General features: G+C 61.2%; 52 protein-coding genes, 2 tRNA genes and 1 pseudogene (2 of these 55 cut by a window edge). 30 read left to right on the forward strand and 25 right to left on the reverse strand.

Annotated elements, in window-relative coordinates; translation table 11 throughout:
- The 4 genes from FP2506_RS12825 to hemC all read right to left on the reverse strand — a co-directional run.
- On the reverse strand, positions 1-745 hold the beginning of the coding sequence (locus FP2506_RS12825) for a heme biosynthesis protein HemY (protein ID WP_007067940.1). It extends 824 nt beyond the left edge of the window; only the first 745 of its 1,569 coding nucleotides appear in the window; the start codon lies at positions 743-745; its stop codon lies beyond the left edge, outside the window.
- Between the two features lie 18 nt (positions 746-763).
- On the reverse strand, positions 764-2,539 hold the full coding sequence (locus FP2506_RS12830; RefSeq protein ID WP_007067941.1) for a COG4223 family protein: 1,776 nt from the start codon (positions 2,537-2,539) through the stop codon (positions 764-766).
- A 133-nt stretch (positions 2,540-2,672) separates the two neighbouring features.
- Complete coding sequence (locus FP2506_RS18085) at positions 2,673-3,401, reverse strand: uroporphyrinogen-III synthase (protein WP_187289050.1); 729 nt, start codon at positions 3,399-3,401, stop codon at positions 2,673-2,675.
- Complete coding sequence (gene hemC / locus FP2506_RS12840) at positions 3,385-4,335, reverse strand: hydroxymethylbilane synthase (RefSeq protein ID WP_007067943.1); 951 nt, start codon at positions 4,333-4,335, stop codon at positions 3,385-3,387. The genes FP2506_RS18085 and hemC overlap by 17 nt, the downstream gene beginning before the upstream one ends.
- A 209-nt stretch (positions 4,336-4,544) precedes the next feature.
- Between hemC and tsaD the strand changes: the two genes are divergently transcribed.
- Genes tsaD through FP2506_RS12860 form a run of 4 tightly spaced genes read left to right on the forward strand, consistent with a single transcriptional unit; the run spans position 4,545 to position 7,412 of the window.
- Positions 4,545-5,654, forward strand: a complete 1,110-nt coding sequence (tsaD, locus tag FP2506_RS12845; protein ID WP_007067944.1) for a tRNA (adenosine(37)-N6)-threonylcarbamoyltransferase complex transferase subunit TsaD — start codon at positions 4,545-4,547, stop codon at positions 5,652-5,654.
- A complete protein-coding gene (locus FP2506_RS12850; protein ID WP_007067945.1) occupies positions 5,651-6,637 on the forward strand; it encodes an NAD(P)H-dependent glycerol-3-phosphate dehydrogenase in 987 nt (328 codons plus the stop codon). Before tsaD ends, FP2506_RS12850 begins: the two co-directional genes overlap by 4 nt.
- A gap of 36 nt (positions 6,638-6,673) precedes the next feature.
- Positions 6,674-6,964, forward strand: a complete 291-nt coding sequence (locus FP2506_RS12855) for a YciI family protein (RefSeq protein ID WP_007067946.1) — start codon at positions 6,674-6,676, stop codon at positions 6,962-6,964.
- A 10-nt stretch (positions 6,965-6,974) separates the two neighbouring features.
- A complete protein-coding gene (locus FP2506_RS12860) occupies positions 6,975-7,412 on the forward strand; it encodes an EVE domain-containing protein (protein WP_007067947.1) in 438 nt (145 codons plus the stop codon).
- Positions 7,413-7,439: 27 nt separating this feature from the next.
- On the opposite strand, the gene FP2506_RS12865 is transcribed toward FP2506_RS12860, so the two are convergent.
- Positions 7,440-7,826 (reverse strand): hypothetical protein, encoded by a 387-nt coding sequence (locus FP2506_RS12865; RefSeq protein ID WP_040489138.1) that lies wholly within the window; start codon positions 7,824-7,826, stop codon positions 7,440-7,442.
- A 56-nt stretch (positions 7,827-7,882) separates the two neighbouring features.
- Complete coding sequence (locus tag FP2506_RS12870; RefSeq protein ID WP_007067949.1) at positions 7,883-8,368, reverse strand: hypothetical protein; 486 nt, start codon at positions 8,366-8,368, stop codon at positions 7,883-7,885.
- A 192-nt stretch (positions 8,369-8,560) separates the two neighbouring features.
- On the opposite strand from FP2506_RS12870, the gene FP2506_RS12875 reads away from it, so the two are divergent.
- Complete coding sequence (locus FP2506_RS12875; RefSeq protein ID WP_007067950.1) at positions 8,561-8,779, forward strand: DUF3072 domain-containing protein; 219 nt, start codon at positions 8,561-8,563, stop codon at positions 8,777-8,779.
- Positions 8,780-8,904: 125 nt separating this feature from the next.
- Positions 8,905-10,209 carry an MFS transporter gene (locus tag FP2506_RS12880; RefSeq protein WP_007067952.1) on the forward strand — a complete coding sequence of 435 codons (1,305 nt, stop codon included), beginning with the start codon at positions 8,905-8,907 and terminating at the stop codon, positions 10,207-10,209.
- Here the strand turns inward: FP2506_RS12880 and rimM are convergent.
- From rimM to FP2506_RS12900, 4 genes are all read right to left on the reverse strand, one after another.
- A complete protein-coding gene (gene rimM / locus FP2506_RS12885) occupies positions 10,197-10,754 on the reverse strand; it encodes a ribosome maturation factor RimM (protein ID WP_007067953.1) in 558 nt (185 codons plus the stop codon). The genes FP2506_RS12880 and rimM overlap by 13 nt on opposite strands.
- A 99-nt stretch (positions 10,755-10,853) precedes the next feature.
- A complete protein-coding gene (locus tag FP2506_RS12890) occupies positions 10,854-11,642 on the reverse strand; it encodes an ATP-binding cassette domain-containing protein (protein ID WP_040489897.1) in 789 nt (262 codons plus the stop codon).
- Positions 11,639-12,709: an ABC transporter permease gene (locus tag FP2506_RS12895; protein ID WP_007067955.1), complete on the reverse strand. Its 1,071-nt coding sequence runs from the start codon at positions 12,707-12,709 to the stop codon at positions 11,639-11,641. Before FP2506_RS12895 ends, FP2506_RS12890 begins: the two co-directional genes overlap by 4 nt.
- A 207-nt stretch (positions 12,710-12,916) precedes the next feature.
- Positions 12,917-13,888 (reverse strand): sugar ABC transporter substrate-binding protein, encoded by a 972-nt coding sequence (locus FP2506_RS12900; protein WP_148227696.1) that lies wholly within the window; start codon positions 13,886-13,888, stop codon positions 12,917-12,919.
- Positions 13,889-14,203: 315 nt separating this feature from the next.
- Here FP2506_RS12900 and FP2506_RS12905 point away from each other — a divergent pair, with 315 nt between their 5' ends.
- The 7 genes and pseudogenes from FP2506_RS12905 to FP2506_RS19215 all read left to right on the forward strand — a co-directional run.
- Positions 14,204-15,418, forward strand: coding sequence for an ROK family transcriptional regulator (locus FP2506_RS12905; protein WP_007067957.1), 1,215 nt, complete (start codon positions 14,204-14,206; stop codon positions 15,416-15,418).
- 122 nt (positions 15,419-15,540) lie between these two features.
- Positions 15,541-15,852, forward strand: a complete 312-nt coding sequence (locus FP2506_RS12910) for a PilZ domain-containing protein (protein ID WP_007067958.1) — start codon at positions 15,541-15,543, stop codon at positions 15,850-15,852.
- Positions 15,853-15,952: 100 nt separating this feature from the next.
- Positions 15,953-18,868 carry a DNA polymerase I gene (gene polA / locus FP2506_RS12915; protein ID WP_007067959.1) on the forward strand — a complete coding sequence of 972 codons (2,916 nt, stop codon included), beginning with the start codon at positions 15,953-15,955 and terminating at the stop codon, positions 18,866-18,868.
- Between the two features lie 305 nt (positions 18,869-19,173).
- Positions 19,174-20,436 carry a PAS domain-containing protein gene (locus FP2506_RS12920; protein WP_007067960.1) on the forward strand — a complete coding sequence of 421 codons (1,263 nt, stop codon included), beginning with the start codon at positions 19,174-19,176 and terminating at the stop codon, positions 20,434-20,436.
- Positions 20,437-20,473: 37 nt separating this feature from the next.
- Positions 20,474-21,175 (forward strand): orotidine-5'-phosphate decarboxylase, encoded by a 702-nt coding sequence (pyrF, locus tag FP2506_RS12925; protein WP_007067961.1) that lies wholly within the window; start codon positions 20,474-20,476, stop codon positions 21,173-21,175.
- A 108-nt stretch (positions 21,176-21,283) separates the two neighbouring features.
- Complete coding sequence (locus FP2506_RS12930) at positions 21,284-21,838, forward strand: GNAT family N-acetyltransferase (RefSeq protein WP_007067962.1); 555 nt, start codon at positions 21,284-21,286, stop codon at positions 21,836-21,838.
- A gap of 94 nt (positions 21,839-21,932) precedes the next feature.
- Positions 21,933-23,207: pseudogene (locus FP2506_RS19215) on the forward strand (polyhydroxyalkanoate depolymerase); the annotation flags it as partial.
- Positions 23,208-24,546: 1,339 nt separating this feature from the next.
- Here the strand turns inward: FP2506_RS19215 and FP2506_RS12940 are convergent.
- The gene (locus FP2506_RS12940) at positions 24,547-25,239 is read right to left on the reverse strand and encodes a glutathione S-transferase family protein (RefSeq protein WP_040489139.1); all 693 of its coding nucleotides are present in this window, start codon (positions 25,237-25,239) and stop codon (positions 24,547-24,549) included.
- A 249-nt stretch (positions 25,240-25,488) separates the two neighbouring features.
- Here FP2506_RS12940 and FP2506_RS12945 point away from each other — a divergent pair, with 249 nt between their 5' ends.
- Positions 25,489-26,409, forward strand: coding sequence for an undecaprenyl-diphosphate phosphatase (locus tag FP2506_RS12945; RefSeq protein WP_007067965.1), 921 nt, complete (start codon positions 25,489-25,491; stop codon positions 26,407-26,409).
- Here FP2506_RS12945 and FP2506_RS12950 read toward each other — a convergent pair.
- Both FP2506_RS12950 and FP2506_RS12955 read right to left on the reverse strand, forming a co-directional pair.
- Positions 26,399-27,163 carry a sulfite exporter TauE/SafE family protein gene (locus tag FP2506_RS12950; protein WP_244404188.1) on the reverse strand — a complete coding sequence of 255 codons (765 nt, stop codon included), beginning with the start codon at positions 27,161-27,163 and terminating at the stop codon, positions 26,399-26,401. The two genes, FP2506_RS12945 and FP2506_RS12950, sit on opposite strands and share 11 nt — an antisense overlap.
- Positions 27,164-27,189: 26 nt before the next feature.
- Positions 27,190-28,197: a complex I NDUFA9 subunit family protein gene (locus FP2506_RS12955; RefSeq protein ID WP_007067967.1), complete on the reverse strand. Its 1,008-nt coding sequence runs from the start codon at positions 28,195-28,197 to the stop codon at positions 27,190-27,192.
- 309 nt (positions 28,198-28,506) lie between these two features.
- On the opposite strand from FP2506_RS12955, the gene FP2506_RS12960 reads away from it, so the two are divergent.
- The 5 genes from FP2506_RS12960 to FP2506_RS19220 all read left to right on the forward strand — a co-directional run bounded on the left by FP2506_RS12960 (position 28,507) and on the right by FP2506_RS19220 (position 33,470).
- Positions 28,507-28,591, forward strand: a tRNA-Leu gene (locus tag FP2506_RS12960).
- 199 nt (positions 28,592-28,790) lie between these two features.
- Complete coding sequence (locus FP2506_RS19440; RefSeq protein WP_341871895.1) at positions 28,791-29,183, forward strand: Arm DNA-binding domain-containing protein; 393 nt, start codon at positions 28,791-28,793, stop codon at positions 29,181-29,183.
- Between the two features lie 52 nt (positions 29,184-29,235).
- The gene (locus FP2506_RS12965; RefSeq protein WP_040489140.1) at positions 29,236-29,844 is read left to right on the forward strand and encodes a GNAT family N-acetyltransferase; all 609 of its coding nucleotides are present in this window, start codon (positions 29,236-29,238) and stop codon (positions 29,842-29,844) included.
- 1 nt (position 29,845) lies between these two features.
- On the forward strand, positions 29,846-30,415 hold the full coding sequence (locus FP2506_RS12970; RefSeq protein WP_040489141.1) for a GNAT family N-acetyltransferase: 570 nt from the start codon (positions 29,846-29,848) through the stop codon (positions 30,413-30,415).
- 142 nt (positions 30,416-30,557) lie between these two features.
- Positions 30,558-33,470 (forward strand): autotransporter outer membrane beta-barrel domain-containing protein, encoded by a 2,913-nt coding sequence (locus tag FP2506_RS19220; RefSeq protein ID WP_007067970.1) that lies wholly within the window; start codon positions 30,558-30,560, stop codon positions 33,468-33,470.
- Positions 33,471-34,032: 562 nt separating this feature from the next.
- Here the strand turns inward: FP2506_RS19220 and FP2506_RS12980 are convergent.
- From FP2506_RS12980 to lepA, 4 genes are all read right to left on the reverse strand, one after another.
- Positions 34,033-34,446, reverse strand: a complete 414-nt coding sequence (locus tag FP2506_RS12980) for a curlin (protein WP_040489902.1) — start codon at positions 34,444-34,446, stop codon at positions 34,033-34,035.
- Positions 34,447-34,572: 126 nt separating this feature from the next.
- Positions 34,573-34,962, reverse strand: coding sequence for a curli-like amyloid fiber formation chaperone CsgH (gene csgH / locus FP2506_RS12985; RefSeq protein ID WP_007067972.1), 390 nt, complete (start codon positions 34,960-34,962; stop codon positions 34,573-34,575).
- Positions 34,963-34,995: 33 nt separating this feature from the next.
- On the reverse strand, positions 34,996-35,430 hold the full coding sequence (locus FP2506_RS12990) for a curlin (RefSeq protein WP_007067973.1): 435 nt from the start codon (positions 35,428-35,430) through the stop codon (positions 34,996-34,998).
- A gap of 305 nt (positions 35,431-35,735) precedes the next feature.
- Positions 35,736-37,556, reverse strand: a complete 1,821-nt coding sequence (gene lepA / locus FP2506_RS12995; RefSeq protein ID WP_040489142.1) for a translation elongation factor 4 — start codon at positions 37,554-37,556, stop codon at positions 35,736-35,738.
- Between the two features lie 82 nt (positions 37,557-37,638).
- Between lepA and FP2506_RS13000 the strand changes: the two genes are divergently transcribed.
- Both FP2506_RS13000 and FP2506_RS13005 read left to right on the forward strand, forming a co-directional pair.
- Entirely contained in the window at positions 37,639-38,157 is a 519-nt protein-coding gene (locus tag FP2506_RS13000; RefSeq protein WP_244404190.1) for a CYTH domain-containing protein, read from the forward strand.
- Positions 38,154-39,140, forward strand: coding sequence for a CHAD domain-containing protein (locus FP2506_RS13005; RefSeq protein WP_007067976.1), 987 nt, complete (start codon positions 38,154-38,156; stop codon positions 39,138-39,140). The genes FP2506_RS13000 and FP2506_RS13005 overlap by 4 nt, the downstream gene beginning before the upstream one ends.
- 36 nt (positions 39,141-39,176) lie before the next feature.
- On the opposite strand, the gene FP2506_RS13010 is transcribed toward FP2506_RS13005, so the two are convergent.
- The gene (locus FP2506_RS13010; RefSeq protein WP_007067977.1) at positions 39,177-39,863 is read right to left on the reverse strand and encodes an outer membrane protein; all 687 of its coding nucleotides are present in this window, start codon (positions 39,861-39,863) and stop codon (positions 39,177-39,179) included.
- A 385-nt stretch (positions 39,864-40,248) separates the two neighbouring features.
- Between FP2506_RS13010 and uvrC the strand changes: the two genes are divergently transcribed.
- Both uvrC and pgsA read left to right on the forward strand, forming a co-directional pair.
- Positions 40,249-42,300 carry an excinuclease ABC subunit UvrC gene (gene uvrC / locus FP2506_RS13015; RefSeq protein WP_040489907.1) on the forward strand — a complete coding sequence of 684 codons (2,052 nt, stop codon included), beginning with the start codon at positions 40,249-40,251 and terminating at the stop codon, positions 42,298-42,300.
- Between the two features lie 135 nt (positions 42,301-42,435).
- A complete protein-coding gene (pgsA, locus tag FP2506_RS13020; protein ID WP_007067979.1) occupies positions 42,436-43,017 on the forward strand; it encodes a CDP-diacylglycerol--glycerol-3-phosphate 3-phosphatidyltransferase in 582 nt (193 codons plus the stop codon).
- A 474-nt stretch (positions 43,018-43,491) separates the two neighbouring features.
- Here the strand turns inward: pgsA and FP2506_RS13025 are convergent.
- Positions 43,492-43,568 (reverse strand) — tRNA-Arg (locus FP2506_RS13025).
- A 453-nt stretch (positions 43,569-44,021) separates the two neighbouring features.
- Positions 44,022-44,729: a GntR family transcriptional regulator gene (locus FP2506_RS13030; RefSeq protein ID WP_007067982.1), complete on the reverse strand. Its 708-nt coding sequence runs from the start codon at positions 44,727-44,729 to the stop codon at positions 44,022-44,024.
- Positions 44,730-44,937: 208 nt separating this feature from the next.
- On the opposite strand from FP2506_RS13030, the gene FP2506_RS13035 reads away from it, so the two are divergent.
- From FP2506_RS13035 to FP2506_RS13055, 5 genes are all read left to right on the forward strand, one after another.
- A complete protein-coding gene (locus tag FP2506_RS13035) occupies positions 44,938-45,900 on the forward strand; it encodes a tripartite tricarboxylate transporter substrate binding protein (RefSeq protein ID WP_007067983.1) in 963 nt (320 codons plus the stop codon).
- A gap of 101 nt (positions 45,901-46,001) precedes the next feature.
- Positions 46,002-47,543 carry a tripartite tricarboxylate transporter permease gene (locus tag FP2506_RS13040; protein ID WP_040489143.1) on the forward strand — a complete coding sequence of 514 codons (1,542 nt, stop codon included), beginning with the start codon at positions 46,002-46,004 and terminating at the stop codon, positions 47,541-47,543.
- Complete coding sequence (locus FP2506_RS18775; RefSeq protein ID WP_007067985.1) at positions 47,536-48,021, forward strand: tripartite tricarboxylate transporter TctB family protein; 486 nt, start codon at positions 47,536-47,538, stop codon at positions 48,019-48,021. Before FP2506_RS13040 ends, FP2506_RS18775 begins: the two co-directional genes overlap by 8 nt.
- A 66-nt stretch (positions 48,022-48,087) precedes the next feature.
- Positions 48,088-49,161, forward strand: a complete 1,074-nt coding sequence (locus tag FP2506_RS13050; protein WP_007067986.1) for a tartrate dehydrogenase — start codon at positions 48,088-48,090, stop codon at positions 49,159-49,161.
- An 11-nt stretch (positions 49,162-49,172) separates the two neighbouring features.
- Positions 49,173-50,342, forward strand: a complete 1,170-nt coding sequence (locus tag FP2506_RS13055) for a mandelate racemase/muconate lactonizing enzyme family protein (RefSeq protein ID WP_040489909.1) — start codon at positions 49,173-49,175, stop codon at positions 50,340-50,342.
- A 265-nt stretch (positions 50,343-50,607) separates the two neighbouring features.
- Here FP2506_RS13055 and FP2506_RS13060 read toward each other — a convergent pair whose 3' ends face one another.
- The 5 genes from FP2506_RS13060 to FP2506_RS13080 form a co-directional block, all read right to left on the reverse strand.
- Positions 50,608-51,303 carry an Ntn hydrolase family protein gene (locus FP2506_RS13060; RefSeq protein WP_007067988.1) on the reverse strand — a complete coding sequence of 232 codons (696 nt, stop codon included), beginning with the start codon at positions 51,301-51,303 and terminating at the stop codon, positions 50,608-50,610.
- 368 nt (positions 51,304-51,671) lie between these two features.
- Entirely contained in the window at positions 51,672-52,667 is a 996-nt protein-coding gene (locus FP2506_RS13065; RefSeq protein WP_007067989.1) for an Ldh family oxidoreductase, read from the reverse strand.
- Complete coding sequence (locus FP2506_RS13070) at positions 52,664-53,599, reverse strand: hydroxyacid dehydrogenase (protein ID WP_007067990.1); 936 nt, start codon at positions 53,597-53,599, stop codon at positions 52,664-52,666. The genes FP2506_RS13065 and FP2506_RS13070 overlap by 4 nt, the downstream gene beginning before the upstream one ends.
- A gap of 81 nt (positions 53,600-53,680) precedes the next feature.
- Positions 53,681-54,859 (reverse strand): UxaA family hydrolase, encoded by a 1,179-nt coding sequence (locus tag FP2506_RS13075; RefSeq protein WP_007067991.1) that lies wholly within the window; start codon positions 54,857-54,859, stop codon positions 53,681-53,683.
- 85 nt (positions 54,860-54,944) lie between these two features.
- Complete coding sequence (locus FP2506_RS13080; RefSeq protein ID WP_040489910.1) at positions 54,945-55,235, reverse strand: UxaA family hydrolase; 291 nt, start codon at positions 55,233-55,235, stop codon at positions 54,945-54,947.
- A gap of 210 nt (positions 55,236-55,445) precedes the next feature.
- Between FP2506_RS13080 and FP2506_RS13085 the strand changes: the two genes are divergently transcribed.
- Complete coding sequence (locus FP2506_RS13085) at positions 55,446-56,174, forward strand: GntR family transcriptional regulator (RefSeq protein WP_007067993.1); 729 nt, start codon at positions 55,446-55,448, stop codon at positions 56,172-56,174.
- Between the two features lie 76 nt (positions 56,175-56,250).
- Positions 56,251-56,673: the beginning of a YeiH family protein gene (locus FP2506_RS13090; RefSeq protein WP_007067994.1), read on the forward strand. 588 nt of this gene lie beyond the right edge of the window; only the first 423 of its 1,011 coding nucleotides appear in the window; the start codon lies at positions 56,251-56,253; the stop codon falls past the right edge of the window.

Here is a 56,673-nt window from a genome sequence, read left to right on the forward strand (position 1 = left end):
GGGCCGCTTTCGGATCAGCATCCGCCTGATCCTTCGCTTTGGCGGTGAGAAGGATCGCCCGAATGCGCTTTGCATCTTTATCGCCCAGCATGTCGATCGAACGCTGGGCTTCGAGAACACGCAGCGCGCCATCCCAGTCGCGGCTCGACGACTTGCGTTCGAGGACGGCTTCGGCCGCCCAGGGAAGGTTCGGTGCGATCCGCAAAGCGCGCTCGGCGTAGTATTCCTGAGCACTCTCGTCGCCGACGCGTTTGGCTTCCAGGTAGAGCCCCCGCAGCGCAAGAAGTTTGGTGTTGGGATCTTCTTCCATGTCGCGAAAAATAGCGACGGCACGCTGATGATCGCCCTCAATCAACGCGGTCTGAGCGTCGAGAAACCCGAGGATCGCGCGATCATCCTTCCCGATCCGCCCTTCGCTCTTCTTGATCATCTGGCGGGCGAGAGTCGCGTTACCGGCACCCGCAGCAAGTACGCCGCGCGAGAGGTAGTTGTGGCCCTTGCTGTGCCGCCGGCTCGAATTCCAGGAACTGATCAGACCGGGCGCCTGGAAAAGCTTCGCGACCAGCCAGACCACAAGCACCGACGCGACAATCACGGCCGCCGCCGCGGCAAGGAAGAGGATCATCGAGAATTCGACGGTCTGCTCCTGCCAGACGAATGTGACGGATCCCGGATTGTCAGCCAGCCAGCCGAAGCCGAGGTAGAGCGCAAGGATCAGGATGAAAAATGTCAGTATGCCCCACATAGTCGGCAGCGGCTCCCGTTATCCTTGGTTCGTTTGTGCGTCGGCGCCCGAATTCGCGCCGCCCGAAAGGGTCGCGGAAATCGCGTCGGACAGCGCCTGATTGGCGGCGAGCCGCGCCTCGACGTCGGCGATGAAGTCGCCGCCGGCGGCCTGCGCGTCCTCCGGAAGGCTCTGCCATTCGTCGACGAAACCCGGGAAGTCGCCAGTGGAGATCGCGTTGTCGAGCCTTCCGATGATGGCGTCGGGCGTGTTCGCCGATTCTAGCACCTCGCCGGTCGAGCGCGTCTCGACAAGCGAACGGAAGCCGGCCAGCATCTGATCGCCGATCGGCGCGTCCGCGCCGGGCCCGGTCAGCGCCGCCGAAACCGCGCCTTTGACATCCGCCCAGCGCTGGGCAAGCGAGCCGACCGTCGGCACGCCATTCTCGGCATAGGGCTGCAGCGCCTCGACGGTTTGTTGTGGCCCGCCTGCCTCGGCATACGTTTGGAGCTCGGTCGTGAAAGGTGAGCCATTATCGATGGCGCTTTTCATGCCGGCCGCAGCAAGCGCGATCCGAGCCTGAGAATTACCGGCCTCGATCGCATCAAGCCGTGCAGCGGTCGTACTGGTAGCCTCTTCGATTGCGGCGCGGAGTTCCTGGCGCCCGGTCTCGCCGGCTGCGAGCGCCTGTTCAATCGCTGCCTGAAGTTCCCGGCGGCCAGTTTCCCCAGCCTCGATTGCATCTTGAACGGCTGCCGCCGCCCGTTCGGCCGCCTCTTGGGCGGACGCTGCCGCCTCTCCTGCGCCCGTCGCGGACTCCTGCAGGCCGGACATGTTGGCCTGTGTTTCCGTCAGAGCCTGTTCGAAGGCACTCATGTCCTGAGTCGCGCCTGCCGCATCCTCTTCGCCCGCAGATGCAGCTTCAACGGCCGTGCTTTCTAGCGCGGCAATGCGGTTGCCAAGTTCTTCAAGCTGTTCCGGCGTGAGGCCCGGTATGCCTGCACTCGGCTCCTGATCAGCGGCAACGCTCGCCTCGATGTCGCGACGCAGCGTGACCAGTTCCTCAGCAAGCCGCTCAATATCCTCGCCGGTCGTGTCCTCGGCGATCACCGGCGGACCTGCGAGGCCGTCGCGGAGCTGATCGAGGAAACCGTAGGAATAGAGATAGGCTGTGACGACGAGAGCGACGAGCGCTCCGATAAGGCCGGCGAAAAGCGCGCCGCCAAAACCGAGGCCCGAACTTCCCGAAGGCGGAGGCGCCTTGGTCGATGAGCCCATCATTGTGGTTTCATTTTCCCTTCCTACGGCCGGCCGGGCTGGCGTTTCGTTGCGTTTGACAGGTTCGGGCGTACGGGTGACGGCTGCGGGTCCCTGGTAACCGCCCGTCTTCGACCAGTCGGAGTTTCTCCCGGACCGCGCTTCCGTTGCGCCCGCACCGACATCATCACCGGACACAACCCCGGCGTCGGCAGGCTTTTCAGGCGCCGCTGTGACGGGCTGTTCGGCAGGTGGAGCGAGCGTATCTTCCGGCTTCTTCGTGCCGGGGCGCTTCGCCTTGCTGCTCTTCGCAACAGGCTGATCTTCGGTGACCTGCCCGCCTGCGATAACCGACTCACCCATGCCTTCGGACTTCGCGAAGGTCTCGGCGGCTGCATCCATCGCCGGATCGGACTCTGCCGAGGGATTCACTTCCCCGGTCGCGGCACCACTCGCGGTATTAGCGGAATCGGGCGGCGTATCGACCTTGCGCGAATCCCCATCGATCGTCTTGTTACGCGAACGGTTGGGGCGAGAACGCCGCGGACGGTTCGTCATCGAGACAGCTCCATCGCTTCATGCGAAATATTATGCCGGCTGTCAGATCCGGCGAAAATCGTCTTCCCCAATTCGTCACCCATTCGCAGATCGAGCGCAAGTTTGCGCCATGCATATTTGCGGAACTAGGCGTTCAAAGCCGTTCGAAAAGCGAAGGAAGCGTCGGTCGTTCAGAAATTTCGGCTCGCGATCGAAGGCCTGACGGCAGGGCATCGCTGATTCGTTGGGACAGACAAAGGAGCCGTACGGTTTCGACATTATCCTCCCAATACGGAGCGATACACTCGGCGAAGGCGATGGCCTGAGCCTGCGACATGAGAAGGACCGCATCGGAAGGTGCGCTGTCGAACGCACCTCTGAGTTCATCGCGGCTTGGAGCGCGCCGGACCACATCGTAGACCTCCCAGGTCAGCAGTCTGAACGGCGAGTCGGCAAAGGCCGCTTCGAGTGAACCCGACCGGTTCACTCCGGCTGCGTAGAGAATTGTCGCTCCGTCGTCACGTGAGCCGAACACGGTCGAACAAATATCTGGAAGCGATGCCGCCCTACCGGATCCGAAATGGACATTCGGGAACCCGGCCGCCTCGATTGTCGCTCCCGTCGCTGCTCCAACGGCGAAGACCGGCCTTGGATCACCCGCGAAGGCTTCGGCCAAGGAAGAGACCGCTTGGGAACTGGTCACCGCGAACCCGTCGAAGGGAGCGGTCGGCGGTTCCCCGTCAAGCCGGACGACGGCCTCCAGTGGCAACACGATCGGCTCATGCCCGCGCGACCGAAGCTGCCGGGCGGTTTCTTCACCCGAGGCCCGTTCGCGAAGGATTAGAACCCGCGCCATCAGCAGCCGCTCATGGCTGGGGGTCACCCCATCCGTCGAAGAAATGGGGACCGGCGGCTTCGAGAACCGAGCGCCCTGCGCGCTCGCCGAGGGCAACGGCTCCGTCCGCATCGCCCTCGTCATGAACCTCGTGCACCTCGGTGCCGTCCGGCCGCAGGATCATGCCATGGAATGCAATGCGCCCGCTGTCCCAAAGCACCGCGCGTGCGGCGATCGGCGTGCGGCAGGAGCCGTCGAGTACCTTCAGAAACGCCCGCTCGGCATGGAGGGCAATCGACGTCTCATCGTGGACGATCGCCGAGACCAGATTCTCGATACGAGTGTCACCCTGGCGGCTTTCGATACAGATCGCACCCTGACCGGGAGCCGGCGGAAAGTCCTCCGGCTCAAGGATATCCGTCGCATGGTGCTGCATCTCCATCCGGTTGAGGCCGGCGAGCGCAAGCAGTGTCGCATCGGCCTGGCCCTCGCCGAGTTTGCGCAGCCGCGTCTGGACATTGCCGCGGAAGATGATCGTGTTGAGGTCTGGCCGGAGTCGCTTGATCAGTGCCTGCCGCCGGAGCGAGGCCGAACCGACGGTCGCGCCCTCGGGCAGATCGGCGAGGGTCTTGGCATCTCGCCCGATGAACGCATCTCGCACGTCCTCGCGTTCGAGAAAGGCGGTGATCGCGAGTCCATCAGGAATTGCCGTCGCCATGTCCTTCGAGGAGTGGACGGCGAGATCGATCCGTCGATCGAGCAGCGCCGCCTCGATCTCCTTGGTGAAGAGCCCCTTGCCACCGACCTCCGAGAGCGGACGATCGAGGATCCGGTCGCCCGATGTCGAAATCACCTCGATGGCGAAATCGTCCTCGGTCAGGCCGTGAGCGGCGATCAGTCGGGCGCGGACCTCGCTCGCCTGGGCGAGCGCGAGCGGACTGCCGCGTGTCCCGATCCGGATGATGCCGTCCGCCTGCGCCATGCGTTTCTGCTCCGCTTCCCAGAATGTTCGCCTGGGATCCGGTCTCTTGGGCCGGATCGCTCAAACGTCTCAATCGCATTGCAGGTCCGATGTGGCAACTTGCGCCGTACCACTTGCATAGATCGCGATGACACTTGCGTGCGGTGCCGGGTCTTCCCAGAGGCGGCTCGACCTGCCAAAAGGTCGCGGCAAGAGGAGCGGCACGGCTAATGACAATCGCATATCGATCGGAGAAATGCCCGGTGATCCTGGGCATCGAGACGAGCTGTGACGAAACGGCAGCCGCCGTCGTAGCGCGCGACGAGGCCGGGGCGCCGACGATTCTATCGAACGTCGTCTACAGCCAGATCGACGATCACGCGGCCTTCGGCGGCGTCGTACCGGAGATCTCCGCGCGCGCCCATGCCGAAGCGCTCGACGGCATCGTCACAGCCGCGCTCGACGAGGCCGGTGTGACACTCTCCGAGGTCTCCGCTGTCGCAGCGACCGCCGGCCCGGGTCTCATCGGCGGGCTGATCGTCGGTTCCGTGATGGCGAAGGCGATCGCCCATGCGCGTGGCATTCCGTTCCTCGCGGTCAACCATCTCGAAGGTCACGCGCTGACGCCGCGGCTCACCGACGGACTCGCCTATCCCTATCTGATGCTGCTTGTCTCCGGCGGTCACACACAGATCTTGTTGGTGCGCGGCCTCGGTGACTACGAACGCTGGGGTACGACGATTGACGACGCGCTCGGCGAAGCCTTCGACAAGACCGCCAAGCTGCTAGGGCTCGGCCATCCGGGCGGTCCCATGGTGGAACGCGCAGCCGAAGACGGTGATCCCAAGCGCTTCTCTTTTCCCCGCCCGATGCTCAGGGAGGCGCGGCTCGATTTCTCGTTCTCTGGCCTCAAGACGTCCGTGCGGCAGGCGGCGGAAAAGAACGCGCCTGTGAGCCGGCAGGATGTGAGCGATCTCGCAGCAAGCTTTCAGGCGGCTTGCGCCGACACGATTGCCGACCGCATGGATCGCGCCTTCGCGCGTTTCCGCGACATGTTGCCAGAAATCGCGGCGCCAACGATCGCCGTAGCAGGCGGCGTCGCAGCGAACCAGACGATCCGTCATGCGCTCGAAACCGCTGCGCGGGACGCAGGCTTTACGCTCGTCGCGCCGCCGTTCCGGCTCTGCACCGACAATGGCGCGATGATCGCCTATGCCGGTCTCGAACGGTTCGAGGCGAAGATGTCCGATCCGCTTGATACCCCGGTGCGCTCGCGCTGGCCGCTCGATCGGAGGGCCCAACCTGTGATCGGCTATGGACGCAGGGGAGCCAAAGCTTGACACGTTTCACCGTCATCGGCGCCGGTGCCTGGGGCACCGCGCTCGCCAATCTTTACGCGCGGGCCGATCACGACGTCGTGCTGCTTGGCCGCAACGCCGACGCCATGGCGGCAATGGAGGCGACACGGCGCAACGAAGGTTATCTGCCCGACGTCTATCTGCCACCCGCGCTTCGAGCGACGCATGATGCCAAAGAGGCCCTCTCAAGCGCAGAAGTGGTTCTATTCGTAGTGCCTGCCCAGTCGCTCGCGACGGCTGCCGAGACCTACGGCGATCTCGTTCCGAGCAACGCGATGCTCGTACTCTGCGCCAAGGGCATCGAGCGGCGGAGCGGGCGCTTCTCCTCCGCCATCATGGCCGAGCGCTTTGCGAACAATCCACTCTGCGTCCTCTCGGGACCGAGCTTTGCCGCCGACGTCGCCAACGGCCTGCCGACCGCCGTCACGGTCGCCGCCGGCACGATCGAACGTGCCGACCGCGCCGCAGAGCTTCTGTCGGCGAACACCTTCCGCTGTTATGCGAGCGACGATCTGGCGGGCGTCGAAGCGGGTGGGGCCCTCAAGAACGTGCTTGCCCTCGCCGCCGGCATGGCGATCGGCCGTGGGCTCGGCGAGTCAGCGAAGGCCGCCATCGTCACGCGCGGTTTCGTGGAACTGCGACGGCTCGGCGCGGCGTTCGGTGGCCAGCCGCAAACGCTGATGGGACTGTCCGGCCTGGGCGATCTGATCCTCACCTGTTCAAGCGAACAATCTCGGAATTTCGCCTATGGTATCGCGCTCGGCAGCGGGGTGGACCGCACCAATCTGAAGCTCGCCGAGGGCGTCTATTCCGCTGGTATCGCAGCGCGTCTCGCACGAGAACGCCAGATCGAGGCGCCGATCGTCCAGGCCGTCGCGGAAATCCTTGACGGCGAGATTTCCATCGACGAGGCGATGCACGCTCTCCTGTCGCGCCCCTTGCGCCGGGAAGTTGAGACCGCGTAACGCTTCGGCCGAACATTTTCGGTGAGGAGAATCCCCATGCAGTTCGCAATCATCTGCGAAGACAAGCCGAACAGCGTCGAGCTGCGCCAGTCGACGCGGCCGGAGCATGTCGACTACCTTAACGGCCTCGGCAAGACGCTGGTCTTCGCGGGTCCGTTTCTCGACGAGAGCGGCAATCCCTGCGGCAGCCTTGTCGTGATCGAGGCGGCGGACCAGGCTGAAGCGGAAGCGATCGCCGGCCGCGACCCATACGGCCATGCCGGGCTGTTCGAAAGCGTGACCGTGCGACCCTTCAGGCTCGCGTTCAACACGACCACCAGCACTTGAGGGCGGCCGCATGCGTTACTGGCTGTTCAAATCCGAACCGTTCAAATGGTCCTTCGAGCAGCAGAAGGAAAAGGGCGAGGCCGGCCAGGAATGGGACGGCGTTCGTAATTATCAGGCCCGCAACTTCATGCGCGAGATGAAGGTCGGCGACCGGGGCTTTTTCTATCACTCGAACGAGGGCAAGGAGGTCGTCGGTATCGTGGAGGTCGTCGCCGAAGCCCATCCGGATTCGAAAGACAACTCGGGCAAATGGGAGTGCGTCGACATCAAAGCCGTGATGGACGTCCCTAACCCGGTGAGCCTCGATCAGGTAAAGGACGAGCCGCGCCTCAAGGACATGGTGCTCGTCAACAATTCGAGGCTCTCGGTGCAGCCGGTCGAAGAAGCCGAATTCAAGCTCGTCTGCGAGATGGGCGGCGTTGATACGAAGAAGGCGATGGGCGGATAGGCACACCGCCTTCTCCATTGGAAAGGCTCAGCCTTTGTCGGCCTCACCAAACTCCATAGGATTGCCTTCGACGATCGTGCCAGTGCCTTCGCTCTTGCCGTCCTTGAACCATTCGAGCTGGTCGCCCTCGATCTCGGCCTGATAGCAGCCGTAGTCCGTACCGGGATAGCAGACGCCCTCCTCGGTAATTTCGTAAGGGCCGGTGGTGGAGGCGTCGGCATAGGTGCCGTCCTCGCCAAAATAGCTCGTATATTCGCTGCTCCCCATGCTCCCCTGGAAGGTGTTGCCGACAAGCGCTTCGCGGATTTGCTCGGCAGAAGATTGCGCTAAGGCCGGCGCGGTAAGTGCGAACACGGCGGATGCGGTAAGGATCGAAAGGCGCATAATTATCTCCTGGATAGATGCGGCCACCATCTGATGACCGCCGAAGGGTATGCACTCACTTCGGGCGGAACAGGCGATTGGCGAGGCTAAAGCGCTCCGAAGAGGCGTAATGCCACATTAGATTTCGCTTCAGGAGCGCATCGCCGAGCAACTTTGCGGGCAACTTCTTCAAGCGTTGCTTCCAGCCGATTGCGCTGGGTGAGAGTGCTAAGCAGCTCAGGCGCATAACGAGAGACGAGGTAGTCTCGCTGTACCGAGAGGGCCACGAGGTGTCGCGCGGTCTTGATACGCAGCGTAAGTTTTGAATGCAGCGCCCATTCGGCGCGCTTTGCAAGATCATGCTGCAAACCACGGACAACGGACGGCGCGATCCCGTCCATTAGTAGCCAAGCGTTGAGGTAAAGCTCGATCGCATGGATCGCGGCAAGGCGAAACGGCGCGAGCGTCTCCGGCGCGCCAGGCCTGGCGAGCTTGCTCAAGGCCTTGGCAGCATGCCGATATTCCTCGGCGAGCCGAAAAATGGCCGCCGGTTCGGTTTCGCTTCCCGGATAGGGGTCCGCATGCACCATCATGATACCGCAGATTGGCTCCGAAATCAGAACGATTTGCTACTTTTCGGAACTTAGGGGCGATCCGTACAGGCTTCGCATTTACGCGGTGAACGAGAGATCACCCAAAGCGCGTCAATTTGACGAGTTCGATTCGGGAACGTCCGTGCGCTCGGAACATTTCAAGAACGATAATTTCGATTTCGGAGTCAGAGAATGTCAGATACCCCAAAGGTCGACGCCCCGTCCAATGCAGAAAAGGATCCGCAGGACTGGACGACCGGCAACGAGCCGATGACCGGCGCGCAGGCGTCTTATTTGAAGACGCTTTGCGAGGAGACCGGAACCCCTTTCGACGAGACGCTCGACAAGGCCAACGCCTCGATCATGATCGACAAGCTGCAGTCTGCCAGCAATCGCCTCGACCAGAAGTGACCCAAGGGTGGAAGTCAGCTGAGCGTGTCGGGTGAACACGGTGCTGCTCACTACCGAACGGTCGGACTTGAACTAGTTTAGAGACATTCCAGACTCTCGCGCAATGCGATGAAGGAGTCTGGTGCATGAGCGTCGTCGGCAATCTCGGAGATCTTTTCTTCGAAGACGAAGAGAACCGTGTCTGCAAAGACATTCCCGATGAAGCTTGCCGCGACCAGCCGCAGAACGCGGGACTGCATCTTCTCAGCCTGACCGCGACCAAATCCGGCGACGGGCTTCTCGATCCCAAGCTGATTTTGCCTTGGCTTCTACAATCTGTCGGGGCCCCAAGCGCCGCGATCGGCCTTCTCGTCCCGATGCGAGAGTCGCTGGCGCTCCTCCCACAAATTTTGATCGCTCACCGCGTACGCGAAATGAAACGGCGAAAATGGGTCTGGGCGCTCGGCAGTGCGATCGAGGCCGCCGCGATCTTCGCGATGGTCGCCTGTCTGGTTGCTTTTGAAGGCGCTGCCGCCGGCTGGTCAGTGGCGGCGCTGCTCGCGATTTTCGCGCTCGGTCGGTCGCTGGCGTCCGTCTCCTACAAAGACGTCCTCGGCAAGACGATCTCGAAGACGAAGCGCGGCTCGATCACAGGACTCGCGGGATCGGTCGCCGCCGCCGTGGTGCTCGCCTACGGTGGTGCGCTGGCGCTCGACATACTGCCGCTCGAACAGACGGTGCTTCTCATCGGCCTCGGTGTTGGCGGCGCGCTTTTTGCCATCGCGGCCTTCGCCTTCACGATGCTGGTCGAGGAGGCCGGAGCCAACGAGGGCGCCGAAAACGGCTTCAAGGCCATCCTGACATACGGCCAGCAGGCTTGGGCGGACAAGCAGTTCCGGCTCTTCGTCATCACTCGCGCGCTTTTGACAGTGACCGCCCTCGCACCTCCCTACCTGCTTCTATCGGCCGGCGAGAATGGAGAGCGCAATCTCGGAACGCTCGGCAGCTTCGTTCTTGCTTCGTCGATCGCGGCAATCCTCGGCTCCTATGTCTGGGGCTCTCTGTCGGATCGCTCCAGCCGGCGTGTACTGATGTATTCCGCAATCGCAGGCTTCGTGGTGCTGGCGGCGTCCTCGGCCATCGCGATGATCGAGGCCGCGCAAGGCTGGTGGCCACTTGCAGCGCCCTTCGCGCTGTTCCTGCTGATGCTCTCCTATCAGGGCGTTCGGCAGGGGCGGAAAATCCATCTCACCGACATGGCGAAAGCCGAGGACCGGGCGATCTACACGGCCGTGTCGAACACCATGATCGGCATCGTGCTCCTTGTCATGGGCGCCTTCGGCTTCCTAGCCGATCAACTCGGCTTAAGCTTCGTGCTTGGAGCCTTCGCGGTGTTCTGTCTGGCAGCGGTCTTCGTCGCGATGCGGCTCGACGAGGTTCAGGAGGACTGATCGGCCTCGTCCCCGGTCTCTTCGTCGTCCGGGCCCTCGGCGAGCCCGGCGGCGAGCGGATCGACCTTGAGGAGGCCGGTTTCGAGATCGAGCTCGGGCACTGCGGCTTCCGAGAAGGGGATCATCAGCGTCGTCCCCTCCTCCGGCGCGACCTCCAGAATGTCGCCGGCCCCGAAATTGTGGACTGCGACGACGATACCGACCGGATCTCCCGAAAGCGTCTCGACCGCCAGGCCTTCGAGATCGTCGAGATAGAATTCGTCATCCTCTTCCGGTTCGGGCAACAGAGCGCGTTCGACGAACAGCTCGCGTCCGTTGAGGCGTTCGGCGTGGTTCCTCTCATTCACCTCGTCGAACTTGACGACAACGACCGTCTTTTGCGACCGCGCCGTCTTTACTGTGTACCGGTTGCCATTCTCGTCCTGAAGCGGGCCGTAGGCACCAATATCGGTCGGCTCTTCGGTGTAGGACTTCACCCGCACCTCGCCGCGCACGCCATGGGCACCACCAACAACACCAAGGAGAACCGGATTTTCTAGCTTCATGAAGACCTGACCGGGTGACGGACTCAAAAAGAAGCCCCGCCGGATGGCAGGGCTTTCTCCATAATCACTCGCAGCGGCTCTTCATAGCCGGAATACGGCTCAGGCTGCTTCCATCGAGGCTTCGGGCTTCTTCGCTCCCGTCATTAAAGCCACGGCGTCGTTCATTGAGGCCTGTTTCGGATCGATGACGCAGAGCCGCTTGCCGAGGCGGTGGACGTGGATACGATCGGCGATCTCGAAGACATGAGGCATGTTGTGCGAGATGAGGACAATCGGCATGCCACGCGAGCGGACGTCCTGGATCAGCTCCAGCACCTTGCGGCTTTCCTTCACGCCAAGAGCCGCCGTCGGCTCGTCGAGAATGATCACTTTCGACCCAAAGGCCGCCGCTCGTGCGACGGCAACACCCTGACGTTGGCCGCCCGATAGCGTTTCCACCGCCTGACTGATGCTCTGAATAGTCATCAGGCCAAGATCGTTGAGTTTCTCTCGGGCGACCTTCTCCATCTGGGCGCGGTCGAGCATCCGAAGATACTTGCCGAGAAAGCCTTCTTTACGGATCTCCCGGCCGAGGAACATGTTGTCCGCGATCGAGAGCGCCGGCGACAAGGCGAGCTGCTGGTAAACCGTCTCGATGCCGGCATCCCGTGCCTCGATCGGCGAGGTGAACTTCACCGGCTTGCCATTCAGCTTGATGTCGCCTTCGTCCGGCACCACGGCGCCGGACACGGCCTTAATCAGCGAGGACTTGCCGGCGCCGTTATCCCCGATCACGGCGAGGATTTCACCGGGATAAAGATCGAAGTCGGAGCGGTCTATGGCGGTGACACGGCCGTAATGCTTGACGATGCCGCGCCCCTGCAGGACGGGAGTCGGTTTCTCACTCATGCCGAGATCCTCCGGATCCATTGGTCGATTGCGACAGCAACGATGATGAGCCAGCCCGTCGCGAAGAGCTGCCAGAGAACGTCGACGCCAGCGAGGCGCAGACCCGAATTGAAGACGCCGACGATGATAGCCCCGATCAAAGGTCCAAGGATGGAGCCGCGGCCGCCGAAGAGCGAGATGCCGCCGATGACCACCGCGGTGATCGATTCGAGGTTCGCCTCGAAGAACGACTGGGGCGAAATCGATCCGACACGGCCGATCGAGGCCCAGGCCGCGATGGCGCAAATGACGCCAGCAAGCACGTAAACTGCGACCAGGGTTCGGTCTGTGCGGATACCCGAGAGATCCGCGGCCTCCTTGTCGTCACCGATCGCATAGATGTGGCGACCGAAGGCGGTTCGGTTGAGAACGAACCAGAGAACGCCGAAAATCACCACCATCAGGACGACGCCCCAGGTGAGCACGGCCCCACCGAGATTGAAGCGTTCGCCGAAGAGCTTGAGAAGCGGGGCTTCCGCATCCAGCGTCTGCGAGCGGATCGTCTCACGGTTCGAGAAATAGTAGTTGAGCGCCAGGAAGATGTTCCAGGTGCCGAGTGTGGTGATGAAGGGCGGCAGCTTCACCTTCGTGACGAGCAAGCCGTTCAGCGCACCCGTGCCAGCGCCGCAGAGGAGACCGATCAGGATTGAAATCGGCACCGGCATGCCGACTTCGACGGAGAGCCGGCCCATGATGACGGAGATCATCATCATCACAGCGGCGACCGAGAGGTCGATGCCGGCGGTAAGGATCACGAGGCTTTGCGCTGCTGCGAGAATCCCGACGATCGCCACCTGCTGCATGATCAGCGACAGATTGAAGGCGGAGAAGAAATTCGGCGAGACAACGCCGAATACCACGACCGAGATCAGCAGGACGATGACGGGAACCATCGTCGGATTGCCGTGAAGGAAATGCTGGGCGGTGCCGAGGGCACCCCTGTGCTTCAATTCGAAGGCGGCGATCGAGGTGTCGCTATCCTTCAGGGAGGATTCGTAGTCCGTCCCCTTTCCGCTTGTCTGGCTCATGAGGATCCGATCTCCGAAAAAGAGGGGGACGTCCGCCCGGCGATGCGTAGCGACCGTATCGATCTAACAAGTTCAGCTTGCCGAGAGTCTCAACGACCGCACAGGCCACGCAGACCGATCCTGCCGAGGGGCCACGCACCTCGAAGGGCGCGCGACCGAAAGATCAGATCGCCGGCACTGACAAGCCGTTCCACCGAAGGCTGAAAATCAGCCCCAGCAGCGATCGAGGCCTTCCTCGACCGAGATCGACTCAACGCCGTCGACGGCTTCGTCGGTGACGAGATTGACCCCGGTGTTGAAGAAATCGAGGCCCTCGCTCGGCTGCGGAACGGTGCCGTCCTTGGCGTATTGGGCGATGGCCTCGATCCCCTTTGACGCCATTTCGAGAGGATATTGCTGGGATGTCGCGCCTATGACGCCATCCTCAACGTTCTGGACACCGGGGCATCCGCCGTCGATGGAGACGATAACGGCCTGGTCCTCGATGCCGAAGGATTTCAGCGCTTCATAGGCGCCCGCTGCGGCCGGCTCGTTGATCGTGTAGACCAGATTGATGCCGGGGTCCTGCTGGAGAAGGCTCTCCATTGCCGAGCGGCCACCTTCCTCGTTCCCCGAGGTGGAGTCGTGGCCGACGATGCGCGGGTCGTCTTCGTCGCCGATCGTGTTCTCGTCCTTTATGTCGATGCCGAAGCCCTTGAGGAAACCCTGGTCGCGCAGAACGTCCACCGAAGGCGCTGCCGGCGAAAGATCGAGCATGGCTATCTTGGCGTTTTCGGCTTCGTCGCCGAGTTTCGCGCGAGCCCATTGGCCAATCAACTCACCGGCCTTGAAATTGTCGGTCGCGAAGGTCGCATCAGCCGCATCGATCGGCTCCAGCGGCGTGTCGAGCGCGATGACGAGGAGACCGTTGTCGCGCGCCTGCTGGACGACGCCCGTGATCGCTTTGGTGTCGGACGGCGTGATCAGAATACCGTTCGCCCCTGCCGCGATGCAGCTCTCGATCGCCTGGACCTGGGTTTCATGGTCGCCGTCGATCTTGCCGGCATAGGTCGAAAGTTCGACGCCGAGTTCCTCGGCCTTTGCGGTTGCGCCTTCCTTCATCTTCACGAAGAACGGGTTCGTGTCCGTCTTGGTGATGAGACAGGCCTTCGTGTCGCCGTCCTGAGCGACGGCGGGCATTGCGAAAACGGCCGCCGCAACAAGTGCGGACGTGCCGAAAAGCGTGCGGAATATCACGTGAAGATCCTCCCTGACGATGTGAAATCCAGCTTCTAAATCGAAGCCGGTCTCCTTGTGCATCCGGCCTCCCAGGTCCGGACGTTGGCCACGACAGAACACCGAACTCAGCCGGCTGTCAATAGATAATTCATGAAAAGTTATTTATTGAACGCGGGACATTTTCCGGGCATTCTTTGACCCGGTCGATGGACGGATTTGCTCGATGATGCTCTATCGCAGGCGGCGAGACAATACTGGATCGAAGGGAGGAGAATAATGTCCGAGATCTCCACGGCGGCACGAGACGTCGACGGCAGAGCCCGTGGATCCAACCAGTCTGGCCTGAGGGCCCACAACGAGCGCGCCGTTCTATCCCTGATCCGGCGCAACGGGGAAATGGCGAAGGCCGATATCGCACGCCGGACCGGGCTCTCGGCGCAGACCGCCTCCGTGATCATGCGCTCACTCGAAAAGGAAGAGCTGGTCATCAGAGACGAACCGCGGCGCGGACGGGTTGGCCAGCCATCCGTGCCGATGCGGCTCAACCCGAACGGTGCGCTGTCCTTCGGCCTCAAGATCGGCCGGCGATCAAGCGAACTCGTGATCATGGATTTTGTCGGCGACATCAGGGTTCGCCGCGTCGAACGGTACAGCTATCCAAAAGTCGACGAAATCCGCCGCTTCGTCGAGGAAACTCATCGCGAACTGATGGCGGAAATCGATCCGGCATTGCGGGATCGAATTACCGGACTTGGGGTCGCGATGCCCTTCGAGCTTTGGTCCTGGGCGGCCGAGATCGGAGCGCCCGAAGAGGAAATGGATTCCTGGCGCGATTTCGACGTCGAGGCCGAACTTTCCGCGCTGACTGGTCTCTCCGTTTACGTGGCGAACGACGCTACCGGCGCCTGTGCAGCCGAGAACGTCTTCGGCGGGGCCGATTGCGCCGACTTCGTCTACTTTTTCGTCGGCGCCTTCGCCGGCGGTGGCATCGTCATCAACGGCGACCTCATCCCGGGCCGGCTTGGCAATGCGGCGGCACTCGGCTCTCTCCCGATCCCACGCACGACTGGTGGTGCCGGCCAGCTCATCGAATTTGCCTCAGTCAACAAGCTGGAGATCATGATCCGTGAAAGCGGAGGCGATACGTCCGCGATCGTAGGCAATCAAGCTGCGTGGGACGATCTCGGCGACGTTCTCGAGCAGTGGATCGGCGAAGCGGCATACGGCCTTGCCTATGCCATCCTGTCAGCGAGTGCCGTCTACGACTTCGAGCAGGCCGTAATCGACGGCGCCATGCCACGGCCCGTTCTTTCGCGTCTTATCGAGGCGACGAGCGAACGCTTCGATAAACTGAACCACAAGGGCCTTTCACCCGTCGACTTGCGGCCTGGCAGCGTTGGTCCAAGCGCCAGGGTTCTGGGTGCAGCCAGCCTGCCGCTCTTTGCGCGGTTCCTCCTGGACCAACGCGTGCCCTATGCCGAAAGAAGCTGATTTCTTCAGTATCTCGAGACATCAGGCGACACATAGCCGTTAACCGAGAATGCCTCTTCCAGTTGTTCTGACGCCCCCTCCCTTTTAAGTAGCATGCAGACCGGAACTCAGGGGTACGTAACATGCTGGAACGCCGACAGAAATCTCGCCGACGTGTATGCCTTTCGGCGCAGATCGTTGGCGATCTGACATCCGCCCCTCAAAACGTTCGTCTGCGCACGATCTCTGACGGAGGATTCGAGCTTACGACGGCGCGCGAATGCCTGCCGGGTGAAGACGTTCTCGTCCTGCTCGACCGTGACAATGGCAAGCCGCGCAGTGCGACCGTCGTCTGGCGCAGCTTCGACCGCTTCGGCCTCAGCTTCATGCCGGGCTCCCGCCCCTCTGACGACGCCGTGCCCGGACCGCTTTCGAAGCTCCTTCGGGACGCCTGATCGTGCTTGGGACCGGTACTGATCGCCGCTCGAGAGGTGGTCCGTAAGGGGCGCATGATCTCGATGGACTCTCCATCCGCGCCAAGCTACCTCTTCGCCCATGAAAAAAGGCGATCACCTCTTCCTTGTCGACGGCTCGGCTTATATTTTCCGGGCCTATCACGCATTGCCACCACTGACCCGAAAGTCGGACGGCCTGCCCGTCGGGGCCGTGTCCGGCTTCTGCAACATGCTGTGGAAACTGGTTGAGGAATCGCGCGATACCAATGTCGGTGCCGTCCCGACCCATTTCGCGGTTATTTTCGATTATTCCTCAACGACATTCCGGAATGAGCTCTACTCTGAGTACAAGGCGAACCGCGAGGAGCCGCCGGAGGATCTGAGGCCACAGTTCGGCCTCATCCGTGATGCGGTCCGCGCCTTCGACCTGCCCTGCATCGAGAAGGAGGGCTACGAAGCCGACGACCTGATCGCGACCTATGCAACGCAGGCGGTGGCGGCCGGCGGCGATGTGACGATCGTTTCATCCGACAAGGACCTGATGCAACTCGTCGGGCCACGCGTCATCCTTTACGATCAGATGAAGGACAAGCGTCTCGGCCCCGATGAGGTGAAGGAGAAGTTCGGCGTCTATCCGGAAAAGATGATCGATCTTCAGGCGCTCGTCGGCGACACCTCGGACAACGTTCCGGGAATCCCAGGCATAGGTCCGAAGACAGCCGCGCAGCTCCTTGAAGAATACGGTACGCTCGAAGAGCTTCTCGAACGGGCCACGGAAATCAAGCAGAACAAGAGGCGGGAGAACCTGATCGAGTTCGCCGCTCAGGCACGGCTTTCGAAGAAGCTGGTGACGCTCGATTGCGAGACGCCGCTCGATACCGAGTTGGACGACCTCTACATCCACGAACCGGACGGAGAGAAGCTTGTCGCTTTCCTCAAGGCGATGGAATTCACCACGCTCACCCGGCGCGTCGCAGCGACCCTCGACACCGATGCGAGCGAGGTGGAAAGCGCCAAACTCGAAATCGAGGACGCTCCGCGCGGCCCGGACCTCGATGCCGCCAAGAATCCCGCGTCGCCGGGGGATTCGGTGTTCCCGGCAACGCCCCAGCGCCTCGCTGCCAAGTTGAAGGATGACGCGGCTGGACAGGCGATCGATCGCTCTGCCTATGTCACCATTCGCGACATCGATACGTTGAATAGATGGCTGGACCGCGCTCGCGACAGGGGCGTCATGGCTTTCGATACGGAGACCAGCGAACTGTCCGCTTACAAGGGCCATCTGGTCGGCGTCTCAATGGCGATCACGCCAGGGGAAGCGGCCTACGTGCCGCTGGGCCATGTTGCGGCCGATGCCGATCTTCTCACCGATCCGGATAGCGCCGAGGCTCTTGGCGGTCAGATCCCGATGGACGAAGCGCTCGTGGCCTTGAAAGACGTTCTAGAGGACAAAAGCATCCTGAAGATCGGGCAGAACGTGAAATACGATCTCCTCGTCATGCTTCAGCACGGTATCGCCATGACGCCGATCGACGACACGATGCTGATCTCCTACGCGCTCGACGCCTCGTCAGGGCTCGCCGGCCACGGCATGGACGAATTGTCAGAGCGTTTCCTCGGCCACAAACCAATCAGTTACAAGGAGCTCTGCGGTTCGGGCCGAAGCGCCAAGCCGATTGCCGCGGTCGAGATCGACCGTGTGACCGAATACGCGTCCGAGGACGCCGATGTCACGCTACGTATCTGGCAGGTGCTGAAGCCGCGCCTCGCCGCAGAGGGTCTTGCCCATGTTTACGAGCGGCTGGAGCGGCCGCTGGCCCCGGTGCTTGCGCGCATGGAACAGCGCGGCATCATGGTCGACCGACAGATCCTGTCGCGGCTCTCCGGCAATTTCGCGCAGAAGCAGGCCGCGCTCGAAGACGAGATCGCCAAAATGGCGGGCGAGGAATTCAATCCAGGCTCACCCAAGCAGCTCGGCGAAATCCTGTTCGGCAAACTCGGCCTGCCCGGCGGCAAGAAGACCAAGAGCGGGCAGTGGTCGACCGATGCCCGGGTGCTGGAGGATCTTGCCGCCGAAGGCCACGAACTACCACGCCGCGTTGTCGACTGGCGCCAGCTTACCAAGCTGAAGGGCACCTATACCGATACCCTGCCCCACCACATGGACGAGAACGGGCGCATCCACACCTCTTTCTCCATGGCGTCCACGACGACGGGGCGGCTTTCATCCTCGGAACCAAACCTTCAGAACATCCCGGTGCGCACCGAGGAAGGCCGAGCAATCCGCACCGCCTTTGTTGCGCCAAAAGGCAAGAAGCTGCTTTCGGCGGACTACTCGCAGATCGAGCTGCGTATCCTCGCTCACATTGCCGACATTCCGCAGCTGAAGGACGCTTTCCAGAACGGTGTCGACATCCATGCGATGACCGCTTCGGAAATGTTCAATGTGCCAGTCGAGGGCATGGAGCCCTCCGTTCGCCGACGAGCCAAAGCCATCAACTTCGGCATCATCTACGGCATCTCCGCCTTCGGGCTCGCCAACCAGCTTGCGATCCCGCGCGAGGAAGCCGGCCAGTACATCAAGAGATATTTCGAGCGGTTTCCCGGCATTCGCGATTACATGGACAAAACGAAGGCTTTCGCGAAGAAGCACGGCTATGTGGAGACGCTTTTCGGCAGGCGCGCTCACTATCCCGATATCACTGCAAAGAACCCCCAAATTCGCTCCTTCAACGAGCGTGCGGCGATCAACGCGCCGATCCAGGGGACGGCTGCCGATATCATCCGGCGTGCGATGGTGCGGATGGAAGGTGCGCTCGCGGACGCGAACCTTTCCGCCATGATGCTACTCCAGGTGCACGATGAGCTCGTCTTCGAAGTCGAAGAGGATGAAATCGACGAAACAATTGAAGTCGTGACCAACATTATGGAGGCCGCGGCGAGCCCGCGCGTCATATTGTCCGTTCCGCTTGAAGTCGAAGCGAAGGCGGCGCTTAACTGGGAAGAAGCGCATTAGGCTGTTAGGTGGGAGCTAGCCTCTGTTGACGCACATGTTCTAGGAGCTTGAAGCTGACGCGAAGGCATGCAGATATCAGCATTCGCGCTTCCCGACCGAGCATCCCTTTCAGGACGGTGTCCGGGCGTAACAGGGACTAGGATCAAAACCAGTCTTTTAAAAGACTTGCGATTCGGGCAGAAGTTAACAATCTTTCCAAACAGCCCGTTAGGCGGATGACCGCATCCGTGTTGGCCCCCTGCCAGGTATATGGCACACGATATTATACTGCGGCTGATTGCCGTTACGCTCTATAGAGGACGCGGATGGATCAACGGGACACCAACGACCAGGACGGGTTCTCGATGCCGAGCGGCATGAGCACAGCGGCGCTCTCGAAGCTTCCGCTGGCCCTGGTGCTCACCAATCCTCATCTCGACGATAATCCGATCATCTACGCCAACCGCGCTTTCGAGACGATCACAGGCTATTCAGCCGGCGCCATCATCGGCCGGAACTGTCGGTTTCTGCAGGGCGAGAACACCGATCCAGAGCATGTGAGAAGGATCAGCGAGGCCCTGCGTAACGAGGAGGACGTGACGGTCGAGATCGAGAACTATCGTGCAGACGGTACGAAGTTTCTCAACAAGCTGATGATCACGCCACTCTACGACGACCATGACAATCTGCAATGCTTTCTCGGCGTGCAGCGTGACATGACGGCAGACCAAGAAGCTGCCGCCAGCAAGCGGTCCGATGCGGCTCTCGGTGAGATTCAGCATCGGGTGAAAAATCATCTCTCGATGATCATCGGTATGATCCGCATGCAAGCCCGCATGAAGACCAGCGAGGAGAGCTTTTCCGCGCTCGCACGGCGCATTGAGAGTCTGCAGCTTCTTTATCAGGAGATGACCGACGCCGGTGTCGGGTCTACAAATTCGGAAATGGTGCCACTCGGCGCCTATGTCAGCCGCATCGCATCGACGATCGGCCATCTCGACGGACGCCGCTCGGTACGCGTCAACGTCGACTGCGATGCGATCACGCTGAAGGTCGATCGCGCCGCTCGGATCGGCCTCCTGTTCTCCGAACTTCTGACCAACGCCCTGAAGCACGCCTTCGACGGCCGGCAGGAAGGCCTGGTCGAAGCCCGTTTGAAGATGCTGTCTTCCGGCGTCGTGCGGCTGACGGTCGTCGATGACGGCGTTGGGCTCAACGAGAACGATACCTGGCCCTACAGTTCGAAGAAGCCGCCTCGTGCGCTCGACAAGCAGTCGATGCAGAAAGCCATCGACGATACTCGCAAGGAAGTCGAGGCGGATGCCGAGCTCGAGAATGAGGCAAGACAGATCGCGTCATCGCTCGGCATGGGCAAAGGCGAACGCCCTCCCGCGGAGAAGGCCAAAGGCGGTGCGCTGACCGAAACGGAACGCCAGCAGGTGGACCAGGGCGAGGAGAAAGACACGCAGGAAGGTGGTCTCGGTGGCCGCATCGTGATGTCTCTCGTGCGTGGCCTCAACGCCAAACTCGACGTGAACTCCGATACCGTCGGCACCACAGTGACCGTCGACATTCCGCCGGATGCATAATAGCGGTGTTCGTCCCGAAAGGTCGGGCTCTTCGCCGATGATCATGCCCGATGTCAGAGAGAAGCTCATCGTCGGCCTTGACGTTTCGACGCGAGAAGAAGCGGCGCGCCTCGTCGAAACACTCGGTGACACGGTCTCGACCTACAAGATTGGCTATCAGCTCGCGTATTCCGGAGGGTTGTCGCTGGTCGGAGAGCTCGCCGCCGCCGGCAAGTCGGTCTTTCTCGATCTGAAGCTTCTCGACATTCCCAATACCGTGGCGAAGGGCGTCGAGAGCGCACTTTCTCTTGGTGCGTCGATGCTGACAGTCCACGCATACCCGCACGCCATGCGCGCGGCGGCGGAGGCAGCGAGAGGCAGCGATCTCCTCGTCCTCGGTGTGACCGTTCTGACGGCGCTCGACGACGATGACCTCAAGGACGCCGGATACAGCAGAAGCGTCGACGATCTGGTCGCGATGCGCGCACAGGCTGCGCGCGAGATCGGCATCGGCGGGCTCGTCGCCTCTGCAGCCGAAGCCCGATCCATTCGGAGCCTCATCGGACCTCAGATGGCGCTGGTGACTCCGGGCATCCGACCGGCGGGCGCAGAGAGTGGCGATCAAAAGCGCGTGGTTGAGCCTGCGGATGCTCTTCGCGCAGGTGCGTCCCACCTGGTCGTCGCCCGGCCTATCATCGCAGCCGAGGATCCGCTGGAAGCCGCCCGGTCCATCCTTGTAGAGATGAGCGCCGCTGCGTAAATCCGGCCCGAAGCGCAATCCCGCTCAATCTAACGGGACCGACTTTGAGTATCCGTATCTGGCTTCGAGGACTTCGAACGGTAATTCAGTTTCTTTCCCGCGAGAGGCATGACGCACAAAGCAAAACCGCAGCAGAAAGGACGCAAGGCGTTCAAGGGAATGGCATCGAAAGGCTATGCCATTCGGATGATGGAGCCCGGCGAAGTTCCCGCTTTACTCGAACTCGAGAAGGTGTCTCTAGCGGAAACCAGTACGCGCGCTGCTCATCCTCCTGACATCGACACTTTCACGCGCTTCCTTCTGGCTCACGAAGTTTTCGTTGCCATTCGGAAGAAGTCCGGCAAGCCGGTCGGCTTCGCGGCGGCGGTCGCCGAGAGCGATCTCTACTGGCTGTCGCGATTCTCCGTCGATCCGGATCATCGAGACCGCGAACTTGAGGACTCTCTCCTCAAATCCGTTGCAGAGCGCGCACACTGGTTCTTCTATCGTGCATTGGGTCTTTCCATCGATAGCGCTTCGTCTCGCGCTGCGTCATTCTATGAAAAACGCGGATTTCTGCGGATCCCGACGTCGGACCTGCCGCAATGGCTGGACGAAAAACGGAGAGCAGAAGCTTCCGATCATGAGGCGAACAACCAAATCGTCATGCTGAAATGGCTGTGACGTCTGTATGACGGTACGCCACCGACTACGGCCAGGATTTGTGCAGTGCAACATGGTCTGGTAAGAACAACGGAAAAGGACGGATATCCAGCCTATGTTGTATTACTTCTATGAGTGGAACCAGGCGATGCTCGCGCCGCTTCGCGTGGCTGCCGACGCGACCCGGATCGCTTATCAGAACCCACTGAACCCTGCATCGCGTACGACGGTCGGTCGGGCGATCGCTGCCGGCGCGGAACTGTTCGAGCGAACGACCCGTGTCTACGCCAAACCGGAATTCGGCATCGAAGAGACCGTTGTGGGTCACTCTCACGTGAGGGTGAAGGAAAAGGTCGTCGTCGACAAGCCTTTCTGCCAGCTTTTGCATTTCGAGCGGCAACTGCCGAAGGACCGTAAGTCCGATCCCCGCTTTATCGTCGTCGCGCCGCTCTCCGGCCACCATGCAACGCTTCTGCGCGGTACAGTGGAGGCGCTGCTGCCCTATGCGGATGTCTACATCACAGACTGGCAGGACGCGCGGGAGGTGCCGGTCGAGGACGGTAAATTCGACCTCGACGATTACACGCAATACATCATCGACTTTCTGCATTTCCTCGGGCCCGACACGCATATTCTGGGCGTCTGCCAGCCTTCCGTACCGGTCATGATGGCCGTCGCCCATATGGAGAAGCACCAGGACGAGTGCTATCCGGCGACGATGACGCTGATGGGCGGTCCGATCGACACCCGCGTCAATCCGACAGCCGTCAACCGGCTCGCCGAGGAAAAGGGCATCGACTGGTTCCGCGATAACGTGATCATGACGGTGCCATTTCCGCAGTTGGGCTTTCGGCGGGCGGTCTACCCCGGCTTCCTCCAGCTTACCGGCTTCATGTCGATGAACCTTGATCGCCACATGATGGCGCACAAGGACTTCTTCTGGCACCTCGTGAAGGATGACGGCGACTCGGCAGAGAAACACCGGATCTTCTACGACGAATACAACGCGGTCATGGACATGACTGCGGAGTTCTACCTTCAGACTGTCGAAGAGGTGTTCATCAAGCACTCGCTGCCCAAAGGCGAGATGAAGTTCAACGGGGAAACCATCGATCTCGGCGCGATCAAGCGTGTCGCGCTCCTGACGGTTGAAGGTGAGAACGACGACATCTCCGGGGTCGGCCAGACCGAGGCCGCGCAGGACATCTGCCCAAACATACCCGAGGAGATGCGGGTCCACTACGTGCAGCCGAAGGTCGGCCATTACGGCGTCTTCAACGGTTCACGGTTCCGAGCGGAAATCGTACCCCGCATCATCGACTTCGCGCTCACCCATGGCACCACGCACGGGTCTGCCGAGCTGCCGAAGCGGACCGAGGTGACAAAGCGCGCAGGCCGCAACTTCGGGGCCTTCGCAGAACGCCATGCCAAGGCAGGGATGCTTGGCCAGTCGCTCGGTGCGGGCGGCGAGACCGGCATCGCCGATCCGCTGATGTTCGAGAGCAACCCCTTCGCGGCAGGAGAACGCATCATGCGAGTCTTCGCCGAACCCGCTGAAAAAGCGCTCGCCGAGACGATGAAGCAGGCGAAACCGGCGAAAAAGGCCGTCGAAACTGCAAAGGCCCCCGCCAAGGCAGCGAAATCCGAAGCCAAACCCGCTCAGGCGAAAACTGCATCGAACACGCAGCAGCCTGCGAAGGACAAGTCGGAGGCTACGGGCAGCGACGCACTGAAACCAGCGTCGGCCAAGAGCGAAACGAACGTCGCCGCGAAATCGGGGACTTCGACGACGTCGCCGGCAAACAAGCAAGCTTCGCAAGTGACGAGGACCGAGGCGAAGGCATCGGATCAGTCAAAGGCAGAGGCGAAGCAGCCGTCCAATACAGAAACGCAGAGCGCCCCGAAGCCGGCCGAAGCAGCCAAATCGGCATCGGCAAAGGTGCCGGATCAAAAGCCCGCATCTGACGGCTCGCCTACAACATCTTCAGATGATTCGAAAGCCGCTCCGGTCGAGAAGACGACGGCCAGTGCCCCGGAGATCAAGCCGACGCAAGAAACGAAGTCCGACGCCCCGAAAACTGGTTCAGCCCAACCAAAGGACGCAAAGACCTCGAACGCTTCAGCTAACGGATCGAAGCCTGCTGAAGCAAAGCCAGCGGACGCAAGCGATGCCAACGCCGTGTCCACCGCTGCGAAGTCTTCCGACGCCTCGAATTCAACTTCCGTAGACAAAACGACGGCAGAGGCACCGGAAAGCAAGACCCTGACCGAAACGAAGCCCGACGCTCCGAAGGCTGATGCAGTCCAGCCTTCGGACACGAAGAGCTCGGACGCCACGTCTTCCGGGTCGAAGCCGTCAGACGTTTCGAAGCCTGCTACGGCTGATCGGAACGCGCAGCAATCGCCTACTGCGAGAGCTGACAACACCGAAACAACGACGGCCGAAGCGAAGCCGAGCGTAACTTCGGCAAACAGCGACACCCCAGAGGCCGCAACCAAGAAGGTCAGGGAACCGGCCGCCGCGGCCACGTCGTCAACGGCCAAGCGCACAAGCACCCGCTCGGGCCGGACTTCGCGGACCGGCAACCGAAAGCGTTCCCGCCGCTCGACCGGTCGCGGCAAGAAGTGAGATCGTGCGGCGCACCTCCCGCCGCCAAAACCAAAACGGCCCGGTCCGCTTATCGCAGATCGGGCCGTAGTCTTTTGCAGAGCGGAGTGCGATCTCGCCGTCAGAAATCCAGATCTGCGTAATGGCGAACAGGCGGGACCCCCCGTACCTTTTCTGAGAGCAGAGGCCGGAATGACGGTCTCGACTTTATGCGGCTATACCATTCCTTGGCGGCCGGTTCGTTCTCCCAAGGGATTTCGCCGAGGTAATCCAACACAGACAGCGCCGCGGCCGCCGCAAGGTCGGCCTGGGACATGCGCGAGCCGGCGAGCCAGTTGCGGTTCTCGGCCAACCAGCCGACATAGCGCAGATGGTGGCGGGAATTCGTTCGCGCGGCCCTGATCGCCGAGGCGTCCGGGGAGCCACCGCCGTCCTCCTTCGACATTTCGAGCTTGAAGATGCGCTCGCGAACGAGGTAGCGCGTCACCTCCTGATCGAATTTCTCGACGAACCATTCCGTCAGCCTCCGGACTTCGGCCCGCTCGATCGGTTTTTCAGGCATCAGCCGTTTGTCGCGTGAAAAGACACCGCGGGTCTCATCGATATATTCGCCGACGATGACACCGCCGACGATTGGCGGGCCGTCGTCCTCGATGAGAACGGGCAAGGTCGCGGCCGGGTTCATCGCCAGAAATTCGCGACGACGCTCCCAGGGTTTTTCTTCGACGAGATCGAGCTTCTCGCCATATTCGCCCGCGAGAAGGCGGATATAGCGGGACGTGGCGGACATGGGGTGGTGGAAGAGTTTTAGCATCGGGCGAGGTCTATCGCATTCAGGTATTATTTTGCAGGTACTGACAGGGGGAACGGGGAATTTTCATGTCTTTCGCGCCATTTACGAGCCGGGCTGCGGCGTGCGCACGGTTGCAGAAATGCGTCAACGCCCGGTGAACGAGTCAGAAGGACAGGACACCGCAAGGCGGATTGGTGCATGCAGAACGCGCAGCGATCGGGGTGCGCCGCTTCCCAATCCTCGCTGAGATGCGAAACTTAGGGACTGCGAATGGATTCCGGCTCAATCTTCGACGCCGTCATTCTGGGGATTACGGAAGGGCTGACGGAGTTCATTCCGGTCTCGTCCACGGGCCATATCCTCCTCCTCGGCCATTTCCTGGGTTTCGAGTCGACTGGCTTCGTCTTCGAGATCGTCATCCAATTGGGCGCGATCCTGGCGATCCTTGCAGTCTATCTCGGGAAACTCTGGCAGCTTTTCGTCACCCTGCCCTCGAGCGGCAAGAGCCGTCGCTTCGTCGCCGGAATCATACTCGCTTTCCTGCCGGCTGCCCTGATCGGGGTCTTGGCCCACGACTTCATCAAGACTGTGCTCTTCGAGACGCCGCTCGTGGTCTGCGTCGCGCTCATCGTCGGCGGCATCGTCCTTCTCGTGATCGATAAGATGCCGCTAAGGGTGCGCTACACCGAGATCATGGATTATCCTCTCTCCCTCTGCTTGAAAATCGGGTTCTTCCAGTGCCTCGCCATGATCCCGGGCACCTCTCGTTCCGGTGCGACGATCGCCGGTTCTTTGCTGATGGGCACGGACAAGCGCTCAGCGGCGGAATTCTCATTCTTTCTTGCGATGCCAACCATGCTCGGCGCCGTGACTTACGACCTTTTTAAGAATCGGGACATCCTCTCGACGGAGGATATCGGTCTTATCGCGATCGGCTTCATCTGCGCTTTCCTCGCCGCGCTCCTCGTCGTGCGGATACTACTCGACTTCGTATCCCGGCACGGATTCGCGCCATTCGCCTATTGGCGTATCGCTGTCGGAATTATCGGTGTCGTTCTCATTCTCGCCTTCGATCCTCACGAGGCTGCAGCACCGCAAGCCGGCAGTGCTGGCGACGATTACGGTATTGAGGAGACGCCAGTGGCGGTTCCCGACGATCAGCCTCGAGACGGGTACGGCGTCAGCGAATAAACCCGAACACTCCGCGCCTGATCAACTCGACTGCGAGAACACTGAGCATTACCGCAAGCAGTCTGCGGAAGAGCCTCTCGTCGAGATGATTAAGGAGCCGGGTGCCCGCGAGGGTACCGAGAAAGCCGGTCGCGATCATTGCAGCTGCAAGGAGCGCGTACGGGCCGAGCGCAACACCAGCTGCGAGAAAAGCTGCAACCTTCAACGCATGCTGGCTCGCCGTCACCGACGCCATGGTAGCCACGACCTGCTTGCGATCCTTGAAGGCGCGGGTGAAGAGCACCGCATTGAGTGGCCCGCTTGCTCCGATGAACATTGAAAGAAACGTCGTGACCGCGCCGGCCAGCCCGTATTGCCAGTCTTTGAGGCGCCCGAGGGAAGGCAGCTTCAGGAAGATCGTTGCGAGGATGAAGGTGCCAAGAAGAAGGCGCAGGATTTCCTCCGGCAGCGTCACAACCGTTTTTGCCCCGATCGCTGCGCCAATCAGGCCTCCGAGAATGAAGGGCAGAGCCTTGTCCCAGCGCACCGAGCGACGCTGGATGCCGAGCCGTCCGGCATTGGAGGCGAACTGCACGACACCATGCAGCGGAATCAGCACGGCGATCGGTAGGGCCAAACTCATGACCGCAAGCAGCGTGACCCCGCCGCCGAGCGCGAATGCCGCCGTGAGCGCAGAAGTAAAGAAGCTCGCAATGATCAGACCGAAACTCGCCCATAGGGGCATTCCGGGGGCGAGCCATTCAGCCAAAGTCACCGGGCTACCGCGCCAAGCGACCTAAGTCAGGTCAGTCCGTCCTGGTTTTCTGCGTCGAGCCCGCCGGCATGGCGCGTCGGCCGCGTGAACTGACCTTGTGGTCGGAAGCGGACGAGATAGGTCGGCAGTATCGAGTCCACGGTTCGAGGACGAATGCCGAAGGCATCCAGCGTACGGCCATCGGCGATAGCCTCTTCGGAGACCACATTGTCGTTCTGCAACTGCTTGACCTGATCCGGCGTCAGCGGTGCGCCTGGCACATACTGGGCAAACTGCGCCATGGAGCCGGCAAGCGAGAATGGGATAGAGACAAAGCGACGCTTGCGATTGATCACCCGCAGCATCTCCTCCATCAACTGGCGGAAGCTCAAGACCTCCGGTCCGCCGAGTTCATATACCGTTCCCCCCGCGACCTCATTGTCCACCGTCTTTGCCACGGCTTCGGCAACATCGACCACATAGATCGGTTGGAACTTCGTCTTGCCGCCGCCAAGCAGCGGTAGAACGGGCGAGAAGCGCGACATCTCGGCGAAGCGATTGAAGAATTCGTCTTCCGGCCCGAAGACGATCGACGGGCGCAGGATGTAAGCGTCGGGCCGCGCGGCATGCACGGCCTTCTCACCAGCCGCCTTCGTGCGCGCGTATTTGGAATTCGAGCCCTCGTCGGCACCGATCGCCGAGATCTGGGTCATGTTGACACCTTCGGCCCTAGCCGCCTCAGCGATCAACCGAGCGCCTTCCGCCTGCAGGCCGGAAAAGGTTTGTTTGCCGCTTTCGGCGAGAATACCGACAAGGTTGACCACATGATCTGCGCCCTTCACAGCGCGCTCCACCGACCATGGATAACGCAGATTGGCCTGGATCGGCAGGATCGCACCGATATTGCCGGCGGTGAGCACATGATATGCGAGATCGGGCCTTCGGCAGGCGATGCGAACCCTGTGGCCACGCTTTGCGAGTGCCTGTGTCACGTACCGGCCAAGGAAGCCGGACCCGCCGAACACCACTACCGTCTTTCCCGTGTCGACCGTCATCGCGCGTCGCTCCTTCTGTCGTTACGGCCGCATTGAAGTCCTCGCTTCGATTGAGCGCGCACCGTCTCGAATCGTCGAAACCTATAGCGCACCACATGGGTTTCGCCAGCGCTTTGATGAGGGGTGAGGGTCGAAAGACCGCATTGCGGCGCGGTAAGACAACGTGCGGCGCTTTTACCTATCCTGCCGGCGAATAAGCTGAAGGAACCGGTGTTGCCTATGCCTTCGCACCAGCCAAACCATCTGGGAGCGCACCGCTTATTATTCGCGTTGACAGCCCGCATGCCAGCCCCTAATGCTCCGCTCCGAGCCCAGGTGGCGGAATTGGTAGACGCGCACGGTTCAGGTCCGTGTGCCGCGAGGCGTGGAGGTTCGAGTCCTCTCCTGGGCACCAATCGCTGTTTTGCGCGGTCCGAAACGACCCAAACAGACGCCAAAACCCCCGTAAAATCCAAATAGTTCGTCCGACCCGGTCCGGGGCGGTCTGTCGGTATCCAATCCGTTTGCTGGTATTTTCGTTGGTGTCGCGCGCTGAATTACCAACGCGCGCTTTTCGATACCAACAAGCGGCGAGCGCGATGTCACTTTCAGGCATGCAAATCAGGAACTTACGAGCTACTGGCAAGCCGCCGAAAATCAGCGGCGGCGACGGCCTTCACGTGTTGGTATCGCCGGCCGACTCCGAGCTCTGGCCCATGGCGTATCGGTACGGCAGAAAGCAAAAGCTTTTATCCTTTGGCTCCTACCCTGCCGTCGATTACGCGAGACGTAAGCGGGGTCCGCATCGGCGCACACCGTCAAAACGATCGATGACGAACTGCTGGGGGGAAGCTGGAACGGACGGTGAAGCCGAGACCACTTCTTCAGTAAGAATGCGCCTTTGCAATTCCTGTCTGTGCAAAGCCAACGTAGTGGCGCAAGAGGCTTTTCGTGCCCTGCCGGATTACCCATCCTACCAAGATGCCCTCGCGCTTTCCGAACGTTGACGGCTCCCCATCTGTCAGCGAAGAATTCCGATCAGCGCCTAATGGGGCGAGCATGTCGATACTGGGTCCAGTTTATATTGAAACACGGCGCTACGTTCTTCGCAGCATGCGTTCGAGCGACGACCTTAACAATCTTGGCGCATGGGCTAGCGATCCGAGCTTTGCAGCCGCATTGAATATCGCGCCTCATGTCTACGATGCCGACGCCCTCGTTCGTTACGTGCTCGCGCATGACAACCGTTCAAGGTATCTGCTCGGCGCATTCGATCAGTCCGGGCGGCATATCGGCTGCATTATCTTTCAGATCAATCAGATCCACCGCAACGCCGTCTGGCATATCATCTTCGGAGATAGGGAAGAGCGACGAATGACGGTCGTTGCGGAATTAGTTGTGGCTGCAATGGACTGGCTTTTCGATACGCGCGGGATCGACAAGGTAACGAGTCGCACAGCGGCGGCAAACATGGTGATTAACGAGCGGCAACGTTCGTTGGGAGTTCGTCAAGAGGGCTATCTGAAAGCGGAACTTCTTTCAGCCGATGGTCAGACACGGCTTGACCAAGTCCTCTGGGGACTGACCAAAAGCGACTGGAAGGGAAGCGTGCGAACGAGACTCTCACACCTCAGTGCGCCTGCTGGCTCAACTCATGGAAATGCATGAGATGCTTCAGATTGAGACCGCGCGCTTTGTACAGCGTCACCTCAAGCCAAGCGATACGAAGGCGATCGAGACGCTACGGTCATGGCTGGCCGATCCGATCAGAATGGCCCCACTCAATCTGCCAGCGCGCGAACTCGACCACGACGTCGTTGCTCGTTACGTAGCCGGCTTCGACGGTCGCGACCGTCATCTTGTCGGCATTTTAGGCAAAGACGACTCAATGCTGCTTGGCTATCGGCTGCTTGAGATCAATCGGCTGCATGCTCGCGCTACGCTTCACGTTCTGATCGGCGATCCCGTCATGCGCCGGACCGGAGTGCTGGCTGAGACGATGATCGGTTTCTACGACTGGCTTTTCGGCGAAGCGGGCGTGAACAAGATCGTCGGCGATATCGTAGCAGGCAATGAGCCCGCTTTGGATCGCGCTTTGAAAAGTGGGTTCGTAGTCGAGGCCCACCTCAAACAGGAATTGCGTGATCAGAATACTGGTCGATTTCTCGATGTAGTTCGCGTGGCACTACTGAAAGACGACTGGATGAATAGCCGGCAAAATACGCTGGCCGGTTACTGATAAGATCGCAAGTATCCCTTCTCATTAGTAGCAGAAGCGTGACTCACGAAAGAAATGACAAGCGAGGACTTCGCCGCGAGTATCGCGCACTGAACCTTTAGCATAACCATAGGGCTAGGTTTGGGTTGTGGGACAAGTTCGCATGCGTTTTTCGTCACTTGCATATCAGTCTCGTTTTTCCGCAGGAGTTTCGACGGCCGCACTGATCGCCGGCGCATTGCTCGTCTCCGCAACACCTGCCGCAGCGACCTGCGACAGCAATAATCCGATGAGCGGCACGTCGGTCGTCTGCGAAGGTCCGGTACCTGACACCACCGGGGTTCAGGGCCCAGGGTCAACCAATGTTGATGTGTCGGTCACAGGGTCTGGCGGGATCGCTGTAATCGGCGACGGCCTCTCTGGCTCCGCCATCAATCTTTCCGATAGCGCGCAAGTTGTTGTCGATCGTGGCAGCCCAATTAGCTTAACGGACGGAAAATCGGCGATTTCGGTCGGCGACGACAGTTCTGTGAGCGGCGGAGAGATCCTGACCAGCGGTAAGGGCACTGGCATTGAAATCGGGGACAACGGGACGATCGAGGTCGGATCAATTCTGACCGACGGCAAGAATTCGGCTGGCATTTCGGCTGGAGACAGTCTGACGCTGCTTCTCTCCGGAGGTGCGTCGATTGAAACAAGAGACGAGGGAGCTGGCGTCTCCGCTCAACGCAATCTTACAGCCACGATCGATGGTTCAATCACGACTTCCGGAAGCTTTTCTCCGGGCATTCAAGCCAATGCGGGAGCGAAGATTTCAGTCGGCAAGACCGGTACAATTACCACTGCGGGGGCGGAAGCCGACGGCATTCTGATCCAAGCAAACCCGACAGACGCACCAATCACGGAGATCGCAGACATTACCGTTGCGGGAAACATCGCCGCGACCGGAGGTGATGTCGAGGGAACGGCGAGAAATGGATCACACGCGATCGCTCTGATCGCAAACGATAGCTCGGCAGAGGATGGGGTCGCCAATTTCGGAGTGAATGCGAGCGCGATCGTCAACGTCTTGCCAGGCGGGCGGCTGTTCTCAGAACTGGCGGCCGCGATTGGAGAGTGCATCATCGACCCGGCTGATGAGCAAGTTCCAATCGATACCCGACTGACGATTGGTGGAGAGATCGAAACCGGGGTGCCCGGCGGCACGGCTGTGATGCTCAGAACCGGCTCCGACACGGTGATCATTACTCCGACAGGCAAGGTTGTTGGCCTCGTCGATGCGGGAACTGCCGAGGGTGCGATCTCTGGACTTGATACAGATGTCGACACGTTCTCGCTGGGTGGTACCGGAGCCGGAACATTCGATGTGTCTTTACTTGACGGCGACGGTGCAGTGGACGGCGATGACCAGTACGTGAATTTCGAAGCGTTCTCGAAGATCGGTGCTTCTGACTATTCGCTCACGGGTACGAACACGGAGATCCAAAGGATCGGCGTTGCCGGAGGCAAACTGCGCGTGAATGGCTCGATGCCGAACACTGCTTTCGCGGTGAACGGCGGTGTCCTTGGCGGCGACGGCACGGTCGGTTCGTTCGTCGCCAATTCGGGCGGCACGATTGCGCCCGGCAATTCGATCGGCACCTTGAATGTTGCGGGCAACGCGACCTTCCAGTCCGGCTCGGTCTACGAGGTCGAGATCGCGGCTGATGGAACTGGCGACCAGGTCAGAGCCGATACTGCCACGATCAACGGCGGGACGGTCGATGTCGTGACGCTCGATCCCTATACGGCCTACACGGATGGTCAGCGATACACGATCGTTTCGACCGCCAACGGACGGACCGGGACTTTCGACAGCCTTCAGACGACTCGGCCTTCCTCGACTACACCTGCTCTACACGTCGAACGACGTCATCCTCGACTCATTCGGGCTCTGCAGTTCCCGGACGTGGCGAGAACCTTCAATCAGCGGCAGACGGCGAACGCTCTGATGCAGCTCGACCAGACGCCCGGCTCGGCCAGCAACGGGCTCTACAACGCTCTTCTATTGCTCGATGCACCGACCGCTCGCGATGCCTTCGACCAGCTTTCGGGCGAGCCGCATGCGTCGATGAAGACGGCGCTGATCCAGGACTCGCGCTTCGTGCGCGATGCAGCGCAGGATCGGATCAACGGAGCCTTCGGCATGAATGGGGGCGGCGACATGGTCCAGCCGCTCGGCTTCGGCCCAGGCGTTCCGGTGATCGCCGGCAGTGGCGGGGCCGATGTCGAAGCGTGGACGCGGTTCTATGGCGCCTGGTCCGACGTAGACGGCGACGGCAATGCCGCGGCGGCCGACACCGACACCTCCGGCTTCTTCGTCGGCGTCGACGGCATGGTCTCCGACACGGTCAAGCTCGGCGTGCTCGGCGGCTATTCCTCGACCGATCTCGATGTCGATGCGCGCAACGCCAATGGCAGCACCGACTCCTGGCATCTCGGCCTCTATGCCGGGACGGAGCTCTACGGCCTGATCGTGAAGGGCGGGGCGGCCTATGCCTGGCACGAGATCGACATGGTCCGCTCAGTGTCTTTCCCTGGCTTCTCCGACACGCTGGTCAGCGAATACGACGCCGGGACCGGCCAGGTCTTCGGCGAGGTCTCCTACGACCTCGCGCTGTCGACGGCGACGATCTCTCCGTTCGCCGGGCTGGCCTATGTTCATCATCGCACGGATCGGTTCACGGAGACCGGCGGGGCTGCGGCCCTGACTGCCAGTGGCATCGATCTCGACACATGGTTCTCGGAGATCGGCGTAAGAGGCTCGATGCTGATCGGCACCGATCTTTCACTGCGGGGCGAGGCCGGCTGGCGCCATGCCTTCGAGGATACGACGACGCTGGAAGCCTTCCGCTTCGCCACGAGCCCGGCCTATCTGGTGAAGGGCGTTGCGATCGACGAAGACGTGGGCTTCATCGAGGTCGGAGCGGACTACCGCCTCAACGAATGGGCGACGGTCGGGACAGCTTACGAAGGCCAGTACGGCAGCGACACGACGTCAAACAGTGCGCGGGCGGACCTGACCTTCCGATTCTGACGGCCGACCAAATCTCAAGTCATGAATGGGCCCGGTGTCGAAGACGCCGGGCCTTCTACCTTTGAGGCAAACTCTTCACGCGCAGTCGGTTGTTTCTTCGTTTCACAACGGCGTCGCCCGGTGAATGGCAAGGTGTCTTCTTGATGCCAACCAAAAAAATTCTCTATGATCGACGAAGAGACATCTGTAATACTACGCGGCTATTGAATAGCATCGGTTAATACTGATTGCGTTATTTCGTGTTTTTCTTGGTGTTTTCGCATTTTTTGAACATAATTAATTTAAAGTAATTATTTACACTGGAGGTATATACTATAATACTTTCATCGCTGGCTTGATTGATTAGAATCAATCTTGATTTCTTAACCAAGATCAACCGACATCAGTGGGTTGGTTCTGTGGTTATCAGTCTAGTTCACTGATTTCCAACGTTCGGATCGGCCCGGAAGTGGCATCGGGTTTGGCGCCCATGTGCCGAACTCCGCTTTAAAGGTAAGCGTCGCTTGCTTCCGTCTCTCGAGCGTCAGACTTCCAGGGCTCAAAGCCGCCAGTTGGTTTCACCTCACCAGCCGTAGCTGAACGTGACGCCGCTGCGGTTTCTGCCGGTTTGCACCACCTCGTCTCTCGCCCCACGTCCGTACTGGAAAAGTCCGTATGCGTTGCGGTCACCCTTCTGCCGAAGCGTACCCGAATGCGCATCGCCGCGCTGTTCGACGAGGCCGACATTGCCGCGACCGCTTTGGGCGAGTCCGGCGCTGTTGCCCTTGCCGCGCTGGCGGATCGAGCCCTTCTTGAGGTCGTTGTAAGCCGAGTAGAGCCGGAGCCCAGTGGAGAGGGCGTTCGAGGTTTGACGGTCGCTTGGGAGGAAGTGGAACGACACCTGACCTGCCGAAGAGGGAGCCGTCGAGGCGCCCACGCCGGCGGCAGTGATGGCAAGTGCGATCAGGATGGGTTTCAGACACAGAGGTTCGGGCATGAAAGTCTCCATCACCCGCATTTTGCGGGAACAACTTGGATGAATTGCTGATCAGCCGACCGAGCCCGGGATCACCAGATGACGGGGGAAGTCATTCGATCCCAGCCGAGCGGCGTGAAGTTTGTTTCAGATACCGCCACCGATACGCTTCGAGCAGGACGTTGTCCGGCTGTCGACGGTGATATTCAGCTCGGCGTCGTACACAGAATTACCGGTCGACAGCGTCATCGAGCCGAGCGTTTCCGGGTGACCCGGCACGACGGTGAAGAAGCCGCCCTGCCGGATATCGGTACCATTTCCCGAGACATGAAAGTCGTAGTGACCATCAGCCTGCACATCGGTGTGGACCACGGCGGTCAGGGCTACGCCGTAGCCGCTGCGAGTGATCTGCAGTTCGCAGCGGATAGGCTCCTCAACTCTCGCAGCGGAGGGTGGATGCGCGTAGGCTACGCAGGACGCCGTAACGAGTGTGGAAATCGCTGCGACGCATCCGGAGATTTGACTGAACGATAACATGACGGTCCTCCTCGAATGGCGGTGGTTGGTCGATCAATCGCAAGCCTGGACGATCGCTGCCACATTGCCACGGCCGCGCTGCGCAACATTGGCGTCGCAACCGTGCCCGACCTGCACGCCCGCCGCGATGTTGCCGTTGCCGTCTTGGGTGAGGATCGTCGTGTGGTTCGAACCAAACTGGCCAATGCCCGCGGCGTTGCGCTTTCCGGTCTGGTAAGTTGCCCCGAAGTTTCCGCGCCCATTCTGGCCGACGACCGACAGATTGCGTTTACCGCGCTGCTCGCCAACAGAAGTGTTGTATCGACCATCCTGATGAACGCGCATCCGGTTGCGGTAGCCGTGTTGAGACCCGCCGCTCGAATTCGCCCAGCCGAACTGTTCAATGCGGAAATCGTTAGCGGATGCCGACGCAACAGGCGTGAAACCAGCGAGGGCGACGATGGCGGCGGATAGGGACAAGCGGATCATGGGGACATCTCCTGTCTGAGCGAGATCGTTCGGTAGTGAACACGCTCATCATGGAGATGCGCTTTGGAACGGGTGCTGAAGATGCCGTTTAGCAGGCGTTCAGGCCTGATTTTCTTTGACGCGCCTTCAAGCTGACCGGCTTCAAGCGATCAGCAGCCCGGGATATTCGGAGTGTGGTCTTCGGACGAAGGGTGTGAGGATACGATCGGGATCTGCCGGACATCAATTCGGCGGGACCCGCGCTCTATTCGGCGCAGGCTTTCAGGTTCGGAGGGTTATGCGACGACTGCCGGCGAATATGCCGCTCACCCGTCCATCTTCAGCGCGGCGATGAAGGCTTCCTGCGGAATTTCAACCTTGCCGAACTGGCGCATGCGCTTCTTGCCTTCCTTCTGCTTTTCCAGAAGCTTGCGTTTGCGCGTCGCGTCGCCGCCATAGCATTTCGCCGTCACGTCCTTGCGCAGCGCCGAGATGGTTTCGCGGGCGATAACCTTGCCGCCGATGGCGGCCTGGATCGGGATTTTGAAAAGGTGGTTGGGGATCAACTCCTTCAACTTCTCGCACATCGCCCGACCGCGCTTCTCGGCCTGGGTGCGGTGAACGAGCATCGACAGCGCGTCGACCGGCTCGGCGTTGACGAGAATGCTCATCTTCACGAGGTCGCCCTCGCGGTAGTCCGCCATCTGGTAGTCGAAGGAGGCGTAGCCCTTCGAGATCGATTTCAGTCGGTCGTAGAAGTCGAACACCACCTCATTGAGAGGCAGTTCGTAGGAGACCATCGCCCGCTTGCCGACGTATGAAAGACCGGTCTGGATGCCGCGGCGCTCCTGACAGAGCTGCAGGATCGGCCCGAGGTAGTCGTCCGGCGTCAGGATGTTGGCGGTAATCCAGGGCTCGGCGATATGATCGATCTTGACGACGTCCGGCATGTCGGCCGGATTGTGGAGTTGCGTCGTGTTCCCATTCGTCATGGTCACGTCGTAGACCACCGAGGGCGCGGTCGCGATGAGGTCGAGGTCGAACTCGCGCGAGAGCCGCTCCTGCACGATTTCGAGATGGAGAAGCCCGAGGAAGCCGCAGCGGAAGCCGAAACCGAGAGCGGCGGAAGATTCCATCTCATAGCTGAACGAGGCATCGTTCAGGCGGAGCTTGCCCATGGCAGCGCGCAGATCGTCGAAATCGGCAGCATCGACCGGGAAGAGGCCGCAGAAAACCACCGGCTGGGCAGGCTTGAATCCCGGCAGCATCTTGTCGGTCGGGCGCTTCTCGTCGGTGATCGTATCGCCGACGCGGGTATCGGCCACTTCCTTGATGGAGGCCGTGATGAAGCCGAGTTCGCCGGGCCCGAGCGCATCGACCAGCACCATCTTTGGCGTGAAGACGCCGACCCGGTCCACCGGGTATTTGGCGTCCGTGCCCATCATCCGGATCTGCTGGCCCTTCTTGAGTTCGCCGTCGATGATCCGCACGAGAACGACGACGCCGAGGTAGACGTCGTACCAAGAGTCGACCAGCATCGCCTTCAGCGGCGCGCTGCGATCGCCTTCCGACGGCGGCGGCAGGCGCTTGACGATGGCTTCCAGCACGTCCTCGATGCCGAGGCCGGATTTCGCCGAGATCATCACGGCATCCGAGGCGTCGAGGCCGATCACATCCTCGATCTGCTCCTTCACCTTGTCGGGCTCGGCGGCGGGCAGGTCGATCTTGTTGAGGACGGGCACGATCTCGAGGTCGTTGTCGAGGGCGAGATAGACGTTGGCCAGCGTTTGCGCCTCAACGCCCTGGGCTGCGTCCACCACCAGCAGCGCACCGTCGCAGGCCGCCAGCGAACGCGAGACTTCGTAAGCGAAGTCCACATGGCCGGGCGTATCGATGAGGTTGAGGACGTAGGTCTCGCCGTCGCTCGCCGTATAATGGAGGCGCACGGTCTGCGCCTTGATCGTGATGCCGCGCTCGCGCTCGATATCCATGTTGTCGAGCACTTGCTCTTTCATGTCTCGGATCTCGAGGCCGCCCGTATTCTGGATCAGGCGGTCGGCAAGCGTCGACTTCCCGTGGTCGATATGCGCGACGATCGAGAAGTTGCGGATGCGCGAAAGCGGCGTATTGGCGGGCATTGTGCTCATGGCGCCCGATATAGAAGTTCACGCAATTTTATGGAAGCGGGGTCCGAAGCGGAAATTGCCGCGCTTCAAGGTGTTTGCGAGAATGCCGGTGGGAACCGGCGACAGGGGCGAGACGTCTTTCGGCATGGCTCAGGAAATCGAACGCAAATTCCTGGTGAAGAGCGACGGCTGGCGCGAGGAAGCCGACGAAGGCACGCGGATCGAGCAGTTCTACCTGTTCGTCGCCGAGAATCGGACCTGCCGCGTGCGGATCAAGGATGGCGAGACCGCGCGGCTGACGGTCAAGACCGGGACGGGTATCGCGCGCGGCGAATACGAGATCGATATCCCGACAAGTGACGCAGAGGCTCTGCGGGTGGCGCGGATCGGCGCGGCCATCGAAAAGACGCGGTACCGGGTTCCGCTCGGCAAACTGACGGTGGAGGTCGATGTCTTTTCAGGAGCGCTCGAGAAATTGGTACTCGCCGAGATCGAGATACCGACGGTCGATCACGAGGTCGTTCTCCCCGACTATCTCGGGCGAGAGGTTATGGGCGATCCGGCCTATACGAATGCCCGCATGGCGCTGGACGGTCGTCCGCACGGAGATACGAGTTCATGAGTTACGCGATCGATCCGGCCAAACATCTCGGCGCGGAGATCCAGCGGATCGCCGAAGAGCAGATCGGCAAGGCGGAAAAGTCGCTTAAAGGGGCCGGCGAGGAGCCGCATGAAGCGATCCACGATGCACGCAAGCGGCTCAAGAAGCTGCGCGGGCTGGTTCGGCTCATACGGCCCGAGATGGAAGATTTCTACAAGGCACAGAACGTTCTCTTTCGCGACACGGCCAAGAAGCTATCCGGCATGCGCGACAAGGCCGCGCTCGTCGAGGCGATGCAGAAGCTCGAAGAGCGGTTCGCGGACGAAATTGAGACGGATGCCTTCGGACCTGTCAACACGAAGCTGATCGCCGACCGGGACGCGGAGATCAAGAGCGGCACGAAGGACGCGCCGCGCCGGATCGAGGAAACCCTTCACGCCCTCAAGAAGGCGCGTTGCGCCTTCCGGCGCTGCCGGTTCGACAAGGCGAAGTACAAGCCGAAACGGGACGCGAAGATCGCTGCAGCGGGACTCGAAAAGACCTATGGCAGGGCTCGCAAGGCGCTCAAGATCGCGCGCAAGTCACGCGATACAGAAGACCTCCATGAGCTGCGCAAGCGCATAAAATACCACTGGGCGCATCTGCGGCTTCTCAAGGCGCTCTGGCCGGACGGTTTCGAGCCAGCGATCGAGACCGCCAAACGGATCGCTGACGATCTCGGAGACGACCACGATTTGGCTGTGATGCGGGCGGAGATGCAATCTGCCCCGGACAGCCTCGGCGGTGAAGGCGATCTCTCCATCATCGTCGCTCTGATCGATCGCCGACAGGCCGAACTGCGGGAGGGGGCACTGGATGCCGCCGGCATCCTGCTCGCCGAGAAGCCCGAGGCGATCGCAGCACGGATCGAGCGGCTCTACCGGCTGGCGGCGCGCCGTTCGACGCGTCCGTCCGTCTTGCCGCCGATGGAGCCGGCAGCCAAATTACGCGTAGCGAAGGCGTGAGCGAAAATCGGGCGCAGGCGGGCGCCTAAATGAGTGTCAGAAGTTCAGGCTGACGCCAGCACGGACGGAATGTTCGTCGAAACCTGAAGAGACGCTGGTGCGGCCGAGATCGTAGTCGGAGGAGCCGAAGTCGGAATAGCGATATTCGAGGCGAGTACGGATTGAATCCGTGACCTGAGCCTCGACGCCAGCACCAATCGTGTAGCCGACGCTGGCCTCGCTGTCGGAGACACCGCCCAGGCTCAACTCGGTCTCCGCAATCGCCAAACCGCCTGTGCCGTAGACGAGGAATGGGTCGACATCAACGCCGACGCGGCCGCGCAGGGATCCGAATACGTTGCTTTCACCAGAAAGATCGAGATTACCGAGCGCGTTGCGCCTCGTTGCGTCGAAACCCGCACCGCCAACATCGCCTTCGACGCCGTAGACGAGCGAGCCGTCCTGCAGGTTGAAGCCAGCATAGGCTCCCCCGGCAACGCCATCGCCCGAGATCGAGGCGCCGCGCAGATTGTCGAAACGCGAGACGTTGTAACCGACGAAAGTTCCGGCATAGGGTCCGGACCAGATGGCCACGGGAGGTGCGCTTTCGGGAATGCGAGAGTCCGGAAACGCCGTTTCGCTTGCATTATCCTGCGCATGCGCAGGCATTGCCGCCAAAGGCAATGCCAAGGCGATCGTCGCCAGAACCATCGTGGTCTTCAATCGCAAGGCCATCGCCTCCATTCGACTGGGACCCGAACCCCCCGGTCCGGACCGATACTGTTCGCGCATTAATCGCAGGCGCATATGTCTGACGAACTATGTGGCGCGCCGAAACCGGCAGCCCAAGGGGCAAACAAGCTCATTTTTGCCACAATGCGATAATGATTGCGACTGTGGCCGAAGCATCACAATCATCATCGCTTCATCAGGCTGAAGGCTTTGCGTCCGGCCGAAAGTCGAGGGTTTGCCGACCGCTCGACTCTGAACAGGGCACCTCCGATCACCTATATTGCGTTGTGAATCGAAGGTGACCGCCACGCGCCGCATACGCTCCCGTTCCCGCCCGCAGCGCTTTTCCCGCCATTCCGGTCGCGGTCTCAAACCACGCCAGTTCGACAAGGACGACATGCCCGATACCGACTTCGATCTCGAGGATGAAAGCGGCGAGCCGGATGAAGGTGAAGCGGGGACAGCCCCGGTCAGCGAGGAGGCTAGCGCGCTCCTCGCGAAGATCGACTGGGCCGATGCCAAGAGCGAAAGCGGCGATCTCGAAGGCGCCGAGCTTATTGCGGCGCTGGTAAAACGGTTGCCAAACCAGCCCGGCGTTTACCGCATGTTCGGCTCTGACGGCGACGTTCTTTATGTCGGCAAGGCACGGTCGCTGAAGAAGCGGGTCGCGAGCTATGCCCGGCTCGGCGGGCATACCCAGCGGATCGCCCGGATGATCCGGCTGACGCGGCAGATGGAGTTCGTCACCACCCGCACCGAGACCGAGGCCCTGCTCCTCGAAGCCAATCTCATCAAGCGCCTGAAGCCCCGCTTCAACGTGCTGATGCGGGACGACAAGTCGTTTCCGTACATCCTCGTCACCGACGATCATCAGGCCCCGGCGATTGTGAAGCATCGCGGCGCGCGCAACCGGAAAGGCTCGTTCTTCGGTCCCTTCGCTTCCGCCGGCGCGGTGGACCGGACGATCAATTCGCTGCAGCGGGCCTTTCTTCTGCGCACATGCACGGACTCGGTCTTCGAAAGCCGCACGAGACCCTGCCTTCTCCACCAGATCAAGCGCTGCGCGGGCCCCTGCACGGGCGAAATTTCGCAGGAAGATTACCGCTCGCTCGTCAAGCAGGCGAAGGGTTTCCTTTCCGGCCGTTCCGGCCAGGTTAAGGAGGCAATGGCGGAACAGATGACCTCCGCCTCGGACGATCTCGACTTCGAGCGCGCCGCCCTCTTCCGCGACCGGCTCGCCGCTCTTTCCCACGTGTCGAGCCATCAGGGCATCAATCCTCAAAGTGTTGAGGAGGCAGACGTCTTCGCGATCCATCAGGAGGGCGGACTCACCTGCGTCCAGGTGTTTTTCTTCCGCACGGGCCAGAATTGGGGCAATCGCGCCTATTTCCCGAAAGCCGATCCGAGTCTGGAACCAGATGCCGTCCTCGGGGCCTTCATCGCCCAGTTCTACGACGACAAGCCGGCACCCCGGCTGATTCTCTCTCAGGTGAAACTCGACGACGAGGCGCTTCTCGCCGAGGCGCTGGCGATCAAGGCCGAGCGCAAGGTGCGCATCGAAAAGCCGGCGCGTGGAGCCAAGCGCGACCTCGTCGACCACGCGGCTTCGAACGCGAAGGAAGCGCTGGGGCGCAAGCTCGCCGAGACCTCGTCGCAAGCGCGTCTTCTGGAGGGGCTAAAGGAAACGTTCTCTCTGGAAAGGACGCCGCGCCGGATCGAGGTGTTCGACAACTCCCACATCATGGGCACGAATGCCATCGGCGCGATGATCGTCGCGGGGCCGGAGGGCTTCGTGAAGAACCAGTACCGGAAGTTTAACATCAAGAGCACGGAAATCACGCCGGGCGACGACTTCGGCATGATGAAGGAGGTGATGACCCGCCGCTTCTCGCGCCTGATCAAGGATCACGCCGACGAGATGCCGGGTGCAAAGCCCGAGCCGGCACCGGATACCGAGATCGACGAGCCCGAAGACCTTGCCGATACCCCCTTCCCCGCCTGGCCGGATCTCGTCCTCATCGACGGCGGTAAGGGGCAGATGTCGGCCGTGCGCTCGATCCTCGAAGAGCTCGGCATCGCCGACAAGGTGATGACGATCGGCGTCGCCAAGGGCGTCGACCGCGAGGCGGGCCGCGAACGCTTCATCCAGGGCGCGAAGGATTTCTCCCTGCCGCCGCGCGATCCGGTCCTCTACTTCGTCCAGCGCATGCGCGACGAAGCGCACCGCTTTGCCATCGGCACGCACCGCGCCAAGCGCAAGAAGGAGATGATCAAGAACCCGCTCGACGAGATCGCAGGCATCGGACCGACCCGGAAACGCGCCCTCCTCCAGCATTTCGGCACGGCCAAGGCGGTGTCACGGGCCGGCCTGCCGGACCTGCGCGCCGTCGACGGTATCTCCGAGACGATCGCCAAGCTCGTCTACGATCATTTTCATGAAAATGGCTGATGCAACGGCTTCGTGCGGCAACGGCCCTGACGAACCTAATCTTTTGGAAATGGTTGACCGCACGCCTTTCAACCGCTTTGACGGAACCTAGCTGAAGCCCGGCAGCCCGCACTGAGGACAAGTTCCGTTCGCTCCATGTCGTCGACCACCTACAGCCTGCCGAATCTCCTCACCTATGCACGCATCGTCTGCGTGCCGCTGGTCGTCGTCTGCTTCTTCGTGGAGGGCTCGCTGAAGAGCCCGGACTATGCGCGCTGGACGGCGCTCGCCATCTTCATCGCGGCCTCGATCACCGACTATTTCGACGGCTATCTCGCCAGGGCCTGGAAGCAGACCTCGACGATCGGGCGCATGCTCGATCCGATCGCCGACAAGCTGCTGGTCGCCGCCGTTCTCTTGCTCCTCGCCGCCGACGGAACGATCGCCGGCTGGAGCCTGTGGGCGGCGATCGTCATCCTCTGCCGCGAAATCCTCGTCTCGGGCCTGCGCGAATATCTTGCCGAGCTGAAGGTCTCCGTGCCCGTCACGCGCCTCGCCAAGTGGAAGACGACCTTCCAGATGGTGTCGATCGGTATCCTCCTGGCCGGCCCGGCGGGGGACAAGCTGATCCCGAACGTCACCGAAATCGGGATCGTCTGCCTGTGGATCGCGGCGGTCATCACGCTGATCACTGGCTACGACTATTTCCGCGCCGGATTGAGACATATCGAGGATTGAAGGCATCGACATGTTGGTAGACGAGGTCTGCCCGTCTTCGTGCTCCGCGTCTTGCATGAAATTGTCGATCGAGGCTCAAGATCGAACTACGTCGAGTTCGTCGAACATGCGCTTCATGCTCAGCCGTCATTCCCGATATCCGACCAGTACCATTTCAATAGCTCGCTTCGAACGTAGAGAACGCAAAAGCGTAAATGGTAGTCGTCGAGAGCAGCGTCGCTAGGGTCGTGCCCAGCGGGCGTGGCATTCTGCACCCGTTCGGCGCCTCAGAATTCCGATTCTGATATATTCGAACGTAGTTTTGGCTTTCAATGATGGGGGTGCAGGAGAACCGGTTAGGCGAACACGAGCACGCTGCTGCTCAGATTGGTCTTCCCATACCGGATATCTGAAGAGCGCGAACGGGATTTTCGAACGCATGAAAAGCGCTGTTGTTCGAACCGCTGGAGTCGATCTCTGGCTCTGAACTGAAAATGGCGCGCCCGAAAGGATTCGAACCTCTGACCCCCAGATTCGTAGTCTGGTGCTCTATCCAGCTGAGCTACGGGCGCGTACTGCACAAATCAATGCGCTGTCAGTGCGGCTAGGTAGACCGTTCAAAGCGGCAATGCAAGGGTGGAATTCGTCCGCTTGTCCGCGTCCCGATGACGACGAACAGTCTCATTCATGTCATGGATGTTTTGCAGCCATTTCGATGTCCCGAGACGCCCGCAGCTTCTATCTACCAACGAAAAGTTCGCGGATGAATTCTACCCGAGCCGCTACGTTTCTTTGAGGGCGGGATGTTCGCGGCGAACTCCTGTGTGGGCGTTCGACGGATCGGTCTCGAGCTTCTCGAGGCGAAACGGCCGACAAGCCACGCGATGATCCGTTCGAGCATGCTCGTAGAGGCAGGATGTCGAAGGACCAAAGCATAGGAGCGCTTTGCGATCCGACGGTTCGGCCCGCGCTGCCGACAAGTACCCGCCTCAGCTATCTTGTGCCCAGCCCCTGTAATCCGCTCATCAAAGATGGGTCATCCGATAACGTCGAAGGAGCGGAACCACGATATCCCGTGCTGACTCTTTGTGCTTCTGCGCTGCAACTCGACAGTTGATCGCATCACCACGCCGCATGGCATCGATGATCGCGCGATGCTCGATCACCGACTGTGTCGGCTTCGGGCGCAAATTCAGCGTGACGCGACGTGCTCGATGCGACTGGTCGAGGTTGACTGTCGCGATGCGCTCCAGCCGTCCATTTCCGGATCGCTCGACAAGCATCGAATGGAACTTGCCGTCATGATCCGCCCAAGCGTCGAGATCGTCGGCCTCCAGTGCCCGTTCCATTGCAGCGTTCAACTCCTCCAGCGCATCGCAGATCGCCTCGCGCTCCGAGGCTGGTAGACTCGCGATGATGAAGGCGGCCATTCCCTCGACGGCGACGATGACATCGTAAACCTCGCGCATGTCGTCCGGCGACAGCGCTCGGATAACGACACCGCGTTTGGACCGAAGGTCCACCATTCCCTCGGCCTGCAACTGAATGATTGCCTGATGAACCGGGGTTCGGCTCATGCCGAGCCGTTGTGAGATCTCGAGTTCGGATCCCTGAAAACCGGGCGGAAAGGTGCCGTTTCGGATCGCAGCCTTGATTGCGGCATAAGCCGCCTCGACGAGCGTCGAGCGGCGCCCAAGAGCGAAATCCCCGTAATGGAGAGATGCATCCGACATGTCTAACCGCCTCCGCAGGTCTAAAGAAGCTTACCGTTCACCGCAGCGGGCAACAAGACATTTTTGCATACCACAATGCATGCAACACCGAACGCATGATTGACAATGCTGCCACGATGAGGCCTCATGGCGAAGAACCGCCATCGGCACGCGGAGAGGACGCTTGCCGATACGAAGAAGGCGGACGAAACCTTAAGGGAGGAAATTCATGCGCATCGGCACGCTTCTTTCGACCGTCGTTTTCGCGATCGGCGTCACTTCGGGCATCGCTTCGGCCCAGGACTATCCGTCCAAGCCCATCAACTACATCATCCCCTTCAACGCCGGTGGCGAATCCGACGTAGCGGCGCGGTTCCAGCAACCCTTCCTGGAAGAGGTCACGGGACAAAGCATCGTTGTCCAGTACATTTCCGGCGCAGGCGGGGCGCAAGCATGGTCCCAGCTCAACGGCATGGAAGGCGACGGCTACACCATGATGGGGTCAAACCTGCCCCACATCATCCTGCAGCCGATGGCGCAGGACGTCGGCTACACCACGGACGATATTACCAACGTCTATTTCTTCCAGTACACGCCAGATGCCCTGCTCGTCCCGGCCGGCAGCGACTTCCAAACGCTGGAAGATTTTGTCGCCTACGCCAAGGAAAATCCTGGCTCGGTGACGATCTCGGGCTCGGCCACGAATTCCGCGAACCATGTCGCAACGACGAAGCTGAACGAACTGGCCGACATCCAAACCACCTATATTCCGTTCTCGGGCACCAGCCCGTCGATGACCGCGCTGCTGGGTGGCCAGGTCCAGGGTTCCTTCAGCTATTCGACCGCCGCCCTCAACCAGGGCGAGGAAATTCGCGTCCTCGCTGTCGCCGCCGAGGAACGTCTGCCGTCACTTCCCGATACGCCGACCTTCAAGGAACTCGGCTACGACATGGTGGGCGGTGCCTATCGTGGGATCGCCGTTCCTTCCTCGACGCCCGAGGAGATCCGCACCCAGCTTTCGGACCTGATCGGCGAAGTGAATGCCAATCCGGAGTTCGTCAAGAAGATGGAAGACGCTGGCTTCGTGGTCATCTCGATCCCCTATTCCGAAATGCCTGCCTTCATGGAGGAGCGCGAGCAGCAGTACCAGTCGGTCGCCGAGACGATGGGCATCGAGACCTCCTCGAACTGAGTCGTACGACTTCCTGCAGCATCGCAAATCTTGCGACTTGATCGTGGCCGGCACTCTGTCTTCAAGTGCCGGCCCGCTTCGCGAACGGTTCGGGCGCCCCGATGGATAAGATCATCTACCTCTTCGAAGCCCTGAGCGTCGCCAATCTCGGGCTTGCCTTCGTCGGCGTCCTCGCGGGTATCGTCATAGGCGCCCTGCCCGGCCTGTCGGCGACCATGGCGGTCGCCGTCCTCGTACCTTTTACGTTCACTATGAATCCGGCCTCGGGTCTGATCGTGCTTGGCGCGATTTACACGGGCGCAATCTACGGTGGGTCCTACTCGGCGATCCTCGTCAACGCACCGGGCACGCCGTCCGCAATTGCGACGACATTCGACGGGTTCCCCATGGCCAAGCGCGGCGACGGTGCCTTAGCCGTTTCGCTGGCGACGCTCGCCTCTGTGATCGGTGGGCTCGTCGGCGCGCTGCTGCTGATGTTCCTTGCTCCCCCGCTCGCGACCGTCGCGCTCGCCTTCGGCCCGCCGGAATACTTCTGGCTCGCGGTCTTTGGCCTGACGCTGATCTCCGCGCTGTCCGTCGGCAACCTTCTCAAGGGGTTGATCGGCGCCTGCTTCGGCCTGCTCCTTTCGATGATAGGGGTCGCCGTCATCGGCGCGGACGTGCGCTTCACCTTTGGCAGCCAGACGCTGATCGGCGGCATCGATATCGTCGCCGGTCTCATCGGTCTCTATTGCATTCCCGTCCTGATCGATCTCGTTGCCACGAAGGATCCACATCTGAAGGTCGCGAGCGATAGCTCGGGTTTCAGGCTTGCGGAGTCCTTCGGCATTCTGATGCGACAGAAGTTCAACGCCCTGCGCAGCGCCGTCATTGGAACCGTCGTCGGCATTCTACCGGGAGCCGGTGGGTCGGTCGCGAGCTTGGTTTCCTATTCGGAAGCCCGGCGTTCGGCAAAGAATCCCGAAAATTACGGCAAGGGCGAACCGGGCGGCATCATCGCAACGGAGGCTGCAAACAACGCAACTGTCGGCGGTGGCTTCATTCCGACTCTTGTTCTCGGCATCCCTGGCACACCGCCGGACGCGGTTATTCTGGGCGCGCTTCTTGTCCAGGGTATTAAGATCGGGCCGCAGCTCTTCACCTCGCAAGGCTCTATCGTCTACACCTTCATCTTCGGCCTTTTGATCGGAACTTTGCTGATGCTTCCGATCGGTCTCGTTGTTGGGCGCTACGCCTACAAGAGTATCATCTCGATCCCGAAGGCGGCTCTGGTGCCGACCATCGCCTTCCTCACCGTGATCGGCTCATTCGCAATTCACAACAATCTGCACGACTCGGCAGTCATGCTGGGCCTCGGCGTCATCGGCTGGTTCCTCAACCGCGCCGGCTTTACGCCCTCTCCCATCGTGCTCGGCCTCGTTCTCGGCCAGATCGCCGAACAGGGCTTCGTCCAAGCCTATCTCATTGGCAACGCGCAACAGAACGTGCTCGGCCAGTTCTTCGGACGACCGATCAGTCTCGCGATCGCGGCCTTCGCGATCCTAACCCTGTTCTATCCGCTCATCGCCAAGGCGATCGGAGCGCGGCGGGCGAGAAAGTCGGACGTCGATCAGACCGTGGAAAGCCGCAAAGCCGATGTTTAAGCGCGTTCATGATCCGCTCGGAACGAGCGTCGCCGCCGGCTTCGTCCTTCTCGGCCTTGTCCTCGCATGGACATCGCAATCGATGACGGCGATGGGCTCGGTCTTCCCGATCACGATCTCATCTGCGATGGCGATCGTCGGCCTCATTCTAATCGTTCGCAATATCATCCTTGGCATACGCGGCATGACGCCGGTCTCGCGGAGCACCGGCGAAGGTGGCGTCGAGGGCGGCTCGAACATGCGTCGCCTCCTTTTCGTCGCCGCGATGATCGCCTGGATCGCGCTCTTACCCGTGCTGGGATTTCTCGTCGCGAGCGCGCTCGCCTATTTCGCGATCATGATCGTCGCGATCCACGAGCGGATGAGCGTCAAGGAAATCGCACTCCTGATTGTGCTTGGCTTTGCGATCCTCGTCGGCTTCTACGCGCTGATGTCCGAGATCCTTCTCATCCCAATGCCGCGCGGCCTGTTTTTCTGAGTGTTCGCAGGCGCTTCGACGCCGGCCGCACAAACCCGCATCCCATATCCCGGAGACTGACACGCCATGGCCCAGACCAACGCCCTCAAGATCGCGACCATTCCCGGCGACGGCATCGGCCGCGAGGTCGTGCCCGAGGGCATGCGTGTCCTCGAGGCAGTCGGACGGAAGTTCGACATCGCCTTCCAGTTCGACGAGGTCGACTGGAGCTGCGAAACCTATAAACAGACCGGACGGATGATGCCTGAGGATGGGCTCGAACGCTTCAAGAAGCATGACGCGGTATTCCTCGGCGCGGTCGGCTGGCCGGACGTGCCGGACCATGTCTCCCTCTGGGGCCTGCTCATCCCCATCCGCCGCACCTTCCACCAATACGTCAATCTAAGGCCCTGCCGGCTTCTGCGCGGCACCACGAGCCCGCTCGCCGGCCGGACGGCGGACGATATCGACTTCTACGTCGTGCGGGAGAACGTCGAGGGCGAGTATTCCGAGGCCGGGGGCCGGCTCTATCGCGGCATGGATGACGAGATCGCGATCCAGGAGGCGATTTTTACCCGGCGCGGCGTCGACCGCGTGCTGCGCTATGCCTTCGAGCTCGCCAAGACCCGCAAGCGCGGCCATGTGACGTCAGCCACCAAGTCGAACGGGATCGTCCACACGATGCCGTTCTGGGACGAACGCTTCAAGGCGGTGAAGGCCGACTATCCGGACATCGAGACGAGCCAGTACCACATCGACATCCTCTGCGCGCATTTCGTGCAGCATCCGGACTGGTTCGACGTGGTCGTCGGCTCCAACCTCTTCGGAGATATCCTATCCGATCTCGGCCCGGCGGTCGCGGGCTCGATCGGCATCGCGCCGTCGGCAAATATCAACCCGGAGGGCGATTATCCCTCGATGTTCGAGCCAGTCCATGGCTCGGCGCCCGACATTGCCGGTCAGGGCATCGCCAATCCGATCGGCCAGATCTGGTCGGCTGCGATGATGCTCGACCATCTCGGCCATCCCGAAGCCTCGGCCGCAGTTATTGAGGCGATGGAAACGGTCATCGCCGATCCGGCCTCCCGCACGAAGGACATGGGCGGCAAGGCCAACACAGCCGAATGCGGCGAGGCGATCGCCCAGGTTCTGGCGGGCTGACGGACGACGACATGCGCATCTCCGAAATCCGCGAAAAGACGGTCTCGATCGCAAGCCCGATCGCCAACGCCTTCATCGATTTCTCGAAGATGACCTGCTCGGTCGTCGCGGTCGTCACCAATCAGGTGCGCGACGGCAAGCCGGTGATCGGCTTCGGCTTCAACTCCAACGGGCGCTACGGCCAGGGCGCCCTGATGCGCGATCGCTTCATCCCGCGCCTGATGGAGGCCGACCCCGCGAGCCTTATCGACGAGGCCAACGACAACCTCGACCCCTTCGCCATCTGGCGGACGATGATGACCAACGAGAAGCCGGGCGGGCACGGCGAGCGTTCCGTCGCCGTCGGCACGATCGACATGGCGGTGTGGGACGCGGTCGCCAAGATCGAGGAAAAGCCGCTCTACCGCCTCCTCGCCGATAGATACCGGGACGGCGTCGCCGACGACAGCGTCTGGGTCTATGCGGCGGGCGGCTATTATCATCCGGGCAAGGAGATCGAGGGCCTGAAGGACGAGATGAAGTCCTATCGGGACCGGGGCTACCGGGTCTGCAAGATGAAGATCGGCCTCGCTCCGCTTGCCGACGACATCAGCCGAGTCGAAGCGGCACTCGAGATCGTCGGCGAGGGTCAGAACCTCTGCGTCGACGCCAATGGCCGCTTCGACCTCGACACGGCGATCGCCTACGCCAAGGCGCTCGAACCCTATGATCTCTACTGGTACGAGGAGGCCGGCGATCCGCTCGACTACGCCCTCCAGGCCGAGCTTTCGAAGCACTATTCAGGCAGGATGGCGACCGGCGAAAACCTCTTTTCCATGCAGGACGCCCGTAATCTCGTGCGCTACGGTGGCATGAATCGGGCCCAAGACATACTCCAGTTCGACTGCGCCCTCTCCTACGGCCTCGTCGAATATATGCGCACCCTCGACATGATGGCCGAAAACGGCTGGTCGTCGCGCCGCGTCGTGCCCCATGGCGGGCACCAGATGTCTCTCAACATCGCCGCCGGCCTTCATCTCGGCGGCAACGAATCCTATCCGGACGTCTTCCAACCCTTCGGAGGCTTTGCCGACGAGGTGGAGGTGATCGACAGTCAGGTCGGCCTGCCGGACGCGCCGGGTGTGGGGTTTGAGCGCAAAGCGGCACTGTATGAGCTGTTGAGAAAGGAGCTGTTGGATTAGTAACGGCTTCGAGCCGCACGCCAGACCTCGAATGATCGGCCTGTACCATTCGTCGACCGCTCAGGGCCCTTTACGAACCGTGTGATGATCGTTTCTGTTGTACGTCTTCGAAGGAGGCCTCAGTCCCGTTCATCGCAACATGTCCTAGTGGTCGCGAAAAACAACTCGGTGATTCGTGGTCTTCGAAATTGCGGTTCCGCATTCAGATGTAGCAGGCGGATGCACGGATAACGCGGTGACACCGCCCGTATGGGACCAACACTTTTTAATCGAAGATGTCGGCGATGACGGCCTGTTCGGCGTCCCTCCATCGACCCACAATGTCGCTTACGACTTCGATTTCATCTTTGTCGAGATGATGGGCACCTTCGGCATCAATGCGGCAGAGGTTGAAAGGCCCACCGACACTGGAGGAAGTGAGGTCAAGCGCTTGCAGGACTCTGAGGACTGCGGCGCAACCGAACCGCAGTGATCGTTTGGTCAAATGAAAATGAGACAGGAGCGAGTTGGCCTGCTGGGCCATCGGTGCACCGCTGCCGATCGCATGGAATCCGATATTGGCGTAATGACCGATCATGCCCGAAGGTGTGATCTCCAGAATCCACGGCTCGCCATTTCGCCATCCGGCAGCCATGACGTATGCGGCCGGGGTCCCGCCACCGGCTTCACCCGGCACGTCGGGAATGAAGGTTTCGTAGTGATGGCGGAGGATGGGTAAGACCTGTTCCTGTAGGGCCCTTCCTATGTCGGGTGCATCGAGGATTGCAGCGCTGTTTTCATCGAAACGGCGTTTCACATCTGCTAGCACCGATCGCGCACCGCTGCCGCCCCAAGCCGCCAGTTCACCTAAGGGGTGAAGCTTGTCGGCAGGATAGGTCATATCCCGCCCCTTGTCCGTGATCTGGGAATCAGACCCGATCACGACGCCGTCTCGGCATACCACGGCAAGCACTACAGTCATATACGTATCCCCAGAGGTCCGGTTTCACCGCCCGCCGCCACGCTTCTGAATGCGGAGCCCAGAAACCGGAAGCCGTCTGTCCGCGGACCGCGACGGCCCATCCCACCCGCTACACTTAACGCCGTCGATGTCGTTCTGTCGCGTAACCCCTCCAGCCGTGAAGAAATAATTCGGCAGATCGGCAGGAACCAGTTGCGATGCCAGCCGAGGATGGAGGGGGACGAATAACCCGCGCAGGACGAGTTTTGAAACCGGACCAGGCTCAAGAGATCAGCTTTTCCCGGATGACAGGGGCGTTGAATCTACGACGACCTCATGCGAGCCGAACTCGTCGGAAATTCGAGAGCCGAATAGCGTTCAGAGATTTTTCAAACCCCCTCGATCATCGCCATCACGTCGTCCTCGATCAAAATGCCTTCTTCCGCCGCCTTTTGCCTTGCGTCCAACCCCCGCCGACCCGGCAGGCGCACGCCGGGTTCCTGCCCGATCATGTCGGCGAGTTCACCCAGGCGGAAAAGGGCGTTTTCGCCGCCGACAGTCTTAGGGTCGAGTACGAGGATGAACTGGCCGAGGCGGGGCGGGCCGTCCTTGTCGTCGAAAAGGGATGAGGCCTCGTAGGCGAAATTGGCGCCGGTGAGGCCTGCGGCCAGCATCTCCACCATCAGGGCCAGCGCCGCGCCCTTGGCGTCGCCGACGGGGACCATCGTGCCGGCGAGTGCGGCGTCTGCATCGGTCGTCGGATTGCCGTATCGGTCAATCGCCCAGCCTTCGGGGATCGGGGTCCCCTTCTGCTTGGCGGCCATCACCTTGCCGCGCGCGACCTTGGAGAGCGACAGGTCGATCACCACCGGCGGTGAGCCGGGAATGGGTGCGGCGAAGGCAATCGGGTTTGTGCCGAAGACACCCTTCGTACCGCCCCAGGCCGCCATGGCGCTCGGCGCGTTCGCCATCATCAGCGCGACGAGGCCCTTCTCGGCGAAGCGCTCAACGGCAAGGCCGAGAACGCCGGCATGGTGCGAGTTGCGGATGCCGATCGCGAGGACGCCAGTCTCGGGAATGATCTCAGACGCACGCTCGATGGCGAGGTCGAAGGCTGGATAGGCGAAGCCTTCGGCGGCATCGACGCGCATGGTCGCGGCCCGGCTCATCTCGATTTCAGGCAGTGCGTGCCCGTTCACCTTCTTCACCCGTGCCTGCGCGCTGTAGGCGGGAACACGGCGCAGGCCATGCCCGCCCTGGCCGGAGGCTTCGGCCATGACGAGGGCATGGGCGACGGATGCCGCCTGCGCCGGTCCGACATCCGCGCGCTGGAAGGCGTCCGAGACCAGGCGGATCGTGTCGTCGATCGAGAGGGTCGTGGTCATGGCCGGCCTTTCGCGAGATGATTGAGAACGTTCTCGGCGGTGAGCGCGGAGACGCGGACATTCGCCTCCTCGGTGACGCCGGCAATGTGCGGCGTGAGGATGAGATTGGCGATACCGTCGAAGATACGACCGGCTTCGGCGGTGAGCGGCTCTGTCTCGAAGACGTCGAGCGCCGCGCCGCCGAGTTTGCCGGCGCGAAGCGCTTCGGTCAGCGCGGGCTCGTCGACCACTCCACCGCGCGCCGTGTTGATGAGGATCGCGCCGGGTTTCATACCGGCGATCGCCCGTCCGTCGATGAGATGGCGCGTGCCCTCGGTCAGCGGCACGTGCAGGCTGATGACGTCCGAGGTTTCGAGAAGTGCGCCGAGATCGAGGCGCGTGGCATTCTGCCATGCCGCGTCGGCCTCGGGCAGGAACGGATCATGGGCCGCGATCTCGAAGCCGATGACCCGTCCCCGCGCCGCGACCTGCCGTGCGATTCCGCCGAAGCCGACGAGGCCGAGGCGCTTGTCCATCGCCTCGCGGCCGATCATCTGCTGGCGCGGCCATCGGCCAGCCGCGACGTCCGCGCTGCGGTGATAGGCACCGCGCAGGAGCGAGAGCGCGGAGGAGACGACATATTCTGCGACCGCCACGTCGTTCGCGCCTGTTGCCGGATAGACCGTGACACCGGCCGCTTCGCAGGCTTTGAGATCGATGTTGTCGAGACCGACGCCGAGCCGGCCGACGCACTGAAGATCGGAGCTGGCTTTCAGGATCTCGGCCGTCACCTTCGTGCGGTTGCGCACGACAAGGGCTTTCGCCCCCTTCAAGGCCGCCTTAAGATCCTCGATGCGGTCCACGAGGTCCGGATCGTAGAGCGTCTCGTGCCGGGCGCGGAGCGCGTCGACCGCCGCTTCGTCCATGAATTCAGAGATCACGACCTCGGGCATGGCATTCCTCGTCAGCGTTTTACACGGCAAAGCCGGCCACGTGTTTTGCGGCCGGCTTATCATGCTTCAAGGCAAGCGCGATCAGGCGCTGCGGTAGAGCTTCGTCATCACAAACTCGCGGTGGCCGAGGGCTTCCGCTGCCGTCATGCGCCCGTTTGCGGTGCGCATGATGTTCTCGATCAGTGAGTCGCCCGCCTGATCAATGGTCATGTCGCGCCTCAGGATGCCGGAGACGTCGACGTCCACATGCTCGGACATCGTCCGCACCGTGCGCGGATTGGCGGTGATCTTGATCACCGGCACGATCGGGTTGCCGATAACGTTGCCCTGACCCGTCGGGAAGGTGTGGATGACGTAGCCCGCCGCCGCCATCAGGGTCACGCATTCGGCGGCCGCCGAGGACGTGTCCATGAAGTAGAGGCCATTGCCCTTCTGCGGCGCTTCGGCGGGGTCGAGGATATCGATATATTTGCACTCGCGGCCGATCTTCTCGAGATTGCCGAGCGCCTTCTCCTCGATGGTCGACAGGCCGCCCTCGATATTGCCCTTGGTGGGCTGGCTCTCGGAGAGATCGTTCGTCGCGTGGGCGAAGATGACGTCGTCCTGATAGGCCTTCCACATCTTGTACCAGCGCTCGCCGACCTCTTCGTCGACCGCGCGCGTCTTGCAGATGTGCTCAGCGCCGGTGATCTCGGATGTTTCGCCGAAGACGCCGTAGATGCCCTCCGGAATCAGCTTGTCGTACATGTTGCCGACCGTCGGGCAGGAGCCGAGGCCCGTCGTCGTGTCGCTCTCGCCGCACTTGGTCGAGACCCAAAGCTCGGAGACGTCGCATTCTGAGCGCTGGAGTTCGGTCGCCCATTGGACGAACTCCTTCGCCTTGCGCGAGACGTCCATGATCGTCTTCAGGTCGCCGTTCTGCTCGATCGAGAAAGCGGCGACCGGCTTGCCGGTTTCGGCGATGCCATCGGCGATCTTCTGGGTCCAGCCGGGCTCGATACCGACCACGATGCAGGCCGCGACGTTCGGATTGGCGCCGGTGCCGATCATCGTGCGGAAATGAAGGTCGAGATCGGCGCCGAACTGGAGGCGGCCATAGGCGTGCGGCAGAGCAAGCGTGCCCTTGATGTTGTTGGCGACGGCCTCGCAGCAGGCGTTCGAGATGTCGTCGACAGGCAGAATGACGACATGGTTGCGGACGCCGACGCGTCCGTTCTCGCGGCGATAGCCCTGGAATTTGCGGTTCGTATTGATCGGCATGACGGGTCTCTTTCGGGAAAATTCGGTCTAAGGCGTTCGACGATCCAAGCTCATCACGCCGTTCGGCGCGGGAGCGGCCCGATAATCACCAGCGGTTGGTCTTCAAGTTGTGGACGTGGACGTGGCAGCCCTTCTTCACGTCAGCCTTGAAGCGGCCGATGTCCTCACCGTATTTCACCGCCGTGTCGCCCGCCGAGAGGTCGCTGAGCGCGATCTTGTGGCCGATCGGAACGTCGTCGTTCGCCGTCAGCTGGAACGACGAATTGTCGTGCGTGACGACGCAAAGCATGTCCGTTCCCGCCTTCAGGTCTTCGACAACGACGACGCCGACATTGTCTTTGTGGTCATGGACCAGCAGCTGCGGATTTTTGCTCATCGGGGCCTCTTCACCGGGTTTCGGGATCGTCAGACCCCATAGGGAAATTTTAGGATTGAGGCGAAGGTTGATCTTTTCGAGATCGCCCTTTGCGATTTCCTCAAGTCTTGTATAAGACATAAAATATGATTTCGGAGACCTGTCAAGACTGACAAGGTCGACTTGGGGCGCCCGAGCCTCGATGACCGCATACGGAGACGAGCGGGACGCATGAGCGAGATGATCTCGGATACGCCGGCCTTCCGGCCGCTCTACGCCCAGGTGCGCGACATGCTGGTGAAGCGGCTTATCTCCGGCTCATGGACGCCAGGCATGATGCTGCCGAGCGAATTCCAGATCGCGCGGGAGCTCGGCGTCAGCCAGGGCACTGTGCGCAAGGCGCTCGACGCCATGACGGCCGAGCATCTCCTGATCAGGCGGCAGGGGCGCGGCACCTTCGTCGCCCTGCCCGAAGAGGGGCGTATCCTCTTCAAGTTCTTCCGGCTCGTCGCCGACGAGGGCGAGCGCCTTTTTCCGCAGAGCGCGGTCATCGCCCGAGGGAGGGCGGCGGCAGAGAAGAACCTCGTGCGCAAGCTCCGCCTGGCGGACAATGCGGACGTCTGGTGGATCGACCGGGTCCGCCGGCTGGGCGAGAAGCCGGTCATCTTCGAGCGGATCACCCTGCCGGTCTCGCGGTTTCCGGGGCTGGGCGAGATGACCGAGATCCCGAACAATGTCTACGCGCTTTATTCGGAACGATTCGGCATCACCATCGGCAAGGCCGAGGAAAAGCTGAAGGCCGCGAGCGCCGATGCGGAAACCGCCGAACATCTTCGCTGTCCGGAGGGTCATCCGGTCCTCACCATCGAACGGGTCGCGATGGCGCTCGACGATACGCCGATCGAGCACCGGGTCTCGACCTGCCTGACCGACGAATTTCACTACCGGGCCGATCTGTGACAGCCGCTAAGCAAATCATCGACATCGCCGAACGGACAGCCGGACCCACACTCAGAGCGATCAACGAGGCCCGAGCATGTCGGCACTGACGCCATCCGTTCTCAAGGACAGATACTGGCCGCTCTTTCCCGGTATTCTCCTCGCTCTTGTGGTAGCGGCGGCCGCGCGGTTCGTCGCCGATCATTACAACGCGCCGGTCATGCTGTTTGCTCTTCTCATCGGCATGGCCTTCAATTTCCTCGCGACCGACGACCGTTTCAAATCCGGGCTCGAATTTTCGTCCAAGACACTTCTGAGGGCCGGCATCGTTCTTCTCGGCGCACGCATCACGACGGGTGACATCGCTTCACTCGGAATCTCAACCTTCGCCACAGTCATCGGTCTCATCGGCCTGACGATCGCGACCGGCTTCGTCTGCGGGCGGCTCTACAACAAGCAGTGGCGCTTTTCGCTCCTCACAGGCGGCTCGGTCGCGATCTGCGGCGCGTCGGCCGCCCTC

This window comes from Fulvimarina pelagi HTCC2506, from assembly GCF_000153705.1.
GTDB classification, from domain to species: domain Bacteria; phylum Pseudomonadota; class Alphaproteobacteria; order Rhizobiales; family Rhizobiaceae; genus Fulvimarina; species Fulvimarina pelagi.

Bases quoted from the DNA above. Each gene is read 5' to 3' on its own strand.
- FP2506_RS12830 (WP_007067941.1), bottom strand. From the start codon at position 2,539: ATGACGAACCGTCCGCGGCGTTCTCGCCCCAACCGTTCGCGTAACAAG.
- hemC (WP_007067943.1), bottom strand. From the start codon at position 4,335: ATGGCGCAGGCGGACGGCATCATCCGGATCGGGACACGCGGCAGTCCG.
- tsaD (WP_007067944.1), top strand. From the start codon at position 4,545: ATGACAATCGCATATCGATCGGAGAAATGCCCGGTGATCCTGGGCATC.
- FP2506_RS12855 (WP_007067946.1), top strand. From the start codon at position 6,674: ATGCAGTTCGCAATCATCTGCGAAGACAAGCCGAACAGCGTCGAGCTG.
- FP2506_RS12860 (WP_007067947.1), top strand. From the start codon at position 6,975: ATGCGTTACTGGCTGTTCAAATCCGAACCGTTCAAATGGTCCTTCGAG.
- FP2506_RS12865 (WP_040489138.1), bottom strand. From the start codon at position 7,826: ATGGTGGCCGCATCTATCCAGGAGATAATTATGCGCCTTTCGATCCTT.
- FP2506_RS12870 (WP_007067949.1), bottom strand. From the start codon at position 8,368: ATGATGGTGCATGCGGACCCCTATCCGGGAAGCGAAACCGAACCGGCG.
- FP2506_RS12875 (WP_007067950.1), top strand. From the start codon at position 8,561: ATGTCAGATACCCCAAAGGTCGACGCCCCGTCCAATGCAGAAAAGGAT.
- FP2506_RS12880 (WP_007067952.1), top strand. From the start codon at position 8,905: ATGAGCGTCGTCGGCAATCTCGGAGATCTTTTCTTCGAAGACGAAGAG.
- rimM (WP_007067953.1), bottom strand. From the start codon at position 10,754: ATGAAGCTAGAAAATCCGGTTCTCCTTGGTGTTGTTGGTGGTGCCCAT.
- FP2506_RS12890 (WP_040489897.1), bottom strand. From the start codon at position 11,642: ATGAGTGAGAAACCGACTCCCGTCCTGCAGGGGCGCGGCATCGTCAAG.
- FP2506_RS12895 (WP_007067955.1), bottom strand. From the start codon at position 12,709: ATGAGCCAGACAAGCGGAAAGGGGACGGACTACGAATCCTCCCTGAAG.
- FP2506_RS12900 (WP_148227696.1), bottom strand. From the start codon at position 13,888: ATGCCCGCCGTCGCTCAGGACGGCGACACGAAGGCCTGTCTCATCACC.
- FP2506_RS12905 (WP_007067957.1), top strand. From the start codon at position 14,204: ATGTCCGAGATCTCCACGGCGGCACGAGACGTCGACGGCAGAGCCCGT.
- FP2506_RS12910 (WP_007067958.1), top strand. From the start codon at position 15,541: ATGCTGGAACGCCGACAGAAATCTCGCCGACGTGTATGCCTTTCGGCG.
- polA (WP_007067959.1), top strand. From the start codon at position 15,953: ATGAAAAAAGGCGATCACCTCTTCCTTGTCGACGGCTCGGCTTATATT.
- FP2506_RS12920 (WP_007067960.1), top strand. From the start codon at position 19,174: ATGGATCAACGGGACACCAACGACCAGGACGGGTTCTCGATGCCGAGC.
- pyrF (WP_007067961.1), top strand. From the start codon at position 20,474: ATGATCATGCCCGATGTCAGAGAGAAGCTCATCGTCGGCCTTGACGTT.
- FP2506_RS12930 (WP_007067962.1), top strand. From the start codon at position 21,284: ATGACGCACAAAGCAAAACCGCAGCAGAAAGGACGCAAGGCGTTCAAG.
- FP2506_RS12940 (WP_040489139.1), bottom strand. From the start codon at position 25,239: ATGCTAAAACTCTTCCACCACCCCATGTCCGCCACGTCCCGCTATATC.
- FP2506_RS12945 (WP_007067965.1), top strand. From the start codon at position 25,489: ATGGATTCCGGCTCAATCTTCGACGCCGTCATTCTGGGGATTACGGAA.
- FP2506_RS12955 (WP_007067967.1), bottom strand. From the start codon at position 28,197: ATGACGGTCGACACGGGAAAGACGGTAGTGGTGTTCGGCGGGTCCGGC.
- FP2506_RS19440 (WP_341871895.1), top strand. From the start codon at position 28,791: ATGCAAATCAGGAACTTACGAGCTACTGGCAAGCCGCCGAAAATCAGC.
- FP2506_RS12965 (WP_040489140.1), top strand. From the start codon at position 29,236: ATGTCGATACTGGGTCCAGTTTATATTGAAACACGGCGCTACGTTCTT.
- FP2506_RS12970 (WP_040489141.1), top strand. From the start codon at position 29,846: ATGCTTCAGATTGAGACCGCGCGCTTTGTACAGCGTCACCTCAAGCCA.
- FP2506_RS19220 (WP_007067970.1), top strand. From the start codon at position 30,558: ATGCGTTTTTCGTCACTTGCATATCAGTCTCGTTTTTCCGCAGGAGTT.
- FP2506_RS12980 (WP_040489902.1), bottom strand. From the start codon at position 34,446: ATGCCCGAACCTCTGTGTCTGAAACCCATCCTGATCGCACTTGCCATC.
- csgH (WP_007067972.1), bottom strand. From the start codon at position 34,962: ATGTTATCGTTCAGTCAAATCTCCGGATGCGTCGCAGCGATTTCCACA.
- FP2506_RS12990 (WP_007067973.1), bottom strand. From the start codon at position 35,430: ATGATCCGCTTGTCCCTATCCGCCGCCATCGTCGCCCTCGCTGGTTTC.
- lepA (WP_040489142.1), bottom strand. From the start codon at position 37,556: ATGAGCACAATGCCCGCCAATACGCCGCTTTCGCGCATCCGCAACTTC.
- FP2506_RS13000 (WP_244404190.1), top strand. From the start codon at position 37,639: ATGCCGGTGGGAACCGGCGACAGGGGCGAGACGTCTTTCGGCATGGCT.
- FP2506_RS13005 (WP_007067976.1), top strand. From the start codon at position 38,154: ATGAGTTACGCGATCGATCCGGCCAAACATCTCGGCGCGGAGATCCAG.
- FP2506_RS13010 (WP_007067977.1), bottom strand. From the start codon at position 39,863: ATGGAGGCGATGGCCTTGCGATTGAAGACCACGATGGTTCTGGCGACG.
- uvrC (WP_040489907.1), top strand. From the start codon at position 40,249: ATGCCCGATACCGACTTCGATCTCGAGGATGAAAGCGGCGAGCCGGAT.
- pgsA (WP_007067979.1), top strand. From the start codon at position 42,436: ATGTCGTCGACCACCTACAGCCTGCCGAATCTCCTCACCTATGCACGC.
- FP2506_RS13030 (WP_007067982.1), bottom strand. From the start codon at position 44,729: ATGTCGGATGCATCTCTCCATTACGGGGATTTCGCTCTTGGGCGCCGC.
- FP2506_RS13035 (WP_007067983.1), top strand. From the start codon at position 44,938: ATGCGCATCGGCACGCTTCTTTCGACCGTCGTTTTCGCGATCGGCGTC.
- FP2506_RS13040 (WP_040489143.1), top strand. From the start codon at position 46,002: ATGGATAAGATCATCTACCTCTTCGAAGCCCTGAGCGTCGCCAATCTC.
- FP2506_RS18775 (WP_007067985.1), top strand. From the start codon at position 47,536: ATGTTTAAGCGCGTTCATGATCCGCTCGGAACGAGCGTCGCCGCCGGC.
- FP2506_RS13050 (WP_007067986.1), top strand. From the start codon at position 48,088: ATGGCCCAGACCAACGCCCTCAAGATCGCGACCATTCCCGGCGACGGC.
- FP2506_RS13055 (WP_040489909.1), top strand. From the start codon at position 49,173: ATGCGCATCTCCGAAATCCGCGAAAAGACGGTCTCGATCGCAAGCCCG.
- FP2506_RS13060 (WP_007067988.1), bottom strand. From the start codon at position 51,303: ATGACTGTAGTGCTTGCCGTGGTATGCCGAGACGGCGTCGTGATCGGG.
- FP2506_RS13065 (WP_007067989.1), bottom strand. From the start codon at position 52,667: ATGACCACGACCCTCTCGATCGACGACACGATCCGCCTGGTCTCGGAC.
- FP2506_RS13070 (WP_007067990.1), bottom strand. From the start codon at position 53,599: ATGCCCGAGGTCGTGATCTCTGAATTCATGGACGAAGCGGCGGTCGAC.
- FP2506_RS13075 (WP_007067991.1), bottom strand. From the start codon at position 54,859: ATGCCGATCAATACGAACCGCAAATTCCAGGGCTATCGCCGCGAGAAC.
- FP2506_RS13080 (WP_040489910.1), bottom strand. From the start codon at position 55,235: ATGAGCAAAAATCCGCAGCTGCTGGTCCATGACCACAAAGACAATGTC.
- FP2506_RS13085 (WP_007067993.1), top strand. From the start codon at position 55,446: ATGAGCGAGATGATCTCGGATACGCCGGCCTTCCGGCCGCTCTACGCC.